At 73.3% G+C, this 57,671-nt stretch carries 43 protein-coding genes (1 of these 43 only partly in view); 16 read left to right on the plus strand and 27 right to left on the minus strand.

Features of this window, described 5'->3' with window-relative positions; genetic code table 11:
* Positions 1–19: 19 nt before the first annotated feature.
* Complete coding sequence (locus tag ABZ249_RS20285) at positions 20–379, minus strand: MmcQ/YjbR family DNA-binding protein (protein WP_355265114.1); 360 nt, start codon at positions 377–379, stop codon at positions 20–22.
* A gap of 661 nt (positions 380–1,040) precedes the next feature.
* Here ABZ249_RS20285 and thpD point away from each other — a divergent pair.
* From thpD to ABZ249_RS20310, 5 genes are all read left to right on the plus strand, one after another.
* On the plus strand, positions 1,041–1,949 hold the full coding sequence (thpD, locus tag ABZ249_RS20290) for an ectoine hydroxylase (RefSeq protein WP_355265117.1): 909 nt from the start codon (positions 1,041–1,043) through the stop codon (positions 1,947–1,949).
* A gap of 1,044 nt (positions 1,950–2,993) precedes the next feature.
* Positions 2,994–3,314: a hypothetical protein gene (locus ABZ249_RS20295; RefSeq protein WP_355265120.1), complete on the plus strand. Its 321-nt coding sequence runs from the start codon at positions 2,994–2,996 to the stop codon at positions 3,312–3,314.
* Positions 3,315–3,352: 38 nt separating this feature from the next.
* Positions 3,353–3,553: a hypothetical protein gene (locus ABZ249_RS20300; RefSeq protein WP_355265123.1), complete on the plus strand. Its 201-nt coding sequence runs from the start codon at positions 3,353–3,355 to the stop codon at positions 3,551–3,553.
* Between the two features lie 9 nt (positions 3,554–3,562).
* Positions 3,563–5,797 (plus strand): hypothetical protein, encoded by a 2,235-nt coding sequence (locus ABZ249_RS20305; RefSeq protein WP_355265126.1) that lies wholly within the window; start codon positions 3,563–3,565, stop codon positions 5,795–5,797.
* Positions 5,798–5,835: 38 nt separating this feature from the next.
* Entirely contained in the window at positions 5,836–7,557 is a 1,722-nt protein-coding gene (locus ABZ249_RS20310; RefSeq protein WP_355265129.1) for a PQQ-binding-like beta-propeller repeat protein, read from the plus strand.
* A 603-nt stretch (positions 7,558–8,160) separates the two neighbouring features.
* Here ABZ249_RS20310 and ABZ249_RS20315 read toward each other — a convergent pair.
* Positions 8,161–8,610, minus strand: coding sequence for a hypothetical protein (locus ABZ249_RS20315; protein ID WP_355265132.1), 450 nt, complete (start codon positions 8,608–8,610; stop codon positions 8,161–8,163).
* Between the two features lie 644 nt (positions 8,611–9,254).
* Positions 9,255–10,103 (minus strand): alpha/beta hydrolase, encoded by an 849-nt coding sequence (locus ABZ249_RS20320; RefSeq protein ID WP_355265135.1) that lies wholly within the window; start codon positions 10,101–10,103, stop codon positions 9,255–9,257.
* Positions 10,104–10,478: 375 nt separating this feature from the next.
* Between ABZ249_RS20320 and ABZ249_RS20325 the strand changes: the two genes are divergently transcribed.
* A complete protein-coding gene (locus ABZ249_RS20325) occupies positions 10,479–10,946 on the plus strand; it encodes a hypothetical protein (protein ID WP_355265138.1) in 468 nt (155 codons plus the stop codon).
* A gap of 283 nt (positions 10,947–11,229) precedes the next feature.
* Here the strand turns inward: ABZ249_RS20325 and ABZ249_RS20330 are convergent, their stop codons facing one another.
* Positions 11,230–12,180, minus strand: coding sequence for a bile acid:sodium symporter family protein (locus ABZ249_RS20330; protein ID WP_355265141.1), 951 nt, complete (start codon positions 12,178–12,180; stop codon positions 11,230–11,232).
* Positions 12,181–12,324: 144 nt separating this feature from the next.
* Between ABZ249_RS20330 and ABZ249_RS20335 the strand changes: the two genes are divergently transcribed.
* Positions 12,325–13,557, plus strand: coding sequence for an RNA-guided endonuclease TnpB family protein (locus ABZ249_RS20335; RefSeq protein ID WP_355265144.1), 1,233 nt, complete (start codon positions 12,325–12,327; stop codon positions 13,555–13,557).
* 204 nt (positions 13,558–13,761) lie between these two features.
* Here the strand turns inward: ABZ249_RS20335 and ABZ249_RS20340 are convergent, their stop codons facing one another.
* The 4 genes from ABZ249_RS20340 to ABZ249_RS20355 are packed head-to-tail and all read right to left on the minus strand — an operon-like array spanning position 13,762 to position 22,343.
* Complete coding sequence (locus ABZ249_RS20340) at positions 13,762–15,021, minus strand: TIGR02679 family protein (RefSeq protein ID WP_355265147.1); 1,260 nt, start codon at positions 15,019–15,021, stop codon at positions 13,762–13,764.
* A gap of 14 nt (positions 15,022–15,035) precedes the next feature.
* Complete coding sequence (locus ABZ249_RS20345; RefSeq protein ID WP_355265150.1) at positions 15,036–19,391, minus strand: SbcC/MukB-like Walker B domain-containing protein; 4,356 nt, start codon at positions 19,389–19,391, stop codon at positions 15,036–15,038.
* Entirely contained in the window at positions 19,391–20,758 is a 1,368-nt protein-coding gene (locus ABZ249_RS20350; RefSeq protein WP_355265153.1) for a DUF2398 family protein, read from the minus strand. Before ABZ249_RS20350 ends, ABZ249_RS20345 begins: the two co-directional genes overlap by 1 nt.
* Before the next feature lie 55 nt (positions 20,759–20,813).
* Positions 20,814–22,343: a TIGR02677 family protein gene (locus tag ABZ249_RS20355; protein WP_355265156.1), complete on the minus strand. Its 1,530-nt coding sequence runs from the start codon at positions 22,341–22,343 to the stop codon at positions 20,814–20,816.
* 411 nt (positions 22,344–22,754) lie between these two features.
* Here ABZ249_RS20355 and ABZ249_RS20360 point away from each other — a divergent pair, with 411 nt between their 5' ends.
* A complete protein-coding gene (locus ABZ249_RS20360; protein WP_355265159.1) occupies positions 22,755–24,440 on the plus strand; it encodes an ATP-binding cassette domain-containing protein in 1,686 nt (561 codons plus the stop codon).
* 34 nt (positions 24,441–24,474) lie between these two features.
* Here the strand turns inward: ABZ249_RS20360 and ABZ249_RS20365 are convergent, their stop codons facing one another.
* From ABZ249_RS20365 to ABZ249_RS20395, 7 genes are all read right to left on the minus strand, one after another.
* Positions 24,475–25,413, minus strand: a complete 939-nt coding sequence (locus tag ABZ249_RS20365; RefSeq protein WP_355265162.1) for a hypothetical protein — start codon at positions 25,411–25,413, stop codon at positions 24,475–24,477.
* Positions 25,414–25,539: 126 nt separating this feature from the next.
* Positions 25,540–26,781 (minus strand): cytochrome P450, encoded by a 1,242-nt coding sequence (locus tag ABZ249_RS20370; protein WP_355265165.1) that lies wholly within the window; start codon positions 26,779–26,781, stop codon positions 25,540–25,542.
* Positions 26,781–28,001 carry a cytochrome P450 gene (locus ABZ249_RS20375; RefSeq protein WP_355265168.1) on the minus strand — a complete coding sequence of 407 codons (1,221 nt, stop codon included), beginning with the start codon at positions 27,999–28,001 and terminating at the stop codon, positions 26,781–26,783. Before ABZ249_RS20375 ends, ABZ249_RS20370 begins: the two co-directional genes overlap by 1 nt.
* A 127-nt stretch (positions 28,002–28,128) precedes the next feature.
* Positions 28,129–28,740, minus strand: coding sequence for an ATP/GTP-binding protein (locus ABZ249_RS20380; RefSeq protein WP_355265171.1), 612 nt, complete (start codon positions 28,738–28,740; stop codon positions 28,129–28,131).
* Entirely contained in the window at positions 28,721–29,080 is a 360-nt protein-coding gene (locus ABZ249_RS20385) for a DUF742 domain-containing protein (RefSeq protein WP_220560349.1), read from the minus strand. The genes ABZ249_RS20380 and ABZ249_RS20385 overlap by 20 nt, the downstream gene beginning before the upstream one ends.
* Complete coding sequence (locus ABZ249_RS20390; RefSeq protein WP_220560348.1) at positions 29,077–29,481, minus strand: roadblock/LC7 domain-containing protein; 405 nt, start codon at positions 29,479–29,481, stop codon at positions 29,077–29,079. The genes ABZ249_RS20385 and ABZ249_RS20390 overlap by 4 nt, the downstream gene beginning before the upstream one ends.
* Positions 29,481–30,857 carry an ATP-binding protein gene (locus ABZ249_RS20395; protein WP_355265175.1) on the minus strand — a complete coding sequence of 459 codons (1,377 nt, stop codon included), beginning with the start codon at positions 30,855–30,857 and terminating at the stop codon, positions 29,481–29,483. Before ABZ249_RS20395 ends, ABZ249_RS20390 begins: the two co-directional genes overlap by 1 nt.
* Before the next feature lie 534 nt (positions 30,858–31,391).
* Here ABZ249_RS20395 and ABZ249_RS20400 point away from each other — a divergent pair.
* Positions 31,392–36,842, plus strand: coding sequence for a hypothetical protein (locus tag ABZ249_RS20400; protein WP_355265178.1), 5,451 nt, complete (start codon positions 31,392–31,394; stop codon positions 36,840–36,842).
* Positions 36,839–38,914 carry an MBL fold metallo-hydrolase gene (locus ABZ249_RS20405; protein WP_355265181.1) on the plus strand — a complete coding sequence of 692 codons (2,076 nt, stop codon included), beginning with the start codon at positions 36,839–36,841 and terminating at the stop codon, positions 38,912–38,914. The genes ABZ249_RS20400 and ABZ249_RS20405 overlap by 4 nt, the downstream gene beginning before the upstream one ends.
* A gap of 74 nt (positions 38,915–38,988) precedes the next feature.
* On the opposite strand, the gene ABZ249_RS20410 is transcribed toward ABZ249_RS20405, so the two are convergent.
* Positions 38,989–40,023 (minus strand): hypothetical protein, encoded by a 1,035-nt coding sequence (locus tag ABZ249_RS20410; protein WP_355265183.1) that lies wholly within the window; start codon positions 40,021–40,023, stop codon positions 38,989–38,991.
* Positions 40,024–40,368: 345 nt separating this feature from the next.
* On the opposite strand from ABZ249_RS20410, the gene ABZ249_RS20415 reads away from it, so the two are divergent.
* Entirely contained in the window at positions 40,369–40,752 is a 384-nt protein-coding gene (locus ABZ249_RS20415; RefSeq protein WP_220560344.1) for an RNA polymerase-binding protein RbpA, read from the plus strand.
* A 66-nt stretch (positions 40,753–40,818) separates the two neighbouring features.
* On the opposite strand, the gene ABZ249_RS20420 is transcribed toward ABZ249_RS20415, so the two are convergent.
* The 6 genes from ABZ249_RS20420 to ABZ249_RS20445 form a co-directional block, all read right to left on the minus strand.
* Positions 40,819–41,616 carry an HAD-IIA family hydrolase gene (locus ABZ249_RS20420; RefSeq protein ID WP_255646465.1) on the minus strand — a complete coding sequence of 266 codons (798 nt, stop codon included), beginning with the start codon at positions 41,614–41,616 and terminating at the stop codon, positions 40,819–40,821.
* Between the two features lie 63 nt (positions 41,617–41,679).
* The gene (locus ABZ249_RS20425) at positions 41,680–42,330 is read right to left on the minus strand and encodes a hypothetical protein (protein WP_355265187.1); all 651 of its coding nucleotides are present in this window, start codon (positions 42,328–42,330) and stop codon (positions 41,680–41,682) included.
* A 91-nt stretch (positions 42,331–42,421) separates the two neighbouring features.
* Positions 42,422–43,186, minus strand: coding sequence for an SCO1664 family protein (locus ABZ249_RS20430; RefSeq protein ID WP_220560342.1), 765 nt, complete (start codon positions 43,184–43,186; stop codon positions 42,422–42,424).
* A 7-nt stretch (positions 43,187–43,193) separates the two neighbouring features.
* A complete protein-coding gene (locus tag ABZ249_RS20435) occupies positions 43,194–43,772 on the minus strand; it encodes a DUF3090 domain-containing protein (protein WP_220560341.1) in 579 nt (192 codons plus the stop codon).
* 10 nt (positions 43,773–43,782) lie between these two features.
* A complete protein-coding gene (locus ABZ249_RS20440) occupies positions 43,783–44,526 on the minus strand; it encodes an MSMEG_4193 family putative phosphomutase (RefSeq protein ID WP_355265191.1) in 744 nt (247 codons plus the stop codon).
* A 91-nt stretch (positions 44,527–44,617) separates the two neighbouring features.
* On the minus strand, positions 44,618–45,457 hold the full coding sequence (locus tag ABZ249_RS20445) for an undecaprenyl-diphosphate phosphatase (RefSeq protein WP_355265194.1): 840 nt from the start codon (positions 45,455–45,457) through the stop codon (positions 44,618–44,620).
* Positions 45,458–45,680: 223 nt separating this feature from the next.
* On the opposite strand from ABZ249_RS20445, the gene ABZ249_RS20450 reads away from it, so the two are divergent.
* On the plus strand, positions 45,681–46,631 hold the full coding sequence (locus ABZ249_RS20450; protein WP_355265197.1) for an aldo/keto reductase: 951 nt from the start codon (positions 45,681–45,683) through the stop codon (positions 46,629–46,631).
* A gap of 21 nt (positions 46,632–46,652) precedes the next feature.
* Here ABZ249_RS20450 and ABZ249_RS20455 read toward each other — a convergent pair whose 3' ends face one another.
* Positions 46,653–48,926 (minus strand): LLM class flavin-dependent oxidoreductase, encoded by a 2,274-nt coding sequence (locus ABZ249_RS20455; RefSeq protein ID WP_355265200.1) that lies wholly within the window; start codon positions 48,924–48,926, stop codon positions 46,653–46,655.
* Positions 48,927–49,053: 127 nt separating this feature from the next.
* Here ABZ249_RS20455 and ABZ249_RS20460 point away from each other — a divergent pair, with 127 nt between their 5' ends.
* Entirely contained in the window at positions 49,054–49,623 is a 570-nt protein-coding gene (locus ABZ249_RS20460) for a MarR family winged helix-turn-helix transcriptional regulator (RefSeq protein ID WP_355265203.1), read from the plus strand.
* Positions 49,624–49,728: 105 nt separating this feature from the next.
* The gene (locus ABZ249_RS20465) at positions 49,729–51,474 is read left to right on the plus strand and encodes a helix-hairpin-helix domain-containing protein (protein WP_355265206.1); all 1,746 of its coding nucleotides are present in this window, start codon (positions 49,729–49,731) and stop codon (positions 51,472–51,474) included.
* Between the two features lie 11 nt (positions 51,475–51,485).
* Here the strand turns inward: ABZ249_RS20465 and ABZ249_RS20470 are convergent, their stop codons facing one another.
* Both ABZ249_RS20470 and ABZ249_RS20475 read right to left on the minus strand, forming a co-directional pair.
* Complete coding sequence (locus tag ABZ249_RS20470; protein WP_355265209.1) at positions 51,486–52,475, minus strand: GNAT family N-acetyltransferase; 990 nt, start codon at positions 52,473–52,475, stop codon at positions 51,486–51,488.
* Positions 52,476–52,624: 149 nt separating this feature from the next.
* Positions 52,625–53,113, minus strand: a complete 489-nt coding sequence (locus ABZ249_RS20475) for a glutathione peroxidase (RefSeq protein ID WP_220560331.1) — start codon at positions 53,111–53,113, stop codon at positions 52,625–52,627.
* Between the two features lie 132 nt (positions 53,114–53,245).
* Here ABZ249_RS20475 and ABZ249_RS20480 point away from each other — a divergent pair, with 132 nt between their 5' ends.
* Positions 53,246–53,956 (plus strand): response regulator transcription factor, encoded by a 711-nt coding sequence (locus ABZ249_RS20480; RefSeq protein WP_355265212.1) that lies wholly within the window; start codon positions 53,246–53,248, stop codon positions 53,954–53,956.
* Complete coding sequence (locus tag ABZ249_RS20485) at positions 53,953–55,407, plus strand: HAMP domain-containing sensor histidine kinase (protein ID WP_355265215.1); 1,455 nt, start codon at positions 53,953–53,955, stop codon at positions 55,405–55,407. The genes ABZ249_RS20480 and ABZ249_RS20485 overlap by 4 nt, the downstream gene beginning before the upstream one ends.
* A gap of 42 nt (positions 55,408–55,449) precedes the next feature.
* Here ABZ249_RS20485 and ABZ249_RS20490 read toward each other — a convergent pair whose 3' ends face one another.
* Positions 55,450–57,054 carry a CotH kinase family protein gene (locus ABZ249_RS20490; RefSeq protein WP_355265218.1) on the minus strand — a complete coding sequence of 535 codons (1,605 nt, stop codon included), beginning with the start codon at positions 57,052–57,054 and terminating at the stop codon, positions 55,450–55,452.
* A 5-nt stretch (positions 57,055–57,059) separates the two neighbouring features.
* Positions 57,060–57,671, minus strand: the 3' portion of a protein-coding gene (locus ABZ249_RS20495) for a DUF4956 domain-containing protein (protein WP_355265221.1). 75 nt of this gene lie beyond the right edge of the window; the window shows 612 of its 687 coding nt (coding positions 76–687); its start codon lies off the right edge, out of view; it ends in the stop codon at positions 57,060–57,062.

Raw genomic sequence — 57,671 nt, forward strand, 5'->3', positions numbered from 1 at the left:
GCCGCGGCCGCCGCGGCGGTCAGGCCCCGACCAGCTCCTCGGGGGTGGGCTGGACGGGGTGCAGGTCCTCGGGCGCGGTGTGGAACCAGGCCTCCAGGAGGAGTTCGCTGAGCTCGTCCAGCTCGATCCCGTCGAGGTGGACGACCACCCAGCCGAACCCGCCTCCGGTGAACTGCACCTCGAACACCTCGGGGCGCTCGGCCACCAGCGCGGCCTGCTCCAGCAGCGTCTGCTTGAGCCCCACGGTGGCGGTACGGGGCCACAGGTAGCCGAACGGCTTCCCGCGCACCCGGAACGTCGTGTACTTCTCGCCCCGCTGCGGCTCGCACTCGGGCAGCGCCTCCGTCAACCGCAGGAACCGTTCGATCTCCACACCCATGGGACGAGCCAACCACACCGCACCGACACCGCCGACGACGGTGCCGGAGAAAGGGCCGGGCCCCGGCGGGGCCGGCCGGGCGCCGGATCGCACGCTCCGCTTTCCCGGAGAACACCGGAAAGGGGCCCGGTCGTGTCCCGTGAAAGGCGCACAGCCCGGGAACCGCAATCGAGGGCACGCTTTCGACCGACCGAGGGGAACACGCCCGGATTTTCCATCCGCCACCCGGGTGCGAGCGAACCACAAAGGCCCCTGGAGAAACTCGGGCGGCGACCAGCGATCTGCACCGAGCATTGCATCAAATTCGTGTGAACTAGCGCATAGCACAAGTGTGCATCGATGCGAGGGCCTCTCCCGCAGGGGCCTCACAGGGCGACGAACTGGGGTGATGACCACCGGTGTCCACTTCCGCACCCCGCGTACCTCTATGCAGGTGAGCAGGACGACGACCAGGACGAACGGGGGAAGAAGGGCGGGAGAAATCCGGCTCCGGAGAATTTCCGCCCATATAGTAAGGGAGCCCTACCCGAGCGGCCGGAACATGAAACACATCGCCCCGCGAACGGCGGATAAGGGGCGTCCGGGTCTTTGTTAAGTTCCCGTTTCGGCAGGAGAAACCACCGACTCCGGAGAGGATGAGACCCCGCCAGGGGATTCGGCCATGACTCTGCAGATGGATCTTCAGGCATCGACCGCCGACGAGTACCCCACCCGCAAGGCCCCCGAACCAGCGCTGCTCGACCGCAGGGACCCCGTCGTCTGGGGGCCCGGTGACGGCCCCTTCTCCCAGGAGGAGCTCCAGGGATACGACCGGCGCGGCTACACCCGGATCGAGGCGTTCGTCACCGACGCCGAGGTCGCGACCTACCGGGCCGAACTGGACCGGCTCGCGAACGACCCCGCCCTGCGCGGCGACGAGCGCCTGGTCGTCGAGCCCGCCTCCGAGGAGGTGCGCTCGGTGTTCGACGTGCACAAGGTCAGCCCGGTGTTCTCCGACCTGGTCAACGACCCCCGCCTGGTCGACCGGGCGCGCCAGATCCTCGGCTCGGACGTGTACGTGCACCAGAGCCGCGTCAACTACAAGCCGGGCTTCGGCGGCGGCTCGTTCTACTGGCACTCCGACTTCGAGACCTGGCACGCCGAGGACGGCATGCCCCGGATGCGGGCGTGCAGCTTCTCCGTCGCGCTGACCGACAACTACACGCACAACGGCGCCCTGATGATCATGCCCGGCTCGCACAGGACGTTCGTGTCGTGCGTGGGCGAGACCCCCGCGGACCACTACCGGGCCTCGCTGAAGAGCCAGCACATCGGCACCCCGGACGAGGGCTCCCTGTCCCGCCTGGCCGAACGGCACGGCATCGACGTGCTCACCGGCGGGGCCGGAGGCGTGACGGTCTTCGACTCCAACTGCATGCACGGCTCGGGCGGCAACATCACGCCGTTCCCGCGCTCGAACGTGTTCATCGTGTTCAACAGCGTCGAGAACGCCTGCGTGGAGCCGTTCAGCGCCCCGGCCCGGCGCCCGGAGTTCCTCGCCTCGCGCGACTTCACCCCCGTCGGCCGCTGACCCGGCCCCCACGGGCGCCGGTGCGGGCGGCCCGGGGCCGCCCGCACCGGCAACGGCCGAGGCCCCGACCACTGACGTCTCCGCACTACCGCAGGCTCCGAGATCGGCGGCGCCGGAGAAAGAAGCCGTCGGCCACAGCAAGACCGTGAGCCGGACCGGCAACGCGCCGTGACCGCTCCGACAACCGCGTCACTCCGTCGCCCCCACTCTGTTCGTCACGATAAGGCGATCTCTGGTCATCTGAAGAAGTCCCACACCCGGCTCTCCGCCTGCGCCGACCGAACCGTCCAGTTGGCGGGAGGGACCGAACGCAACCGTGTGGCGAAGAACGTCCATGACGGCATCGACCACCATCGCGGTCCAACCGGAGAAGATCGCCGAGTTGCACGGTCTCGACCCACAGGCCGCAGGGCAAGTGCTCACCAACTCCCCAGAGGTCGACCTGAGGCACCTTGGGGAATGAGCATCACCCGATGTGCGCTCCACGGGCAGGAGGCACCGGATTCAGGTTCCACCCACCCCTCGCAATCCTGGAGCGGTACTCCGAAGGCACGCGACGGCCTTTGGGCAAGCGAACCGGCCCAGACCATGTGACCGATGCATGCGGGCAGGGCCCTATGCGCCCCTCGACCGTGCAAGGCCTGACGGCACGCACGAGCGCACGGTCGAGAAATCACCTCTCGGGGTCCTGGCACGGCTCCGCCTGCACGACCGGACGCACCGCCGTCTACACGCGCGACCACTGCCTGATCCGATCCGACCATGAGACGCGGTGCGTCGCCTGAAAGCACCGGCAGGTCCGAAGCGACCCATACTGAGCGCGACAGAAGACAGATGCACCGGCCTCATCCACCACTTGTCCCGCAAGAAGCATCCAGTCGCGGAAGGGCTGCCGAAGTACCTCTTCTGACACGTATTCCGTCCTCTCGAGTTGATAGGGATGACTTGCCACCGATACCTTCCATTCGGGTAATCGGGCGACCACGACCCTTAAGAGCCGCCGTACCGCACGTACGAAGACTTGAGAAGGAAGGCAGGTGGGGCATGTCGAACGGCACAGGCGTGAACGTCGACGACGCCTACGCGGGAGGGTCGGATTCGGCGGAAGCCGCAGCACGACTTCGTGATCTTCCCACCGACTTCGACGAGGCGGTCCAGGCGGCCAAGAACGCCACCAGCGGCGTCCCGGGAGTAACCGGATGGGGCACCTTCGGATCCGACCACGAACAGCACATGATCGAGGTCCGCGATCACGCCAGGACACTCGCAGAAAACATCCAGGCGGGCTCCTACGAGGCGGCGGTGACGGATCTGGAGTCGAGCGAGGGGTTCGACATACCGATCAACGGAATCCAGTCCTACTGATCTCCCCCATCCCAGGATCACCCCCAGGAGACCATGTCTTGTCCGCTCTCAGTTACACCGAATGCGAGATCGACCGCGGAGCCGTCGCCTCCGCCAGGGAGGCCTTCGCGGAACTCCACTCCCTCATCATCGGCCGGTCCGGTGGTTACAACACCATCACGACCCATGTGGGGTTCGAGTTCTCCGACATGATCGCCGAGAACCTCTGGATAGCAGCGCAAGAGAACCAGTTCGCCTGAAGAAGCTCGATGCTGGCCTGCACCCATGCCTACGGTGTCCTCGACAAGATCAGTACCGACGTGCAGTGGTACGAGAACAAGATCGAGGAGATCAAGGGAAACCTCTCCACGGCACTCGCCAACTCCGCGGAACCCGACAACCTCACGATCGCACAGCAGATCATCGAGTCGTACAACCTCGAGGCCGACAAGGCATGGCGGGATCTGGAGACCCGGTGTGACGAGTCCCAGGAGATGCTGCGGGAGGGCCCCACGCCGGAGAACATCAGGGCACTCGCGGAGGGTGGGCATTTCGGCACCAACGAGAACATCGGTTTCTACACGACGGGGGACTTCGACTACTACCACGTGGACGAGGGGCAGGCCGGGCTCATCGCCACCCACCTCGGCCATGCGGTTCTGGACGGCAACGAAGTCAGCCTCGGACTGCTCGAGGACAATCCCGAGTACCTTGCGCTGATCTCCGCCGTGGTCGCACGCGGCCTGACCGCCCAGCAGAACGGCGAAAAGCTGCTGGACGGAGAGGTCGAGTTCCTGGAGACCCTCTTCGGCGACCTCGAGGAAATCGGCGGCGACGGCCAGGGCTTCCTCGGTTTCGTGGACCAGGTGAACAGCAGCGAGCACATCAGTGACTCACTGCGAGAGGACATCAACCGCCACCTGGCGAACTCGATGCTCGTCCTGTCCGATGAAGGCATCGGCGGCGGTGTGGCAAGGTTGCCCCAGGACGTGCGAGACGTCCTCAACGTTCCCGACTTCCCGGACGTCAACGAACTCCACCACGACTCCGAGCTCCCCGGTTTCATGGAGGCGCACAGTGGCTGGGGGCGTCCGTTCACAACACTGAGCACGTTCCTCGACAGCTCCGGACCCGGGGTCCAAGGCGGGACGGAGTTCTCCACAGCGCTCATGGGGACCGTCGCCGCCACGTTGGAGATCCCCTACTTCCCCGCGGGCGAGCCCGATGACGAGCACTTCCAGAACGTCATCAGGGTGGCCAGCAGGAACGATGAGGCCAACCACATCGTCCTCACCGGCGAGGACTTCGAGGGGAATCCCTACGAGCACTACGCGAGCCACGGGGACCTCAGCCCGGAGAAGTTCCTGGAGACCTTCTACACCTACAACTGGGAGGATGGCGGCGCGGCTGTCAGCGGCATCACCGACTGGATCGCCGAGGACGCGATGAACGGTGGCCCGGAGGAACAGGAGCGAGCCGGAAGGGCAGCGGCAGCGTTCATCGAGACGGTCACGAGCCCTGAACTCTTCGCGGCCTTCACCGGTGTGGAGAAAACCGAAGGCGGGGCGGACATCCCCATGGGAGAAGTGAATCCCGAAATCGCACTGAGCATGGCCGACCTGTTCCACTCCTACGTAGATGATTTCGGCGTGGGAACGCAGGATTCCGGGGGAGCCGAATTCCATACCAACGCCAGCCCGAACCAGTTCTCCTTCGCTCAAGACGGGAATGTCCTCCTCGTCGATGACATGAACCGGGTCAGGTTCATGGAGTTGGTCATGGGTGATTCCGAAGCCGCGTCCAACATGTACGCCTCCATCGAGGGCAGGAACGCCATCGTCCTCAACGACGCCTTGGAGAGTGGAGAGTTCTCCGAGGAGACCGTTCGCTCCGGAGGCCGGCTCTCCTACCTCTTCGATGCCGCTTTCGACAACTATGCCATGGGAAGATACGAGCGAGAAGAGGATGCATACCAGCAGGAGATCGACATCAAGAAAAGAGGATGGGGCGTTGTCATAGGATCTTTGGCCGGACCCATCCCCTACGCCGGTGGCCTGGTCGGCGATGGCGGAAAGGAAATCGCCAACCATTTGATCGAGAGCAACGCCGAGATGTATTCCAGCCTCTCGGAGATCAGGGAAAGGATATCCGAGGAGGACCTACCCCAATACAACCGAGACGTGCTTCACTTCGACATTCAGCTTCAACTCGTCAATAGCATGGTCGAAAACGGCGAGATCGATCCGTCGGAACTCCCCCCGGAGATCATAAATTCCGAAGGAAATGTAGCCCGGTCCTACGATGACACCGATTCCACGGGAAACACTCCCGCTTCACTCAACGATCTCGTCGCCAATGAAGTTCTCAGTGAGGAATCCGCGGAACTGGCCAGGGTGTACACAGAACAATTTGACGATGGCCACGGATCGTTCGGCGACCGAAACCTCCGAGCAGGCGATATCGGCGAGTACAGCACGCACATCAATCCTGAACGTCGAAACTGATATCACCGACCAGAACACGAGGACGAACCCGTAGAACCATGAGAACAGCCCGCGGATTCCTGCCCCTGCTGGGAGGTCTGGCCGGCTTCCTGCCCCTCCTCCTCCAAGCCGCCCTCACCTGGACCGGAACACCCCACGTGGCGGCTCCGCCGTACGTGCTCTACGGACCCCTGGTCCCCACGGTCCTGTTCGCGGTCGTCTGGTTCCGGGAGCTTCGGCCGGGAGATGACAAGGCGTCTCCGATGAGATCAGGTCTGCTCTGGGCAGTCCTGTGGAGTGCGGTCCTGATCGTGGCCGTCTGCCTCTCTGTACTGGGCGGATACGCACGGGCCTCACTCTTCCCAGGGGACTGGTACCGGATCACTCCGACCATGGTGGCCGCCGTCGTGTCCGCCGGGTTCCAGATGCTCCTCGCCACGGCCATGGTCCTGCTCTACCGTCGGGAAAGCGGTGTTCCCGACGGTAAGGCGATGACGCTCCTGGCCCCGGTGGCAGCCGTGGCTGTCCTGGCCGGGGTGGGTGCGGTGGCCCAAGACACGTTCCGATCTCTCGGGCCCTGGCCGGAGCACATGGTGGCGGCCACCGAGCCCGCACCCCCGGAGATCCCGGCCGAGGTCGAGGGGATTCCGCGTTCGTTGGACCTTCCGTTGGGAGAGGTTCGAGGACTGGAGGCGATCGCCCCCGGGGTGTTGTTCACACTCCCGGACGGGGTGATGGCGGTGGATCCGCTCACGGGTGCCGAACTGTGGCGCTACCGCTCTCCTGGAACGGACACGCGGACCCTGGTCGCTCCGGACGGAACCTCACTCGTCGTGGAGGAGTACCCCGACTCGACCGGTGACACCCGCCCCGAGACGATGCGGATCACCCTGGACGCGATGAGCGGCCGCGTCCTGCACCGTTCGCAGGACGACCAACGCCTTTTGGCCGACGAGATCGCCCCGGTGGAGTCCGACTCCCGGAGCGCGGAGCCATGGGAGGGCGAGAACGTCATCGTGCGGACCGGAGAGCAGATTCCGATGACGGTGTACGGGGCATCATCAGGGGCTCTGCTGTGGAGCTTCCAGGGGACACCGGACTGCGCCCCGGCCGAAGAGGCCCCTGTCCTCGACCTCGAGGTCACCCGGGAGCTGGTTCTCTCAGCACTGATGTGCCAGGGCGGGAACGTTCCGGTGGTGCACGCTTTCGATGCGGCCACCGGAGAACTGATGTGGACGCACGAGTCCGAGAACTCGAGTGGCCGCCTGGGGAGTAGCGCTCTCACGGTCTCCTCCGACGGCTCGTTGCTCTACCGCTACGACGGCCATTCCAAGATGTACTTCACCATTGACACCCGGACAGGAGAAGAGCGCGCCACCGGAACATGGCAGAACCCCTACCCGCGCGAAGGACAGCGGAAGTGGGACCTCTGGGGAGAGATGGTCGGGAACGGTGTGCTGTTGGGCTCGGAGCAGGCGCTGACTCTGACCACGGCCGATGGAGAACCGGCTCACACGCTGGAGCTGCCCACGGCGGACGGGCATCGACACCTTGCGACCACGGACCAGGAGCTCTACACCGTCGACTGGCCCGACAGCGGTGACCGAACGGTGGACCTGACGGTCAACCCCTGGGACGGTACGGCTCCGCACACGGTGGAGAACGTCCTCGGTCGTGAGCTGTCCGAGGAGGAGGGTGCGCGGGTGCGTGTGGTCCCGGGCGCCGTCATCGTCTACTCGGTCGAATCCGGAACGGTCAACGCTGCGGTGGCGGTGACCTGAGATGGCCGTGCGAGTCGGCATCGGTGTCGGACGGGCGTGAGCGGACCTCGGACCTGCCCGGAGCGGTGAGTCCCGACGGCCTGCACACAGGGCAGGTAGGAGAAACCGTGATGGGCTCTGCGAACCGATGTCGGAGGACAGCGGGGGTCCAGATGGCTCTCCGGCGCGGCGCCGCGAGAAATCGTCGGTGGTCCACCGGCTGTTCACCGTTCTCCAGCGGTGCGCAACCGCCTGGAGACCACGACAAACATCACGCGGGGCCATGTCGACGACTTCCTCGTCCTGCACGATGCACTGCTGAAACTTCGGACGGCAGAGGAAGGAGAGGAACAGGACATGGCCGTCTTCGATGGGGATTCCGGGGAGGGGTCCGGAACCACGGTTCCCATCGATGTCGACACCACGGGGATCCTCACTGTCGCGCAGGTCGATCTCGAGGTCGGGCCTTTGACCTTCCGAGCGGTACCAGGAGCAGTCCTGCCACGTGAACACCCTGCCTTCTCCGTGCCCAGGCCGGCGGGCTTCCGCTGGTCGGGAACGTGGGGCGAGATCGATCGTTCCTCCGGTGGAACGTCTCGAAGGAGCGGCGGTTTCCAAAGGTCGTCAGGTACGAGTGTCCCTTTCGATCCGGGCCAAGGCCTCGTCCCACACGTCCTTTCCCTCCACCCAGGTCCACAGCCAATGGCGCAGGGACGGCGCCGCGTAGCGCAGGCCGTCGTGGGGGCTCTGGCCCCGGTCCGGTTCCCAGCCATCGGCGTCCCAGAGGAGCACCGGGTGGTCGACCGCGATCAGGGAGACGTACCACTCCATGGTGCAGCCGCTGCAGATCAGGAAGAACCACGACGCCGGTGGTGCCCATCCCGGGCGCTGTTCCCGGATGGAGGTCGCGCAAGGCCACTCCCGCACGTGCCGGGACGGAACACCGCGCGGTGTCAATGAGGCGAGACCTCCCTCCGGCCCGAACCCTCCGTCACCGATCTCGGTGTACATGCGCCGGAGCAGCGCGGGCAGCCTGTACCCCAGCCTGCGTTCCGCCTGTTCGACCGCGGCCATCGTGAGAGGCGGAAAGGGTTCGTCCGGGAGGTGCCCGGGAGAAGGAATCGTGCCTCCCCTGCCCCACGCACATGCGTGCAGCCTCTCCAGGAGCTCCTCATCGTCCGCGGCGGTGTGATGGGGGGAGTCCGTCATGGGTCGGAACTGTAGTGAGGGGCGCGGCGGGACCGCGCTCCGGGGCGAGAGGCAGCGCAGGACCACAGGCGGGGCGGATCGCCCCCACCGGAGTGGGAATGGCCATAGGGGCCATGGCGGGGACGCGGCCAGGTGGTGGGCGGGGGCGCAGGCGGTACGGCTGCGCCTTCGGGGTCCCCGGGGGCTGTGCGGACACCGGGGACGGCACGGCAGCGGTGGGGGCTCCGGGCGCGGGTGTGGCCGGGCCGGCCCTCCGTCCGGGGCATGGGACCGGGGCGGTCGGACCTGACGGTGGAGGAGCTGGGACGGGCGCGGGGGCGGCTGGAGCAGTTCGGGTACCGGTTCTCGGGTGAGTAGGCGCGGGCGCCCCCTCCCGGACCCCACCCCCCCATAGACCGGTTGCCGGGCGGGTAGGGGGCGGGCCGGCCCCGGCGGGGTCCGCCGCCGGGGCCGGCGGCCCGCCCGGCCGTGGGGCGGCAGGACACGGCCGGGCGGGGGTCGGGGCGGGGTCAGGGCCAGTTCTTGTGGTCGATGTCCCAGTCGGTGTCGCACAGGCCGCAGTCGGCGCCGAGGAACTCGGCGCGGGCGGCGGCGTCGTCCTTGAGGTGCCAGCGCAGCCAGGCGGTGCCGACGCGGCCGTACTCGCCGCCGTTGGGTTCGGCGAAGGTGCCGTAGTGGCCGACGTCGAGGTGGCCGATGAAGGCGGGCAGCCCGGCGGGGAGCTTGGAGTAGTCGTCCAGGGCGTTGGGGTGGGCGATGTCGCTCGGGCCGCCGGTGAAGTAGGCGATCGGGGCGTGCAGGTCGTCGAGGAGGTCGTCGTCGCGGTCGGTCAGCAGGCCGCTGTTCCAGAGCACGGTGGTGGTGACGCGGGGGTCGTCGGCGACCTCGTAGGCCTCCAGGCCGCCGCAGGACTGGCCCATGACGGCGATGCGGTCGGTGTCGATGTGCCCGCGGTACTCGCTGAACAGGCGGGTGTTCTCGTCGACCGCCCAGTCGACGGCCTCCGTCAGCATCTCCGGGTCGGTGCTTCCGCTGCCGCCGGGGCGGCCGTTGGCGATGACGAGGAAGCCGTGGGAGGCGAACTCGGTGAGGATGTTCTCGAACCAGGTGCCGTCGGCGCGGCAGGCGCCGTTGCCCCACACGACGATGGGCAGGGGCTCGTCGTCGGGCAGGTCGACGGGGCGGTAGATCGTGTGGTCGCGCAGGCGCCAGGTGGTGGTGTACTCCGCGTCGTAGGGGCCGGTGCCGCCCGCGGCACCGGCGGTGTCGGCGGTGGCGGGCGCAGCGGGGGCGAGGGCGAGGACGGTGAGCACTCCCAGGAGCAGGGCGGTGGGGCGGGCCGATCGTCGTCGGTGCATGGGGGTTCCTCTGGGGGTGGAGTGACCTTCGTTCAGCGCGCTGCACCCGAATATCGGCCCCTGGTGAGGAGCCGTCAACGGGGTGTGACCGAGGACGGGTCGTTTCCCTGATCCGGCGGGCGGCGGCGTCCGCGGGGAGGCGGGGCGGGGCCGGTGGTCTCCCCGATGGGAAGGGTCGGCGGGAGGGGAACCGAGCGGGCACCGGAAGGATCGGAGTCCGGTGGAGGTGGCCGGATGGGCGGGCGTGGGCGGCGGAACGTGCGGAGGCGGCGGGCGGAGCACCGGGGGGCGCCGGGGGCGCCTCGGCCGGAGTCCTCCGGGCGGGTTCCGAGGGCTCCGGTCGGGTCGCCGGCCCGGCGGCTGGGGCTGGTGGCGGTGAGCGGCCTGCTCGCGTACTTCTTCCTCGCGGTGGGTGCGCAGTTCGGCGGTCACGAGGTGCGGGCGCTCGGGGCCGCCTACGGGTGGGCCGGGGAGGCCGGCCGGGTGACCGTGACCCACGAGGCCCAGGTGCGCCGGGAGATGCGGTGTTACGGGACCTTCGACCCCGGCGACGGCCCCGCGCGGGAGGGGGTGTGGCTCCACTCCTCGCACGGGTGCACGCCCGGCAGGGTCGTCGGCGCCCGTCTCGTGGACGGTGAGGAGACATGGGTGTCGACGACCCTGGAAGACCGGGCCTACGAGGTCGGGGCGCCCGGGGGTGTGTTCGGCTCGGTGCTGTTGCTGCTGGTCATCGGGCTGCTGTGTTTCGGCTTGGGCGGGCTGTCCGGGCTGGGGGCGGCGGCCGTGGGAGGCGGGCTCGCGCTGGAGGCGGTGCGCCGCCTCCGCGGGGGTCAGTCGAAGTGACAGCGGGGGTGGGGGACGCGCCGCCGGCGCGGGCGGCGGGCATGGGGCACCGCGACCGGGGCGGACGGGAGCGCCGGGGCGGGCGGCGGGGGCGGGGTGAGGAGGAGGTGTGCGCCGGTCGTGGTCAGGGACAGGGCGAGGAGGCCGGAGAGGATGCGTGCCATGGCCACAGCCTGACAAGCATCACTCTCCGGCGCGACACGATCACACGAAGAAGAGTGTCCGGTTTCGGACCCCGAATGCGCGTGTGGGGCCGGTCGTGCCCGGGTAGCCGGTTCTCCCGTCAGGGGGTCGGAGCGGACTCGTCCTTCGGGGCGCGGCGGGCCCAGTAGGTGGCCAGCGCCGAGCCGGACAGGTTGTGCCAGACGGAGAAGAGGGCGCCCGGCAGCGCGGCGAGCGGGGAGAAGTGGGCGGTGGCCAGGGCGACGGCCAGGCCGGAGTTCTGCATCCCGACCTCGACGCTGACGGCGCGGCGGGCGCTGTCGGGAAGGCGGCCGACGACGCCGACCAGGTAGCCCAGCCCCAGGCCCAGGCCGTTGTGCAGGACGACGGCGAGAGCCAGCAGCAGGCCGGTGCCCAGGACGGCGTCGGCGTTGGCGCCGACGATGCCCGCGACGACGACCACGATGCCGGTCACCGAGACGAGCGGCAGCGCCGGCAGCAGGCGTTCGACCAGGTTCGGGGCGGCCATGCGCAGCAGGAGGCCGGCGATGACCGGCCCCAGGACGATCTGCAGGATCGACAGGAACAGGTCGCCGGCGGCCACCGGCAGGGTGGACCCGGCCAGGCCCAGGACGAGCAGGGGTGTCAGGACGGGGGCGAGCATCGTGGAGATGGAGGTCATCGCCACCGACAGGGCGACGTCGCCGCGGGCCAGGTAGACGATCACGTTGGAGGCGGTGCCGCCCGGGGAGGCGCCGACCAGGATCATGCCGACGACGAGCAGCGGCGGCAGGCCGAGCAGGTGGGCGATGCCCCAGCCCAGGACGGGCATGACCGTGTACTGCGCCAGGACGCCGAGCAGGACGGCCCTGGGGTGGCGGACGACGATCGTGAAGTCGGCCGGGCGCATGGTCAGGCCCATTCCGAACATGATGATGCCGAGCAGCAGCGAGATGTACGGGGTGACGGGCGCGGTGGCCGCGGGCAGCAGGAGGCCGAGCACGGCTCCGCCCAGGACCAGGAGCGCGAACCACCGGCCGGTGAAGTCCGCGATGTTCTTGATGGTGTTCATCTGGTTATTGGGTGTGGAGACCCCGTCCTTCAGGACGAGAAGGACACACCCGCCTCCTCCTACAGCTCGTGTTCTCGTTCATGTTTTCGATGACTTCCCCGGTTTTCCTCACACCGAGGTGATCGGCTCGCTACAGTGCGGAGCATGACCAGGAGGACCGTGAAGCGGGCGTTCAAGTACCGCTTCCATCCCACCGGTGCGCAGGCGGCGGAGCTGTCGCGCACGTTCGGGTGCGTCCGCCTGGTCTACAACAAAGCCCTGGCCGCCCGTACCGAGGCCTGGGAGCAGCGCCAGGAGAGGGTCAACTACAACGCCACCTCGGCGATGCTCACCGGCTGGAAGAAGACCGACGACCTCGCCTTCCTGACAGAGGTGTCCTCGGTGCCGTTGCAGCAGACCCTGCGGCATTTGCAGCAGGGGTTCGCCAACTTCTTCGCCGGACGGGCGAAGTACCCGCGTTTCAAGTCGCGCAAGAAGTCCCGTGCCAGTGCGGAGTACACCTCCAGCGCGTTCCGCTACCGCGACGGCGGGCTCACGTTGGCGAAGATGTCCGAGCCGTTGGGCATCGTCTGGTCGCGTCCGCTCCCGGCGGGCGCGGTCCCGTCCACGGTCACGGTGTCCCGGGACGGTGCGGGGCGGTGGTTCGTGTCGCTGCTGTGCGAGGACACCGTCGAATCCTCCCCGGCGCCGAACGACGTCGTGGGTATCGACGCGGGGATCACGTCGCTGGTAGCCCTGTCCACGGGTGAGAAGGTCACCAACCCCCGGCACGAGCGGGCCGACCGGGCCCGGCTTGCCCGGGCGCAGCGGGCGCTGTCGCGCAAGCGGACGGGGTCGGCCAACCGGGCCAGGGCCCGCACCAGGGTCGCCCGGGTGCACGCCCGGATCGCCGACCGGCGCAAGGATTTCCTGCACAAGCTCACCACTCGTCTCGTCCGCGAAAACCAAGTGGTCGTGATCGAGGACCTGACCGTGCGCACCATGGTCAGGAACCGCAGCCTGGCCCGCGCCATCTCCGACGCCGCGTGGTCGGAGCTGCGGGCGATGCTGGAGTACAAGGCCGCCTGGTACGGGCGGGAGCTGGTCGTAGTGGACCGGTTCTTCCCCTCCACCCGGCTGTGCTCGGTGCCCGGGTGCGGGCACGTGCACGAGCGGCTGCCGCTGGATGTGCGGGAGTGGACCTGCCCCGAGTGCGGGAGCGTCCACGACCGCGATGTGAACGCGGCGAACAACCTCAGGGCCGCCGGGCTGGCGGCATCCGCCTGTGGAGCCGGTGTGAGACCTCAACGGGAGTCCTCCCGGACGGGGCGGTCGGTGTCGAAGCAGGAAGGCCGCGGGGCGACCCGCGACGGGGCGAACGCCCCGAACCACCGGTAGGTGGTTCCGCAATCCCCCTCTTTCAGGCGGGGGAGGAAGTCAACCGTGGCTTTCCCGAAGAGTTCCCCCCCGGGCGGTCACCGCCCTGTGGGGGTCGACGCCGCCCGGCCAGGGTAGTCCTTCCGCCTCGGCGCGGAAGCGGCCGGGTGTACGTCCGTGCCGTGCTCCCGGGGTGCGCCGCTCGGGAGGTCGGGCCCGGACTGGTCACTCCGCGTCCCCCGGGCGGGACGGGGTCGCGGCCGGGTCGGGGGCCAGGTCCCGCAAGAGGTCCTCGTCGACGGACTCCTCGTGGACGGCGCGCCCGTGCCGGGCCATGGCCTCGGCGAGCTCCGGGTCCCACGGGGTGGGGCCGGTGCCGGTGAGCGCAGGGAACGCGTCGTCGACGTGGGCGGTGTAGTCGGCTGCCGACATGCGCCACGGTGAGGCACCGTGGCGGTCGATCGCGTACCGGGCCATCGCCACCCCGGCGGCGTCGAAGTCACCGTAGTAGCGCAGTCGGCCCCCGCCCGCGCGGACCGCGGTGGCCAGGCGGTGGAAGGCCGCCGAGGGCCAGCCCTCGGTGCACAGCAGCGGGGCGCAGGCCGCACCGAGCCCGGCGGCGGCGCGGCGCAGGACAGCGGGATTCTCGCAGACGTGCACGACCGGGGCGGTCACGGTGATCGGCAGGGTGACGAGCTGGTGCAGCGTGACCTGGAAGGGGATGCCCCGGGCGGCGGCGTCGGTGAGCCACTCCCCCAGTCCGGCTCCGGCGGCGGGCAGGCCCAGGACCAGGACGCGGCTGGCCAGGTCGTCGCCGATGACGCCGTGTGCCTCCCACAGGGCGCGGGCAGCCTCGGCGGTGTCGGCCCGGGGCAGGCCGGTGCGTTCGGTGAGGGCGCCTAGGACGAGGGTGGCCAGCGGGGTGCGGTGTTCCAGGGCCTTGGTGTCCCCGGTGGTCGTGGCGGCCAGGGACGGCAGGGGCAGCGGCGGCGCCGTGTCGGTGCGGGGGGCGACGATCTCCAGGATCCGCACGGCCCGGCGCAGCCGGTCGGTGTCGCCCAGGTTCACGAGTTTGGTGACGGTGCCGTTGCCGCCGATGCGCTCCAGCCAGGTCCGGTACCAGGCGTCGGCGGTCAGGGGGCTGTCCCGGGCGGGGGCGAGGATGTCCTCGCGGAGCCGCCGCCGGGCCGACTCCTCGTCGCGGGGGCGGCGCAGGGGCGGGCCGAGGGTCTCCAGGAGCTCGATGAGCCCCTGGCCGGTGGACCGGCGCACGCAGGCGTCCAGGCGGTCCAGCTGCACGCTGATGCTCCGGGCGCCGGGCAGGTGGTCGCTGCCCAGGAGGCCGCTGACGGCCGCGCACTCGTCGTCGGTGGGGGCGGGGACGGTGGCCCTGCCGCCGAGCACGGCGTTGCGGCGTTCCAGGGTACGCCGGGCCGACTCCAGGAGGCGGGCGTACCCGGGGCGGCCCAGGGGGTGGGACGGCATGGGGCTCCTCGGGGTCAGACGGGGTCGAGGACGTCGGAGGCGTCGTCGGTGCCGACGGGGAGGGTGCCCTCGGTGGCCAGGGGGACGAACCGGCTCGGGGTGATGCCGAGCAGGTGGGAGGACAGGGCGTCGTTGCCGGAGAACCCGGCGTCGGCGTCGACGACCTGGGCGCCGTCCCACAGCATGAACATGGCGGAGACGGTGTGGGACGCCTTGTCGTGGTGCATGTCGTAGTGGGCGGCCATGGGGACGCTGTCGTAGTGCACCCACAGGTCGTGCCCGGTCATGAACACGTCGAGGTCGAAGGTGACGGTGAGCCCCATCAGCTCGGGCTTGTAGCGGTCGTCGATGCCGGCGAACGCCTCGTCCAGGGCGATCAGGCGCGGGCAGGTGGCGCGCGCGGAGGAGTACAGGGCGTTGGCGGCGGCGAACAGGGGCAGGTGGATGGCGGCGGACTTCTCGCCGCCGGACATCTCCTCGTGCTTGGCCTTGGTGAGGCGGACCTCGTCCTGGCCGGGGACGGCCTTGCGCAGTTCGAACCGGTACCACTCGCGGTAGTCCAGGACCGCGGCCAGGACCTGCTTGTAGGTGGCGCGCGGGTGGGCGGCGTGGTACTCGCGGATCAGGTCGCGCAGCAGGCCGCGCAGTTCGGTCAGGCCGTCCTGCCCCAGGCCGGCGGAGTCGCGGCGCAGCAGGTCGGCGACGGCGCGGCGGCGGTCGGTGAGGTGGTCGGCGCGGGTCCAGCGGATGCCGATCCGGGTGCCGGAGGTCATCGGCCGCGAGCGGGTGTCGGAGTCCATGCTGCGGACCAGGTCGCGGGCGGTGCGGACGCGTTCGTGGATCTGCTGGGCGACGGCGGAGAGGAGCTCGTCCTCCAGGACGCCGCGCTCCTCGCGGCGGAGCAGGGCGTCCTGCTCCTCGACGCGTTCGGCGACCAGGCTCGCGAAGGCCGGGAGGGGGTTGCGCCCGGCCTCGTCGTTGACGTGGACGACGACGAGGCCGCTGGGGTCGGCCTCGTGGTCCACCTGGTGGCCGTCGGCGGTGGCGGCGAGGGCGTCGGTGAACACCCGCAGCGCCTCGGACATGCGGGTGCCCGCGGTCTTGAGGGCGGACTCGGTGACGGGTGCGGTGCCGACGGTCGCGGTGAAGGCGTCCAGGGTGTCGGCCGCGCCCGGTGGCAGGACCGAGCGCAGGGCCTCGGCGGGGTCGGTGCCGCCGGTGACGGCGGCGGTCACCCGGTCGGCGGCCTCCTCGGCGCCGGGCCACAGGGCCGGGGCGGGCCAGGCGCGGTCGCCGTCGATGCCCAGCAGGGTCCGGGTGCCGGGGCGGGTGAGCGGGGCCAGTCCCGCGCAGTGCTCGAACACGGCCTCCAGGGCGAGCAGGAGGGAGGAGCGGCCGTTCTCGATCCCGGCCTCGGCACGGACGGCGTCCTCGCGGGCGGAGGTGGCGCGCCGGCGCAGGTCGGCGAGGACCGAGCGGGTGCGGGCGAGGTCCTCCTCGGTGCGGCGCAGCCGGTCGATGACCTCGCGGGCGGGGGCGTCGACGCTCTCCTGGCGGACCTGGAGCCGCGTGACGGTCTCGGCGTGCTCGGCGGCGCGCTCCTCGTGGGAGCGGGTGTCGGCGGTGTGGGCCCGGGTGAGGCGTTCGATGGTGGCGGTGCGCTCGGCGAGGTCGTGCTCGGCGCGGTCGACGTCGGCGCGGGTCTGGACCAGGGCGCGGTGGGCGGCGCGGAACGCCTCCAGGGCCGCGGCCACGGCGTCGAGGTCGGCGGGAGCGGTGGGCAGGGAGCGCTCGGCGGCGGCCGCGCGCAGCCGGGTGCGGTGGGCGTCGACGTCGGCGGTGGCGGAGTCCAGGCGCAGGCGGGCCCGGTCGAGGGCGGCGCGGGCCCCGGCGACGAGGGTGGCGTGGTGCTCGACGGTCTTGAGGGCGCGGGCGACGGGCGCGGTGTCGGGCAGGTCGGTGCGGGCCAGCGCGAACGCCTTGACCCGGTCGGCCGCGGCCGCCAGGCGCTCCTCCAGGTCGGAGAGTTCGGCGGTGAACGCCTGGATGCGGGCGTCGAGGTCGGCCAGGCGCTCGCGTCGGCGGGCGGCGCGGTTGGTGGCGCCGATGAACTCTGGGGCGGCCTTGGGTCCGGCGCCCGCCAGCACCCCGAGGGAGAAGTGGCCCGCGGTGCTGATGTGGGCGGCGGGGAGATCGGAGCTGCCCGGAGTGGTGGAGGCTCCCGGTGCCGCGGTGCCGCCAGAGGGGGTGGAGACCGCGGAGATCCCAGGTGCAGTGGTGCCGCCGGAGACCATGGGGATTCCAGAGGCCACGGGGTCGTCGGGGGCGTCCGCCAGGGCGACGGAGGCGAGGAGGCGGTCGATCACGTCCGCGGGGACGTGGTCCTGCTCCTCGGCGACCAGGACGTCGGCCAGGGTGGGGCCCGCGGGTGCGTCCTCCCGCGGGGTCGGGACCAGGTGGGCGTCGGCGGCGCGGCCGTCCAGGGCGGCGCGGGCGGCGTCCGGGTCGGGGTGGACCCAGGCGGTGAGCAGCCCGGCGGCGTCCAGGGCGCCCTCGATCCCGGCGGCGCGGGCCGGGTCCAGGCCGTCGGCGAACCGGACCAGCCGCCACAGCGGGGCGCCCGGCCGCCCCTCCCGCGGGGCGGTCCGCGCCCGGTCGGCGGGCGGGGCGTCGTCGCGCTCGGCGGCGACCTCGGCGCGTTCGGCGCGCGCCGCCGCCAGGTCGGCGGTGATCCGCTCGCGGTCGGCGGCCAGGCGGTGCTCGTGGCGGATCGCGTCGGTGCGCGCGGGGTCGGTGAGGTCGGTGAAGACCTCCGGGAGGGTGGGCGCGCCGGGCTGGCCGCAGGTGTCCAGGGCGGCGTCGAGCGCGGGCAGGGACGCCCGGTCGCAGACCGCGCCCGGCCCCCGGGCCCAGCGGCCGGACCAGGCCGCGAGCGCGTCGGCGACGTCGGCGCGGGCGGCCTCCAGGCCGGCCTCGGCGCCGGCGCAGGCCTCCTCGGCCTCCGTCAGGGCGGTCAGGGCGCGGGCGGCGTCGGCGTCGGCGCGGGCGCGCTCGGCCTCGACCCGGTGCAGGTCGGCCAGGTGCGCGCGGACCCCGTCGAGGTCGGCGGCGCGGGCGGCGGCCCGGGCCCGGGCGGTCTCGGGGTCGGTGTCGGCGGGGCCCTCGCCGTCGCCGGTGATCCCGGCCAGGTCGGCGGACTCCTCCAGTTCGGCGAGCAGGTCGGCGATGGCGGACCGCCGCTGCTCCAGGTGCCGGGCGACCCCCTCGGCCTCCTCGCGCAGGCGGGCGATCTCCTCGCCCTGGCGGTGCAGGCGGCGCTCGGTCTCGGCGAGTTCGCGGCCGCGGTCGTCGCTGTGCCGCAGCTCGACCTCCAGGGCCCGGGCGTCGCGCAGCGCCTCGCTCTCGGACAGGCCCCGGCGGACCGCGTCCAGCCCGGCGGCCTCCTCGTCGGCCCGGGCGACCTCCGCGGCCAGGCGCTCCCCCTCGGCGGTGGCGTCGGCCAGCGCGGCGGTGTGCCCGGCGAGGGCGGAGATGTACTCCTGGGCCCGGGCCAGGGAGGCGGCGACGCCGGAGGTCCGGTGGCGGGCGTGGGCGGTGAGGTAGGCGGTGTAGGAGGCGGTGAAGGCCCCGACGGCGGCGTGGGCGGCGGTGGCGTCGTCGAACCGGCGCTGGACCGCGGACAGGTTGGCGAAGTCGCGGGCGGCCTGGTCGATGAGCTCCTCGTCCACGGGGCTGAGCCCGGCGGTGAGGGTGTCGGAGACCTTCTCGGGGTCCAGGTCCTTGGCCAGCAGCGGGCGGCGCAGGGCCAGCAGCAGGTCGAGGAGCTGGATGTAGCGGTCTCCCAGGCCGAACAGGCGGGCGTCGACCGCGGCCCGGTAGTCGGCCGCGGAGGTGTGGTGGGCGCCCTCGCCCAGGGCCGCCTTGAGCTGGCGCTCGGTGAGGGGGCGGTTGTCGGTGGCCAGCAGGCCGAAGTCGACGCCCAGGCGCTTGTCGGTGACGAAGAAGGAGGTGGCGACGCCGTCGCGGTGCTGCTGGGCGCGCAGGCCGATGACGAGGGTGACGGTCTCGGGCCGGGGCCCCTCGCCCGGGCGGGCGAACTCCATCCACACGAACCCGTACTCGGCGTCCTGCCCCCGGTAGAGGAGGTTGGACTTCATGGTGCGGTTCTGGCCGCTGAAGGGGTCCAGGCGGCGCGGGTCGGTGTGGCCGTCCAGGATGAACGGGAACAGCACCTCCAGGGCCTTGGTCTTGCCGGAACCGTTGTGGCCGCGCAGGACCAGGCGCCCGTCGGCGAAGGTGAACTCCTCGTCGACGTAGTCCCAGACGTTGATCACCCCGGCCCGGGTGGGCTTGAAGCGGGCGGCGGACATCAGGTTCCTTCCGGTTCGAGGCCCAGGGGCAGCATGCCGGTGTCGGGGCGCTGGGGCAGCGCGCCCTGGATGTTGCGGTAGCGCAGGGCGGCGGGCAGGACGAGGACGCCGCCGGGGACGGGGCGCAGCAGGGACAGGTCGGTGAGCAGCTCGAGGGCGGCGTCGAGCAGACCGCGGGGATCGCGCTGCCAGGCGGCGGTGAAGGAGGCGGCGCCGAACTCGGCGAACAGGTCCTCGACCATCGCCTCCAGGCGGCCCTGCTCGATCAGCGGCGCGGTCGCGGGCTCGGGGGCCGCGGCGGCGGTGGCGGGAGGGGTCCAGGCCAGGGCGCCGACGACGCCCTCGCGCGGCAGGGCGGAGTCGATGCGGGCGACGAGGTCGGCGTGGGCGTCCGGGGCCGCGGGCAGCGGCAGGTGGGTGAGAGCGGCCCGGGCGGTCTCCATGCGGTCGGCGATCTTGGCCAGCAGGAGTCCGGCGGTGCGGTTGACGGCGCTGCCGCGCCCGGGGAAGGGGCGGTCGGTGAACAGCCCCCCGGAGTCGGCGAGCAGGACGCCCTCGGCACGGCGCTCGACGGTCAGGCCGGTGAGGCGGGCGACCTCCTCGGCGACGCCGGGGGTGCGCAGGGCGTCGGCGACGTCGGGGGTGACGTCGGCGTAGTGGACGACGGGGTGTTCGACGAGGAGCCGGCGGGCACGGCGGGCGGTCTGCTCGCGGGTGGGCTCGTCGGGGTGGTGGACGAGCAGGCCGGTGACGCCGGTGACGTGCTGGACGGGGCGCACGGGGCGGAACAGCACCTCGCACACCTCGTGGTCGATGTCGAAGAGGGCGTCGGCCTGGCCGTGGCCGCCGGCCCACGCCTCCAGGGAGCCGTCGGAGACGTGCAGGGCTCCGTGGTCGACCAGCCAGGAGCAGACGTCGACGAGGGCGGCCTTGTGGGTGCCGTCGGTGGGGTCGTAGCCCAGGCCGTCGACGGCGTTGGCGGAGGGGGTGAAGTGGCGGATGAGGTCGGCGAGGCTCACCTCGACCTGGGAGCGCTGGAAGGAGGCGAGCAGCAGGCAGAGGTAGGCCAGGCGGCGCCGGTCGAAGGGGCGGCCGGCGCGCGCGAAGACCTGGCGCTGGGTGGGGTCCAGGGTGTCGGGGGCGCGGACCAGGCGGACGTGTTCGGTGGTGGCGATGAGGGTGTGGCCGAACAGCTCGCGCAGGTCCTCGGACAGCTCGTCGGCCCAGCGCAGGACGTTGGCGAGCACGCCGGGGCGGGGCCGGTCGCGGGTGATGATGTCGCAGGTCAGGACACGGCGCATCGCCTGCTGGTAGGCCCCCAGGTCGGCGGGGTCGATCCGCTGCGCGGGGCGGCGCCGGCGGCTCATCGCCCCTCCCCCGGGCAGGCGGCCGGGCCGGGTGCGACGGGGCGGGGCGGGCGGCTCATCGGGCGGCTCCACGGGCGCGGGGGGCCAGCTCCAGGCGCATGCCGGGCAGGTGGAGCAGGCCACGGGTGGTGCGGACGGTGCTGCCGGTGTCGCTGGGGACCAGCCGGACCAGGGTGCCCTCGTCGGTGCCGGTGGCCGAGGACAGCCGCCCGGCGACGACGGCGCGCGACTCCAGGGCCCGGGTGATCAGGCGCAGCAGTACGCGGGTGTCGACCTCGTCCAGGACCCGGTCGTGGGCCCCCTCCTCGGCCAGGCGGGCGGCGGCCTGGCGGTCGGCGGAGCGGTCGGCCGCCTGGCGGCGGCGCAGCTCGGCGCGGGCGTTCGGGTTGCGGCGCACCGGCTTGGGCACCCCGGCGGTGGGCGCCTTGCCGCTGCGGAACAGCGTCACCGACACCTCCACTCCGGGGGCGTCCCACCAGGTGGCGTTCGGGGAGATCTGCTCGTCGTCCTCGTGGGCGACGCCCAGGTGGCGGGCGGAGCGGACGTTGAACGCGGCGCCCATGAGGGCGTGCGCGGCCCCCTCGTCGGGGGTGTCGAAGACCCACTGCGCCAGGTGGCGCAGCTGGGTGGCCCGGTTGACCCCGCCGCGCCGGGCCTCGGTGAGCTGGCGCAGCAGCGCGATGACCCCGGAGGTCGCAGAGCGGGTGGCGGCGTGCAGTTCGGCGGCGCGGGTGGGCGCGCCGCCCTCGGTGGTGAACCAGCCGCGCAGCGCCGACCAGCGCCGGCGCCAGTCGTCGAGGCGCTCGTCGCGGTCCATGAAGAGCCGCTCGTCGGTGTCGGCGGCGCGGGCCAGCAGCGTGGTCAGGCCGGTGTCCTCCACCTCGCGCACCGCGCGCTCCAGGCGGGGCTGGTGGCGGTCGAGCTCGGCCATGAACTCGGTCATGTGGACCAGCAGGGCGTTCTTGTACCTGAGGAAGGTGTCCGGGGAGGCGTCGGTGGAGCGCAGGATCTCGCCCAGGGTGACGTGGAACTGGGCGGAGCGGCGGCCCATGTCCTCCATCACGGTGTCCAGGCGCGACAGCCGGCGGTAGACGTGCTCGGCGCGGCCGGTGCGGTTGGCGTCGGCCAGGGCGCGCAGGTCCTCCAGGACGTCGGAGAAGACCAGGCGGGACAGGTTGACGTCCTCGCTGCGGGCGCCCAGAACGCCCTCGACCGCCCGGTAGGCGCGGTAGCCGAGCTCGCTGAACTGGTAGACGGACTGGCGGTTGCGGTAGCGGGCGAGGTTCCCGGCCCGGGAGGCGTCGTCGAAGCGGTGGACGACCCGGTCGGCGTACAGCTCGTCGAGGCGGTAGCGCAGGTCGGCGGTGTCCAGGGCGGGCACCCCGTCGTGGGCGGCGGCCAGCTCGCGCAGGGTGGCGGCCAGGTCCTCGGCGCCGGCCTGCACCCGGTGGACCTCGCGCAGCCGGTCCAGGGCGCGCAGGATCCACAGGTAGGTGACGTGGTCGTCGCGGCGGGTGAAGTTGAACAGCTGGAAGCGGTCGCTGATCGTGAGCGCGTCCAGGTCGAGAGCGCTGCGCTCGGCCACCCGTGGTTCCCCGTTCCCCTGTGTGCTGCCGGTACGTCGCGGCCGCGCGGCGGCGGCCCTCCCCCGCGGCCGCCCGTCTCCCCCGTCCGGCCATCGGGCACTGGCCATTATCGCAGCGCGCGACGACGGTCCGTCCCGGAACGGCGACGCCTGTGGACGGCGGTACCGGAAGCGGCGCGCACGCGGGCGGGGCGGGAGCGGACCGCGGCCCGGGGGCGAACGGCACGGTGACCGGCCGTACCCGAACGGACGGTGCGGGCGGGCGGGGCCGGGGCGGATCACGGCACGGAGGCGGGCGGCCGCGGGGCGAAAACCCGTTGCCGGGCGGTTCGGGGGCGTGGCAGCCTGCCGGGAGGCGCGCGGGCCGGGCCGGGCGCCTGGACCTGTCGCCGACCCCGGTGGAGTACGGCCGTGGGCCACATCGATGTCAACCGGGTGTCCCACACCCTGCCGGACGGGCGGGTGCTGCTGGACGAGGTGTCCTTCCGGGTCGGCGAGGGCTCGGTCACGGCCCTGATCGGGGCGAACGGCGCGGGCAAGAGCACCCTGCTGCGGATCGTCCGCGGAGCGGAGCGCCCGCAGTCGGGGGCGGTCACCCTGGACGGCGCCCTGGCGGTGATGGACCAGTTCGTCGGGCACGTGCGCGACGAGACCACGGTGCACGAGCTGCTGGTGTCGGTGTCGCCGCCCGCGGTGCGCGAAGCGCACGCCGACCTGGAGGCGGCCGAGGCCGCGATGATGGTCGACGACGGCGAGAAGACCCAGATGCGCTACGCCGGGGCGATCGCCCGGTACGGGGACGCCGGCGGCTACGAGGCCGAGGTGGTGTGGGACCAGTGCTGCACGGCGGCGCTGGGCGTGCCCTACGAGCGGTGCCGGTGGCGCGAGGTGCGCACCCTGTCGGGCGGCGAGCAGAAGCGGCTGGTGCTGGAGGCCCTGCTGCGGGGCCCGGCCCCCCTGCTGCTGCTGGACGAGCCCGACAACTACCTGGACGTGCCGGGCAAGCGCTGGCTGGAGGAGGCGCTGCTCGCCACCCCCAAGACGGTGCTGCTGGTGTCCCACGACCGCGAGCTGCTGAGCCGGGTGCCGGACCGGATCGTCACCCTGGAGCTGGGGGCGGCCGGGAACACGGCGTGGACGCACGCCGGCGCGTTCGGCACCTACCACGAGGCGCGGCGGGAGCGGTTCGCGCGCCTGGACGAGCTGCGCAGGCGGTGGGACGAGGAGCACGCCAAGCTCAAGGCCCTGGTGTCGATGTACAAGCAGAAGGCGGCGTACAACTCCGACATGGCGTCGCGGTACCAGTCGGCGCAGACCCGGCTGCGCCGGTTCGAGGAGGCGGGGCCGCCGGAGAAGCTGCCCCGGGACCAGAGCCTGCGGATGCGGCTGCGCGGCGGGCGCACCGGCAAGCGCGCCCTGGTGTGCGGCGGCCTGGAGCTGACCGGGCTGATGCGCCCGTTCGACCTGGAGGTCCACTACGGGGAGCGGGTCGCGGTCCTGGGGTCCAACGGTTCGGGCAAGTCGCACTTCCTGCGGCTGCTGGCCGGGGGAGGCTCGGACCCCGAGGGGACGCCGCTGTCGGAGGAGGAGCGGGCCAGGGTGGCGCCGGTGCCGCATGAGGGCCGGGCCCGGCTGGGGGCGCGGGTGCTGCCGGGGTGGTTCGCGCAGACGCACGAGCACCCGGAGTTCGCCGGCCGGACGCTGCTGGACATCCTGCACCGGGGCGAGGGCTCCCGGAAGGGGGTGCCGCGCGACGAGGCGGGCCGGGCGCTGGACCGCTACGAGCTGGCGCGGGCGGCGGAGCAGACCTTCGACACGCTGTCGGGCGGACAGCAGGCGCGGTTCCAGATCCTGCTGCTGGAGCTGTCGGGGGCGACGATGCTGCTGCTGGACGAGCCGACCGACAACCTGGACGTGGTGTCGGCGGAGGCGTTGGAGGCGGCGCTGGACGCCTACGAGGGGACGATCCTGGCGGTGACGCACGACCGGTGGTTCGCCCGGGGGTTCGACCGTTTCCTGGTGTTCGGCGCGGACGGGAACGTGTACGAGTCGGACGAGCCGGTGTGGGACGAGGGCCGCGTGCAGCGCGCCAGGTGAGGGCGCCGGGCCGGGGCGCGGCCGCCGGGGGCGGTCAGCCGACGGGGAGGGAGAGGTCGACGAGGGCGGAGCACTCGGCGAGGCAGCCGCCGACGGAGAGCTCGCCGCCCGGCAGGGCGTCGGGGAAGTGGAAGACGGCGTGGGTGGCGGTCCCCGCGGTGAGTTCGCGGCGGCCCGCGGCGTCCTCGGCGCGCTGCCCGGTGCCGTCGGCGGCGCGGTAGACGGCGCCGTCCAAATCCAGGGACACGGCGTCGACGGCGGCGAACTCCACCGTCACCACCAGGGTGTGGTCGACGACGGACCGGTAGGCGGTGACCAGGGTCGCGCCGACGCCCTGGGAGTCGGCGGTGGCGCCGTCGCCGACGATGAGGGAGGGGCCCGGGTCGGAGCCGTTGATGTGCAGCCCCGTCACCAGCCCGTCCCGGCCGGTGAAGTCGGTGTACTCGCCGCAGTCGGGGTCGTTGCCCTCGACCGGGCACAGCCGGGCGCCGTCGGCGGTGGGGGTGAGCCCGGCGGCCTCGGGCGCCCGGCCGCCGTCGGCGCGGGCGCGGGCGACGGAGGCGGCGTGCAGGAGCAGGTCGTGGGCGGCGGAGTCGTCCGCCGCCAGGTTGAGCCCCTCGCGCATGCGGTCGGGGTCGTCGGTGGCGGCCAGTGCCTCCAGGTAGCCGGTGACGGCCTCCTTCGGCGGTTCGCCCTCGGGCCGGTCGCCGGGCCCGTCGGATGCGCCGGATGCGCCGGACCCGGAGGGTTCCGCGGTGGCCTGGGCCGGGCCGCCCGACGGGGACGGGTCCGCGGGGGACGGTGCGGCCGGCGCCGGTCCCGGAGCCGGGCTCGGAATGGGGGCCGGGCCCGGGGCGGACGGGGCACCGGTGGCCTGCGGCGCCTCCCCGCCGGCCGGGGAGGCCGTCCCCGGACCGCCGCAGCCGGCGAGGAGGACGGCCAGGGCCAGCGCACAGCTCCTCGTCACGACCATGTCCCCGCCCCTCCCCGCCGGTGGCCTGCGGGGATCGTACGGTCGTAGTCAGCAAAAAGGGGGTTTCGTCCCGGCAAGGTTCTCCCCGGGGGCCGTCACGCCGTCGGTCCCCGGGGAGGGCGCGGGCTACGGACGCAGCACGACCGGGAACTCCTTGAGGCTGTTGACCGACAGGGCCGAGGCCACCACCAGCTCCTCGTCCGGGACCGCGAGCCTCAGGTCGGGGAAGCGCTCGAACAGCATCGGCAGGATGATCCCCGCCTCCAGCCGCGACAGCGGCGCACCCGGGCAGATGTGCGGGCCGTACCCGAAGGAGATGTGCCGCCCCTTACTGCGGTCGGGGTCGAACACCTCCGGGTCGTCGCCGAACTCGGCGCGGTCGCGCGAGGCCGCCCCGTAGTGGGTGAGCAGCGCCTCGCCCTTCTTGATGGTCTGTCCCTCGATCTCGATGTCCTCGGTGGCGAACCGGAACATCATGAGGTTGTTGGGCGGGTCGTAGCGCAGGGTCTCCTCCACGACCGCGTCCCAGGTGACCTCGCCCTTGCGCAGCCGCTCCAGCTGCTCCGGGTACCTGAGCAGCGCCCGCACCACGTTGGTGAGCAGGTTGACCGTGGTCTCGTGCCCGGCGGCGACCACCGTCAGCAGGGTGAGGGTGATCTCCATGTCGGTGAGGCCCTCGCCGTCCTCGCTCGCGCGGATGAGGTCGGCGGTGAAGTCGTCGTGCTCGTCCAGGGTGGCCCGCTTGCGGGCGACCAGCTCCCCGAAGTACTGGAACAGCGTGTGGTAGATCCGGAGGTGCTCGCCCTCCTCCGTGGTGCCGGAGAACAGCTTGGCGTACATCTCGCCGAGGTTCTCGTACTCGGCCTCGGACACCCCGTACAGCTCGCCGATGACGGCCATCGGCACCCGGAACGTGAACTCCGACTTCAGGTCCAGGGTCTGGGACGCCCGGGGCTCCAGCGCGTCCAGCGCCCGGGCGGTGATCCGCTCGATGCGCGGGCGCAGCCGCTCGACCCGGCGCGCCGAGAACGGGCTGGCGGTGAGCTGGCGCAGGCGCCGGTGGGGGGCGCCGTCCAGGGCCAGCATGTTGGTGTTGTCGGTGGGGATGGTGCCCAGCAGCGGCCAGCCCTCGGGGACGCGGCCCTCCTGGTAGTCGGCCCAGTGGTCGACGCTCTTGACGAACCGGGGGTCGTTCAGCGTCGCCTTGCTGACCTCGTGGTGGGTGGTGGCCCAGGCGCGCACGCCGCCGGGCAGCTCCACCCGGGTCAGCGGGCCCTCCTGGTACAGGCGCTCGCGGTCGGCCTGGACGTCCTCGGGGACGGCGTGGATGAGGGGGACGCCGTCGGCCGCGTGGAAGGGGCAGGACATCAATGGACTCCTTGCGGGGTTGCGGGAGTGAAGGAGACCGGGAGCGCGGTGACGCCCCGGATCCAGGGGGACGGCCGCCAGCGGACCTCGTCTGCGGGGACGGAGAGCTCGATGTCGGGCAGCCGGTCGAGGAGGACCTCGATCGCGGTGACCGCCATCGTCTCGGCGAGGCCCTGGGCGGCGTGCGGGCAGCTGTGCTCTCCGTGGGAGAACGACAGGTGGGCGTGGTTGGCCCCGTGGCCGGGGCCGGCGGCGCCGGTCCGCAGGGCGGGGTCCTGGTTGGCGGCGGCGTAGCCGAGCAGCAGCAGGTCGCCCTTGCGGATGATGCGGCCGCCCAGCTCGACGTCGTGGGCGGCGAACCGGCCGGCGTTCATCTGGGAGGGCGAGTCCTCCCACAGCACCTCGACGAGGGCCTCGCGGGCGCTGCTGCGGGCGCCGAAGAGGGAGGTCCCGAACCGGTCGTCGGTGAGCATCAGCCGCAGCGCGTTGCCGATCCACTCGCCGGTGGTCTGGTGGCCGCCGGCCAGGACCGCGAGCAGGTCGGCGTTGAGGTCGTCGTCGGTGTAGTCCGCGGCGTGGGCGATCATCCGGGACACGATGTCGGGGCCTGGCACGGCCCGGCGGGAGGCGATCAGCTCCGCGAAGGCCCCGACCATGCGCTGGTGGGCGGCGATGGCGTCGGGGCCGGCGTTGAACAGCACGTTCATGTCGGAGGTGATGGCGTCGCCGGTGGCGTCGTCCAGGCCGTACATGCGGCACAGCACCAGGGCGGGGACGCGTTCGGCGTAGCCGGCGCGCAGGTCGGCCTCACCCGAGCCGCAGAACGCGTCGATCAGCCGGTCGGCGATCCGCGAGACGAGGATGCGCAGCTCGTGCGGGTCGGCGCCGTTGATGGCGTCGTTGATGGCGCGGGTGCGCCGCCGGTGCTCCTCGCCCTCCGCGCACAGCACGTTGGGCAGCGGGGCGAGCATCGGCAGCAGCGGCCAGTTCTCGGGCACCCGGTCCCAGGCGTTCCAGCGGCTGGGGTGGCGGGCGAAGGTGTCGGAGTCGCCGAGCACCCCGTGCAGTTCGCGGTAGCCGATGACCAGCCAGGCCGGGACGTCGCCGTCCATGAGGACGGGCACCACGGGGCCGTGTTCGGCGCGCATCTTCCGGTAGAAGCCGCGGGGGTCGGTGTTGAATTCGGGGTCGTAGAGCCGGACCGGGGTCGTCGTGTCCACCGGGCACCTCGTGTGTCGGTTGTGGATGGCGGCATGGGGCGGGCCGCCCCGGCCGGAGCGGCCCGGTGGCCGGGTCAGGGACCCGGCGGGACGGGGGGTCGCGCAGGCCGGGGGCGGCGGGCGGTGCTCACCGGGGGGCCTGGGCGATGAGGGTGCGGATGTGCTCGACCAGGGCGATGAGGACGTGCTTGGCCGAGCCGCGGTCGCGGGCGTCGCAGCGCAGCAGGGGCACCTGCGGGTCCAGGTCCAGGGCGGCGCGGATCTCCTCCAGGCTGTGGGTGCCCTCGCCGAAGTCGTTGTGGGCGACGACGAACGGGGTGCCCTGGGCCTCCAGCCGGTCGATGGCGAAGAAGGAGTCGTCCAGGCGGCGGGTGTCGACCAGGACGACCGCTCCCAGGGCGCCGCTGAACAGGCGGTCCCACAGGAACCAGAAGCGCTGCTGGCCGGGGGCCCCGAACAGGTACAGCACCGAGGTGGCGTCCAGGGTGATGCGGCCGAAGTCGAAGGCGACGGTGGTGGTGCGCTTGTCCTCCACGCCGTTCAGGTCGTCGATGCCGGTCCCGGCCCGGGTCATCGTCTCCTCGGTGTTGAGGGGGCGGATCTCGCTGACCGAGCGCACCAGGGTGGTCTTGCCGACGCCGAAGCCGCCGACGACGGCGATCTTCAGGGCCTGGTCCACGGTCGGGGGCAGGGACCGGGGCGGGTCGGCGGTGGGGGTTTCAGAGGTTGTGGAGTGCAACGAGGACCTTCTCCAACACGTCCGGGGAGGCGAGGGGGTGGGCGGGAGAGGGGGCGGGCCGGGGGTGGCGCGCGGTGATCCGGCCGCCGTCCAAAAGGTCGGTGAGCAGGATGCGGGTGACCGCCAGGGGCAGGCCCAGGTGGGCGGAGACCTCCACCACCGCCATGGGCCCGCGGCACATCCGCAGGATGGCCGCGTGTTCGGACTGCATGTCGGGGGTGGGCTCGCTCTCGGCGACGACGAGCGTCACCGCGTCCAGTGCTTCGTCGGCCCCGTCGCTGCGCCCGGAGGTGATGACGTAGAGGCGGTCGGGGCTCTCGTCGCGGTGCGAGCGGCTCATGCGGTTCCGGTGGCGGCCCGGGGCGGCGTGGACAGGTGCTCGCCCAGCTGTTCGACCAGTTCGTTCATGTTGTGGCCGACCAGGCCCGGGTCGGCCTCGGGCGAGGTGATCACCGCCAGGTGGGCCCCGGCGCCGGCCTCGACGATGAAGAGCAGGCCGCCGTAGAACTCGGCCATGGCCTGGCGGACGCCCCCGGCGCCGTCGCCGAACTCGACGGAGGCGCTGTGGGCCAGGCTCTGCACCCCGGCGGCGATCGCGGCGAGGTGGTCGGCGCTGTCCTTGCCCAGGCCCGGGGTGTGGCACAGCTTGAGGCCGTCGCGGGAGAGCACGAGGGCGTGCCGGGCTCCGGGGGTGCGCTCCAGGAGGCCTTCGAGGAGCCAGGTCGAATGTTCGAGGTCCATCATGCGTCCTTCGGTGTTCCGTTCTGGTCCTGGCCGCTCACCGCCGCGCGGAACGCCCCGAAGCCACGTGGCGACGTGGCCGGGCCGGCGTCCTTTGCGGGTCGGGAGTCGGCGGTCTGCTGCTGCACGGCCGCGAGGGTCTTGCCGCGGCGGCGCTGGGGCAGCCCGCCGGTCTCGGCGGCGGTGTCCCGCGGCGGGGCCGACGCGGGCGCGGCCGCCTCGGGGGCGGCCGCCGGGGAGGCGGCCACGGCGGCCGGCTCCGGCCGCGCGGCGGGAGCGGGCGCCGCGGGCAGGGGCTTGACGAGCTTGTTCGGGAGCAGCAGGACCACGGCGGTCCCGCCGCGGGAGGAGGACCGGAAGGACACCGTCAGGTCGTAGCGGCGGGCGATGCGGCCGACGACGGACAGGCCGAGGCGGCTCCCGGAGATGGTGGTGATGTCCGCGTCGCCGGCGACGGACTCGCGGGCGCGGCGCAGCGCCTCCTCCCCCATGACCAGGCCGCTGTCCTCGACCATGACGGCGATGCCGGCCTGGACCTCCTCCACGTGGACGTGGACCTCGGAGGTGGGCGGGGAGAACTTGGCGGCGTTGTCGAGGAGCTCGGCCACGGCGTGGATGACGCCCTCGGCGGCGAATCCGGCGATGGCCTGGCGCGGGACGTTGTGCAGGCGCACCCGGCGGTAGGCGCCGATGCGGGCCATGGCGCCGCGCAGGATGCTCTCGATCCCGATGGCGCGGCTCCACCGGCGCCCGGAGCGGGCCCCGGTGAGGACGGCGATGCTGTCGGCGATACGGCCGGCCTGGGCGGTGCTGTGGTCCAGGTGCATGAGGTCGCCGAGGATGCCGGAGTCGGTGTCGCCGTCCCCGTAGCGCTCCTGCATGCGGCGCAGGTCGGCGAGCATGGCGGTGGTGAGGGCCTGCATGCGTCCTGCGGCGGTGGCGCAGGCGGCCATGGCGGCGGAGCGGCGGCGCTCGGAGACGGCGATCTCGGCGGCGATCGAGCGCACGACGGCCGCGCGGGCGGCGTCGGGCGGCAGCGGGATGCGGTGCAGGGCGGTCTCCGCGGAGTCGCCCTCGCGCAGCCGCTCGACCAGGCGCGGCAGGTGGTCGCGGGCCAGGAGCTCGGTGCTGGTGCGCAGCTCGTCGAGTTCGGCGCGCAGGGCCCGCACGGTGCGCTCGCGCCGTTCCACGACCAGCGCCAGGACCGTGAGCAGGACGAGGCCGGTGATCGCGGTGCCCAGCGGCCAGGGCTGGCGGGCGGCGGGGAAGGCCAGGAGCGCGCCGCCCCACAGGAGCAGCGGCACCGCCGGGAGGTACGCCCAGCGGAAGGCGGGGCGCGGCTGGGAGACCGCGCCCCGGGGGGTGGTGGTTGTCATGGCTCACGTCCGGCGGCGGCATGTCCCCTGGTCGCACCGGCTTCGGCCGGGCTGGGGACCGGGGGGTGGGATCGGGGTGCGCAGTGGATACGAGAAGGGGATGTTTTTCCACAACACGCACTTTTCAGCGCACAGCGAGTCAACATATCACCAGATTCACACAAACGGTATTGCCGCACAGTGAACACACGAGAAAGGGACCGCCCGGAACCGGATCCCACCGGGCTCCGCCCGAGCCATTCCCGGCCCGGGGGAAGGGGTCGCGAGGGGTGGGGGAAACCCCTGTGAGAGCACGGGAGGAAAACCACCGGCACCCGAAGCGAACAGCGGAAATGGTGTTTCCCGCAGGACTTATGGGGAGAGTGCGACTGCGGGAGAGGGGATCTGTACAGGCACGGGAACTCGGTTCCGCGGAAGCCCCCAACGTCGCGAGTCCGTGCAAGGATGGTGCTCCCTCGCCCTCCCCGGTCCCGGGCGACGCGGTAGGCCCGGGGCGGGTCGGACGGGCCACGTCCTCCTCCCCCCGGAGCCGGTATGCCCCATTCCCCGAACACCAGCCCGCACGACGCACCGAACCCCGACGAGCCCGCCCCGGACGACCTGTCGGCCCGGCTGGAACACCTGACCGCGATCTTCGCCGAGGCGTCCGCCGCGGCCGAGGAGGTGCTGGCCGCCCTGCGCGCGGGCCGCCGCCCTCAGGACCGGCACCTGGAGCCGCTGCACCGCACGGCGCTGGAGTTCGACGAGGTCGTGCGCGCCGTGACCGCCCTGGGCCCCGCCGACTCCGCGCCCGTGGAGGACCTCGGCGGGATCGCCTCGGCGCTGGAGCGGTTCACGGCCGAACGGGCCGAGCGGGAGGCCCTGTGCGCCCGTTTCACCCGCACCGCGCTTCCCGGGCACCTCGAGGAAATCGTGGAGCCCGTCCGCACCGCGGCACGCGAGGGTGAGCAGACCGAACACCTGGCCGAGCTGGCCGCGTTGGCCGACGCCCTGGCCCGGGACCGCTTCCACCCCGCCAACGCGGAACTCTTCACCCGGACGATCGCCAGTCTGCCCGAGCCGTGGCACGGGACCGCCGTGGCGATCTTCCAGGGCGAGCCGGTCGTGGCTACCCCCGGCACACCCGACCCCCCTCCCCCTGCGGCGGCCCCCTCGGAGCTGGACCTGCTGGACGAGCGCATCGCCCGCGACACCGCGGAGCAGGAGGGCCCCGTCGACCTCGCACCGGAGGCCACCGGGGTCGACGGCGCTGAGCAGCCCTCCCCGCCGGACCAGCCCCTCCCTCAGGAGCCGCGGGAACAGCCCGACGGGCGCGCGGAGCCGCAGGCCGTCCCCCGCGCCCGGCCGGAGGTCCCCGAGCCGACCGGAAAGGACCGGGCCGCGGCGGCGGGCGCCCCCGAGCCGGCGGCGGAAGCTTCCATCGCCCCCGCCGGGGAACCCGAGCGCACCGCACCCGCCGCCCACCGTCCGCCCCTGTCCCCCGACCTCGTCGAACTGGACCGCACAGCCGTCGGCCAGGGGCGGGTGGCCCTGAGCGGCTGGCTGTACGCGGCCGCGGGGCTGCCGGAGGTGGCCGAGGGACGGTTCCTGGCGGCCCTGGCGGGCGAGGTGACCGTGCCCGACGGCGAGCAGTCCCTGAAGTTCGTGGAGCGGGCCTCCCGGCTGATCGGCCACCTGCCCGATGCCCGGGGGGAGCGGATCCTGCTGTGGGCCGCCGCCCTGCGCGCCGGACTGGTCAGCCCCTCCCTGGACGCCTACCACCTCATGGAGCGCTGCTCGCTCGCCCTCAACGGGCGCCCCGCGCTCACCGCCGTGCACGAGGCGTTCGGCGACGCCGCCCAGCGGGGTGTGCGCCTCAACGCGGCCGAGAGCAGCGCCCACCTGCACGACATCGGGGTCCTGCGCCGACGCCGTGAGGCCGCGGTGGCCCGGGCCCGCGACGACAGCGAGCACTCCGCCCGCCGCAAGCTCAACTACCAGAGCGCAAGCCGGGTGTGGCAGCGGATGGTGTCGCCCGACGGGGACCTGCGCCTGCTCATCGACATCCCCGCCTCGGACGACGCCTCCCGCGTCGAGGAGCTGCACGCCTTCGACCAGGCGATCGACGCCGCCCAGCTGATCGACGAGATCCACGGCCGCAGCCGCAAGCACACGCGTTCTTCCCGCAAGCACATCGAGGCCAAGGCGCGCCACTCCCTGCTGCGCTACATCGGTGAGCTGCGCGGCAACGCGCACACCTGGATTGACACCGTCCGGCGCCTCGCCGAGCTGGAGCTGGCCGAGACGGACGGCTCGTGGGAGCTGACCGGGCTCAACCGGCTCAGCTCGGTCGCCGAGAAGCACCTGCCGACCGCCCTGGCCGAGCTGGAGCCGTCCGAGCACGAGGCGGCCGCCCCCGCACTGTCCGCCGCGCGCGAGCTGCTGTCGGAGGTCGGCGACCTGCTGACGGGCTCCGCCTCGCCCTCCGCCGCCCCCGCAGACGGGCTGCTCCTGGTCCGCGACCTGCTGCGCATCCCGGAATGCCGCATCACCTCCGAGAGCGAATGCTCTCCGCAGCCCGCGGTGGACGACATCCGCAGGGTGCTCACCGGGGGCGAGGACTGGCCCGCGGCCTTCGCGTCCCGGGTGGAGCGGGGCGACCTGGTCGGCGCCGCCCTGGTGGCCAAGACGGTCCGCCCCGGCGACCCGGCCCTGGCTGACCGCATGGACACCGAGATCGAGACGCGGACCGCACAGGAGCGCACGCGGCTGGTGGAGGACGTGCGCTCCTTCCAGCGGTCTGTGAGCCTGCACCGGCTGTACGGCTCGCTCTCCGAGGACGAGGCAAACAGCCTGTACGAGCGGGCCGAGCAGACGGCCGCCTCATTCGAGCGGCGCGACTTCGATGTACTGCACGACCGCATCGCCGCCCTGGAGGAGCAGTCCGCCGAGCTGCGCAAGCGACGCGTGGACGAGCGGCGGGCCGAGGTCGGCAGGCTGGCCCGGGAGCACGACGCGGTCGCCCTGCACGAGCAGCGGCTGTACGAGTACCTGGACCACGGGCGCATCACCACCTCCGACGAGATCATCGCCCACCTGGTGCGGGGCCAGGCCATCCCCGAGGAGAACCCCGAGCCGGACCACTTCACGCTCTTCTTCCCGCGCTACCCGCAGGTGATGGAGAGCGCCGAGCGCAACCACCGGCTCCCGGAGCTGCACGTCCAGCTGCGGTCCCTGATCGAGAAGAAGGACCTCTCGTCCGTGCACCCCGACTTCCGGGAACTGGTCGAGAGCGGGCTGGTGGACCGGCCCGCCGGGGAGAAGCCGGGGCGCTCCAGCGCCTACCAGGGCATCCGGCAGTGGAACACCCTCGCCCAGGGGCCGCGCAGCGGCGGCAACCGGATCTCCGCCCTGAGCCGGATCCTGGAACTGCTCGGAATCGCGGGCGACCTGGAGGACGTCGGCGAGGGGGTCGACCGTCGCGGCCGGAACCAGTTCGTGGGGATGGACCTGCGGAACGTGGCGCTGTCCGGCGAGGCCCTGCTGCCCGACTTCGGCTCCCGGATGAGCCCGGGCGGCGCGCGGCTGCGCGTTCAGCTGATGTGGGGACGCCCCTCACCCCTGGAGCTCACCGAGTGGTCCCGGTCGGACGCCTCCGACGACCGCACCGTGCTGGTGCTGTACTTCGGCCTGCTCACCGCCAAGCAGCGACTGGAACTACTGGAGCTGGCCCGGACCCGCGGCGGCCCGGTGATCTCCGTGGTCGACACCGCCGTGCTCGCCTACCTGGCGGTGCTGGCCGCCCCGGACTGGGCGACCACCGTGCGCCTGACCGCGCCCTTCACCGTCTCGCACCCGTTCCAGGCCGAGCAGATGATCCCCGAGGAGATGTTCTACGGGCGCAGGGAGGCCCTGGAGGCGGTACGCGCCCCCTCCGGCGCGCACTTCGTCTACGGCGGCCGCCAGCTCGGCAAGTCGGTGCTGCTCAAGGAGGCGGAACGGCTGCTGCGCAAGGACAGCAGCGGGACCACGGTGATCATGCGTGACATCCGGTCGGTGTCGCAGGCCAGCGAGGTGTGGCGCATCCTCGGCACCGCCCTGGAGGAGGAGGGGATCCGGCAGCGGGGGACGCTGAACCCGGCGACCCGGGAATCGGTGTGCGCCGCGGTGCGCGAGTGGTCCCGGCGCAACCCCGACCGTCGGCTGATGCTCTTCCTGGACGAGGCCGACTCCTTCCTGACCATCGACGCCGACGAGCACGGCTTCGAGAACATGGTCGCCTTCCGGGAGCTGATGAATGCCACCGACAACCGGTTCAAGGTGGTGTTCGCCGGTCTGCACAACACCTCGCGCTTCCGGTCGCTGCCCAACCAGCCCTTCGCGAACCTGGGCGAGCCGGTGAGCATCGGCCCGCTGGCCTCGCCCGACGCCTTCGACCTGCTGGTGCGCCCGCTTCGCACGCTGGGCCTGCACCTGCCCGACGAGCTCGCGGTCAGCATCATCGCGCTGGCCAACAACGCCCCGGCGCTGGTGCAGTACTTCGGGCAGGAGCTGCTGCGGCGACTGCGCTCCGCACCGCGCACCGAGCTGCCCTACACCATCACCGCCGAGGACGTGGACGCGGTGCAGACCGGCCAGAACATGGTGACGGCGTTCCGCAACCGGTTCGACTGGACCCTGAACCTGGACCACCGCTACAAGGTCATCGCTTACGTGGTCGCCCTGCACACCATCAACGACCGCGAGACGGTGCTCTCGGAGAAGTTCCTCCTCCAGGAGTGCCAGGTGTGGTGGCCCGACGAGTTCGAGGAGTGCCCCTGGGACGAGTTCACCTCCCTGGTGGAGGAGTGCGTGGACCTGGGGGTGCTGACCCGGCAGGAGCGGGAGCACGACGTCGACGGGTACCGGCTGCGCACCCCGCACATCCTCACCCTGCTGGGTGGGTCGCAACGGGTGGAGCAGGAGCTGCTCCAGGCGCAGGAGACCTACGACAAGCCCGGTGTCTTCGACGCCGCCTCCTATCGCCGCCCGCGGGAGGGACGGTCGGTGCTGTCCCCGCTCACCGCGGGGCAGGTCTCCCTGCTCAGCCGGAGCGACCGGCGGGTGCGGCTGGTGGTCGGCTCGCAGGGGACCCTTGTCGACCAGGTCCCGGCGGCGCTCCACCAGGTCAAGGACGAGTGGGGGGCGACCGTCTGGGAGGTGGGCGGCAACCGGCAGCCGATCCAGGGGGCCTTCTCCCGGTTCACCGAGTCCGGGCGGCACCTCGTGCTCGTGCACCTGCCGCAGACGGCGAAGTCGGCCCTGCGCGAGCTGGCCGAGGCGGACTCCCTGCTCCAGGAGAGCCCGTCCCCGGCCAGTGTCATCGCCCTGGCCAGGCCCGAGCTCGCCGAGGTGATCTCCGGGGCCATGGACCACCCGTTCCCCGATCTGGACCACCCGGTGCTGGAACGGTGCGAGGTTGTGGAACTGCGCCGCTTCGGCACCTCGGGGCTGCGCCAGTGGCGGCTGCTCGACCACTTCTCGGGGCTGATCGACGAGGCGGTGCAGACCCGCCTGCTCCAGGTCACCGGCGGGTGGCCCGCCCTGGTCAACCGGGTGATCGAGGAGGTCGCCGAGAAGGGGCGCAACCCCGAACAGGTACTGGACGAACTGGAGCGGTGGCTGACCGCCCCCGGCAACGCCGCCGAGTTCGTGCGTACCACCGGGGTGCTGCAGTCCCCGGTGCTGGAGCGGACGTGGCAGCTGATCAGCGCCTACGAGACTCCGGAGAGGACCGACCAGCTCGCGCAGCTGATCGACATGGGGGCCGAGGAGGATCCCGGGTTGAAGGCCCGGCTGGGGGCCTCGCCGACCACCCGGTTCGGCCTGGTGGAGGTCCTGCGCGCACTGGGCGCCCTGGTCCCCGAGCTCCAGCCCGCCCAGGACGGAAGGCGGCACGTGCACCTGCACCCCGAACCGGTGCTCACCCGGGCGTTCCGGCTCTCCCGCGAGGGAGGGGACCGATGAGCGCGCCCGGCACTCTGGAGCTGGCGGCCCGCGCCGTCATGGACAGGCCCGGGTTCGGCGGCCCCGAGTCCTCACCGGACAAGCTGGCCGCCGCCCGGGCCGACTGGCTGCTCGACCTGCTCACCGAGTTCCCGTCCCTGGGGGCGCTGGTGCGATCGCACTTCCCACGGGAGCACGCCCTGGCCTGCGAACAGCCGGCGCGGGACCCGCGGGAGGCGTTCGCTGTCCTGCTGTCGCACCCCGACCCGCGGGTGCGCGCCTGCGCCGCCGCCGTGCGCGGCGCCTCCCCGGCCGCGGAGGCGCCGCACCCCGTGGCCGAGGAGACCCCGCCCGGCGCCGGGAAGAAGGTGCAGTCCTTGGAGCGGCGGCTGGCTGAGGCCCTTGAACGCCGAAGACGGGCGGAGGGAAAGCTGCGGCACCTGCGCCAGGAGCGTGACGCCGCGCAGGCCGAGGTGCGCCGCGGGGAGTCCTGGCGGGAGGAGGCCGCCGAGGAGGCGTCCCGGCTGCGGGAGGAGATCGCCGCGCTGCGCGCCGAGCGGCGCGACCCGCGCGTGCTGGGGCGCAGGCTGCTGTCCCTGTGGGACGCGTCCGTGTCCCGGGACTCCCGGGATCCCCGCAGCCGCGAGGAGGAGCGGGGGCTGTCGGCGGTGCGGGAAGCGGCGGTCGCCTCCGGCGTCGAGGTCCCCCTGTTCGTCCGGGTGCTGCGGGCGCTGGCCGACCCCGGGTCGCTGGTACGGGCCCCTGCCCCCCGGGCCGCCGCTTCGGAGGTGCGCGACCGGTCGCCCAGGGTCGTGCAGTTGGGCGGCGGCACCGAGATCGGCGGGTCGTGCGTCCTGGTGGAGGCAGGGGCGACCCGACTGCTGGTGGACGCGGGCCGCCGCCCGGGCGACTCCCCGGCGCCGCCGGGCCTGGCCGACCTGGCCCCCGGCCCGTTGGACGCGGTGATCGTCACCCACGCCCACAACGACCACGCCGGATACGTGCCCGCGCTGCTGGCCGAACGCGGCCCGTGCCCGGTGGTCTGCACCCCGGAGACGGCCGAGCTGCTGCCGGTGATGTGGGAGGACACCGCCAAGGTGACGAGGATGCACGGCCCGGCCCCGGGCGGGTTCGGCCCCGAGGACGTGCGGCGCGCCGTGAGGGCGCTGACCCCCGTGGCGACGGGCGTCGAGCACGGGATCGGGGACCTGGTCGTGGAGCTCTTCCCGTCCGGTCACATCGTCGGCGCGGCCGGGGCCGTGGTGCGGGCCGGTGAGCACCGGACCGTGGTGAGCGGGGACATCGCCGACTTCCCCCAGGAGAGCGTGGGCGCCTGCGAACTGCCCGAGAGCGCGCAGGGGGCCGACCTGCTGGTGCTGGAGTCCACCTGCTGCGACCGCTCGGCGGACCGGCGGTCCGCGACGGTGGAACGCATGTTGGCCACGGTGGCCGAGGTGTGCCGGGTGGGCGGCCGGGTGCTGGTCCCCGCGATGGCGTTGGGGCGCGCCCAGGAGGTGGCGCTCATCGTCAAGCGCGGGCTGCCCGACGTACCGGTGCTGGTGGACGGGATGGCCCGGACCGTGGCCGAGCGGATCGAGCAGGCCACCCTCGGGTACGAGGAGCCGGTGCGGGTCCTGGGCGACGGCGTGCGCGCCGTCGGCTGGTCGGAGCGGGGCTCCCTGGTGGAGTCGTTCCGCGGCGGGGTGGTGATCAGCCCGGCCGGGAACCTGAGCGCCGGCCCGGTGGTCGAGTGGGCCCGTTCGGTCCTGCCGGACCCGCGCGACGCGATCCTGGTCGCCGGACGCCAGGACGAGGACGCCGCGGGCGGTCGGCTGCTGGACACGGTGCACGGCGGTGACCACGCGTTCGTGCTGCGCGGGCGGTCGGGTCCCGAGGAACTGACCGTGCGCGCCCGGGTGGTGGACACCCGTCTGTCGGCGCACGCCGACCGCGAGGGGCTGCTGCGGATCGTGGACCGGCTGCGGCCGGGCCGGGTGCGGCTGGTGCACGGAGTGGAGTCGCGACAGCGCGGGTTCGGTCGGCTGCTGAAGGAGCGCGGCCACGCGTGGGAGGTAGGTGCGCACGGGGTCTGAGGCCGGGGCCGACCGGCGGCGGCCCCGCCCGGCGGCCCCGACCGGTGGGGCCGGTCGGGGCCGGCGGGCGGGGGTCAGGGCGCGGGACGGTCGGTGAGGCCGCACTTGTCGAGGGCCCTGCGGAAGGCGTAGGCGGGCGAGGCCGACACGTGCGCCCACAGGGAGCCCGGGGGGATCACGCGCCCGGCGTGGGCCAGGGCGCGGGCGGCGCGTTCGAGGTCTCCCCCGTAGTACAGGGCGGCGCCGAACAGGTGGGCGACGTTCGCGTGCTCGGGGTCGGAGGCGACGTCCCCGGCCAGCCACCGGTCGGCGGCCCCGGCCAGCTCGCCGTGGACGCCCGGGTCGGAGAGGTAGCCCCCGACGAACTCCTTGGCGTCGGCGACGGTGGCGATCTCGGCCTCGTCCCGGACGGTGAGCATGATGAGCTCCCTGTGGGCGGCGGGCAGCAGCCCCAGGCAGGCGTCGCCGGGCCCGGCCAGGGCGGCGGTCTCCCGGGCGAAGGAGAACATCTCCTCGTGGGAGCCGCTCCACTTGCGGCACAGGACCTGGAGCCGGGAGTAGCGGCCGCGGTGGTGCCAGGAGTCCCGGGCGCACAGCTCCAGCCATATCCGGTCGAGGTCCTCGCGGCGGACGCCCATGCCCAGGCAGTACCACTGGAGGTTGTTCCAGGGGCGGGGGTCCTCGGGGGCGAGTTCCGCGGCGCGCATCAGGGCACCGGCCGCCGGTTCCAAGAATGCGAGGAAGGCGCGCGCCCGGTCCGCGCCCACCGAGGCGGCCCAGCCCCCGCCGCGGATCTCCCAGGCCGCCTTCATGCGGGTGGACCCGCCGAGCAGGAGCAGGAGGGGGTCGTCGTCGCCGTAGCGTTCCTCCAATACGGACAGGTGCGGGGTGCACTCGTCCGAGAGCACGTGCAGGCGCAGATCGGCCCGCTGGGGGTCGTCGACGGTCAACAGCTCGCGGGCCGTCGCGATGTCGCCGGCGCGGACGGCGGGCAGCGCCGCCGCGAGATCGGGGTCGCGCCAGATGTCGCCGAAGGTGATGCCCGCCTTCCTGACCTGGCGTTCCGTGATCTTGTCAATGCTCTTCTCGAGGAGCTTCAGGAGAACCACGGAGAACTTATATCGGATATACAGGCAATTTCTTCTTGTTCCTCGATATCAATAGCGAAACACGCGGAAAGCCTCTCGAAGAACAATGGCCACTCGTGTCCCGACCCGGCCACGGAACGTCACCGGACGGGTTTTCCGCAGTCCGTACCGGCGTCGGGGTGTGCATCCGGAAAAGAGCGGGAAGGAGTGCGACAGGTCACACGCACGGCGTCCTGCCGCTCCGGGCCGCCCGCTCCACAGGGCCCGGGGCCCGTGGTTCGACCACGGGACGGCGGGGAATCTTGACGTGTACCCGCGTGTTACAACCCCGCGAGACCGCACAAGCGCCTGGGAGGCACCCACACGATGGCCGAGCGAGCACTGCGCGGCACCCGACTCGGGGCGACGAGCTACGAGAACGACCGCAACACCGACCTGGCTCCGCGGCAGGAGGTCACCTACGACTGCAGCCGGGGCCACCGCTTCTCGGTCACCTTCGCGACCGAGGCCGAGATCCCCGCCGAGTGGGAGTGCCGCTTCTGCGGCGACCGCGCTCTGCGCCGCGACGGCTCCGGGGAGGAGCCCAAGGCGGCCAAGCCGACGCGCACCCACTGGGACATGCTGCTGGAGCGCAGGAGCATGGAGGACCTGGAGGAGGTCCTCGCCGAGCGCCTGGAACTGCTCCGCTCGCGCCGCCGCGAAGAGGCGGCGAAGGTGGAGGAGATCGCCAAGCAGCGGCAGAGCGCCTGACGCACCGCATCCGGCAGGGGCGGCGGACACGGGAGTGTCCGCCGCCCCTGTCCGTGTGTCCGGGCCCTACTCGGCGCCGCGGCCGAACGGGTCGCCGGTGGAGCCGACCAGCTCCTTCACCGACTCGATGACGCGGGTGGGGCGGTAGGGGAACTCCTCGGCGGTCTCCCGGCCGGAGATGCCCGACAGCACCAGGATCGTCTGCAGCCCCGCCTCCAGGCCGCTGAGCACGTCGGTGTCCATGCGGTCGCCGACCATCAGCGTGTTCTCGGAGTGGGCGCCGATCCGGCGCAGGGCCGAGCGCATCATCAGCGGGTTGGGCTTGCCCACGAAGTACGGGCTGCGCCCGGTGGCCTTCTCGATGAGCGCGGCGACCGCGCCGGTGGCGGGCAGCGGGCCCTCCGCGCTGGGGCCGGTCTCGTCCGGGTTGGTGGCGATGAACCGGGCGCCGGCGCGGACCAGGCGGATCGCCCGCGTGATGGCCTCGAAGCTGTAGGTGCGGGTCTCCCCCAGCACCACGTAGTCGGGGTTCCGCTCGGTCATGACGTAGCCCACGTTGTGCAGGGCGGTGGTCAGGCCGGACTCGCCGACCACGTACGCCGACCCGTTGGGGCGCTGGGTCTGGAGGAACTGGGCGGTGGCCAGCGCCGAGGTCCAGATGGACTCCTCGGGGATGTCCAGGCCCGTGTTGAGCAACCGCGCCCGCAGGTCGCGCGGGGTGTAGATGGAGTTGTTGGTCAACACCATGAACGGGGTGCCGTGCTCGCGCAGCTCGGCGATGACTTCGTCGGCCCCGGGGACGAGGTGTTCCTCACGGACGAGCACGCCGTCCATGTCGAAGAGGTAGTTCCATTCGTTGCTCACGGGCCCATTGTGCCGGTAGCCGCGCCCGGCACGCCATTCCTACTCCCCGGTAGTCGATTCTCCTCACACCCGGGGCGCGTCTCCGGACCCCTCCGCCAGCAGGGCGCCCAGGCGTTCGCGGGCGGCCGTGCGCAGCAGGTGCGCGTCGGCCCCGGCGGCCCCGCACACCAGGGTGCTCCCGTCGCGGTGCTCCAGCACCAGGGTGGCGCGGTGCCCCTCGTCGGAGAGCCGGGCCCCGGCCAGCCCCGCGTACGAGTACGAGCGGCCGCCCTCCTCCACGGTGCGCCGCCGCGGCTTCTCGCCGTCCCCGTCGCCGGAGGGCAGGGCCGCGCCCACCCGGCGGCGCACCGCCGGGACGAGCAGCAGCGGGAAGTAGAGCGGGAACAGGATGACGAGCAGGAAGACCGTCAGGTACCCCAGGAGCTCCCCGGCGACCTCCTTCCAGGCGAAGGCCAGGCCCGTGATCAGCACCCCCGCCAGGCCGATCCCGACGGGCGCCAGGTGGAGGCCGGTGGGCTCGCCGCCGGTGGCCTGGAGCCAGATCAGCGGGATCCAGCCCACCCCGAACAGGATCAGCGACGCGGTCCCGAGCACGGCGGGCACCCGCTCCCAGCGGGACGGGCGCGCGAAGGCCCGCAGCCGGTAGCCGGACCGGCCCAGCGCCAGCAGCGCCCGGCCGCCCGGGTCGACCCGGACCTTGATCTCGGTGGCCATACGTTTCTCCGCCTCTGTGGTGGTCCCCGGCGATTATGGGCCACGGCGGGGGCGGTGGGAACCGGGTGGCCGGATCAGGACGCGCCGCGGGTCAGACCGGCGGCCAGGGCACCGCGGGCCAGTCGGGCGCCGGGTAGGGGTGGATGCGGTGCTCCAGGAGCAGGTCGGTGCGGGCCCGCACCGCGTAGACCTCGGGGCCGGTCAGGCGCAGCCCCAGCTCCCTGGTCAGGGCGTCCCGGGGGTCGGCCAGCCGGTCGCGCAGGCGCGCCAGCCCGGCCAGCGCCTCCTCGGGCAGCGCCAGCCCCTGCCACTGCCACAGCACCGTGCGGAGCTTGTAGTCCTCGGCGAAGGTCACCCCGTGGTCGCAGCCGTACAGATGGCCCTGCGGGGTGGGCAGCAGGTGGCCGATCTTGCGGTCGGAGTTGTTGATGACCGCGTCGAACACGGCCATGCGGCGCAGGGCGGCGTTGTCGGTCTCCCGGGACAGGGCGATCAGGTCCACGGTGGTGTCGCCGTGCACCCACAGCTGGACCATGCCCTCGCCGAAGGGCCCGTCCCGGTGGACGGTGGGCGGCACGATCTCCCAGCCGAGGGCGTCGGAGACGGCGTGGGCGGCGACCTCGCGCCCGGCCAGGGTGCCGTCGGGGAAGTCCCACAGCGGCCGCTCCCCCGCCACCGGCTTGTACACGCAGTTCGCCGAGAGGGTGCCGTCGGAGACGGTGCAGTACAGGGTGGTGTTGGAGGCGGCGGTGAGGCGCCCCTCGACGGTGATCTCGCCGGTCCGCAGCAGTTCCAGGCCCGCTGCGGGGGTGAGGCCGTCGAAGGGGCCGTCGAGCGCGGTGTCGTCGTGCGTCAAGGCGTGATCAGACCAGGCGGTCGGGCCGGTAGCCGTTCTGGCGCACGCAGATGTGGCCGGCGGGGTCCAGGGGACGCCCGCACAGCGGGCAGTCCGGGCGGCCCGCGGCGACCACCTTCAGGGCGCGGCCGGCGAAGGCGCGGGCGGCCCCGGGGGTGAGGTAGACGCGCAGGACGTCGCGGTGGGCCGGGCCCTCCTCGGTGAAGACCTCCAGCTCCTCCTCGTCCTCGGTGAACTCCTCGGCCGCGGTCTCGTCGATCTCCTGGGCCTCGACGATGACGCGGGAGGCCTCGGCGTCCCAGGCCAGGGCCAGGGTCCCGACGCGGAAGTCCTGCTCGATGGGCTGCTCGAGGGGGCCCTCGTCCTCGGGGACGGCGCTGTCGTCCGGCGGCGCGCCGAAGCGTCGGTGCACCTCTTCCAGCAGCTCCTCGATACGGGTGGCCAGCGCCTCGACCTGCGCCTTCTCCAGGACGACGCTGGTGATACGGCCTTCCCCCACCGCTTGGAGGAAGAACGTGCGCTCCCCCGGCTGGCCCACGGTCCCGGCGACGAAGCGCTCCGGCGGATTGAACTGAAAGACGGGCATGCCTAGAACCTTAAGGGATCTCGGTGACGGTGTGCTCGGCCCCGGCGCCGCCGCCCACGGCGGCGTCCCCGGTGGCCTCGGCCGGGGTGGGCAGGACGGGCCCGGCCCCCTGGCCGGTGTCGTTGAGGACGTTGAGGAAGGGGCGGGTGCGCGTGTAGGTGATGGAGGTGACCGAGCAGGGGTCCACCCGCAGCCGCTGGAAGAGGTCCAGGTGCAGGCCCAGGGCGTCGGCGACGACGGCCTTGATGATGTCGCCGTGGCTGCACGCCACGTACACCGGGGGCGTCTCCCCGGGGGTGAGCAGCAGCCGGGAGTTCCAGTCGCGGACGGCCTCGACGGCGCGGGCGGAGGCCGCGGCCAGGGCCTCGCCGCTGGGGAAGCGGACGGCGGAGGGGTGGTCCTGCACGACCCGCCACAGGGGCTCCTCGGCCAGGTCCTTCAGGGCGCGCCCGGTCCAGGACCCGTAGTCGCACTCGATGAGGCGGTCGTCGGTGGTGACGGGGACGCCCAGCGCCCCGGAGACGGCCTCCGCGGTCTCCTGGCAGCGTTCCAGGGGGCTGGAGAGCAGCACCGCGGGGCGCAGCCCGGTCAGCCGGCGGGCCAGGTCGGCCGCCTGGCCGCGCCCGGTGTCGTTGAGGTGGACCCCGGGGGCGCGGCCGGCCAGCCGGGGCCCGGTGGCGTCGGTCATCCCGTGCCGGACGAGGATGAGCGTGACCGCCTGCGGGAGGGTGTCCTGGGATGGTGGTGTCGCCATGGCCACCACCCTAGGGCGGTGTGCGCCGGGAGGGGACCGGGGACACGGGCGGGCCCGGCCCCCGCGGGGGCCGGGCCCGCGGCGGGGCGGGTCAGCCGACCCCGGCTCCGCCCTCCGGGTCGAGCACGCCGGAGAAGACGAGCACGAGGATGAGGACGCCGAGCGCGATGCGGTAGTACACGAACGGCATGAAGCTGTGGGTGGAGATGAACCTCATCAGCCAGGCGATGACGACGTAGCCGATGACGAACGCCACGACGGTGCCGACGATGGTCGCGCCCCAGCCCGCGTACTCGCCGCCGCCGATGTCCAGCATCTTGTACAGGCCGGAGGCGAACACCGCGGGCAGCGCGATGAGGAACGCGAACTCGGCGGCGGCCGGGCGGTCGAAGCCCAGCAGGCGGCCGCCGGTGATGGTGGCGCCCGAGCGGGAGACCCCCGGGATCAGCGCCAGGGTCTGGAACAGGCCGAACGTGATGCCCCGGCCCAGCGTGAGGTCCTCCAGCTGCCGCTCGCGGCGGGCGAAGTGGTCCACGGCGCCCAGGATGACGCCGAAGACGATGAGGGTGAGCGCGATCAGGCGCAGGTCGCGGAAGACGCTGTCGATCTGCTCTTCCAGGAGCAGGCCCAGCACGCCGATGGGGATGGTGGCCAGGATGACGTACCAGCCGATGCGGGCGTTGACGTCGCCGCGCAGGTCGCGGTCGAACAGGGAGCGCAGCCAGGTGGAGATGACCGCCCAGATCCGCTTGCGGAAGTAGACCACCACCGCCAGCTCGGTGCCGATCTGGGTGACGGCGGTGAAGGCCGCACCGGGGTCGGGCCACTGGAAGAAGGCCGCGAACACGCGCAGGTGGGCGCTGGAGGACACGGGCAGGAACTCGGTGAGCCCCTGGATGAGGCCGAGGACGACCGCCTCGAAGATGGACACTCGGTTTCGGCTTTCCTTGACGGTCCGGCATGGGGGGCACCGGAGGGCGGCTGCGGGCTTTCCCCTGGGAACCGGGAGCCGGACCGGAGGGGGTCCGGGGGGCGGGGGACCGCTCCGGCCCGCGCGGACGGCGCGGTGGACGTCTCCGGCCGGGGCCTGACGAGGGTACGCCGTGGGGATGGACGGCGGGCCGACTTCGGATGAACACGGTACCCTCCGCCGCATGGAACAGCGACAGGTGGGCCGATCGGGACTCTGGGTGTCCCGCACCGCCCTCGGCACGATGACCTGGGGCCAGGACACCTCCGAAGAGGAGGCCGGGCAGCAGCTCGCCGCGTTCGTCGACGCGGGCGGCACGCTCGTGGACACCGCGGACATCTACACGGGCGGGCAGAGCGAACGGATCCTGGGCCGGCTGCTGCGCACCGCGGTGCGCCGCGAGGACGTGGTGGTGGCCACCAAGAGCGGCCACACCCCGGAGGGGTACCGGCCGGTGGACGCCTCGCGCCGCCACCTGCTGGCGTCCCTGGACGCCTCGCTGCGGCGGCTGCAGACCGAGTACGTGGACCTGTGGCAGCTGCACGTGTTCGACCCGGCGACGCCGCCGGAGGAGACGCTGGCGGCGATGGAGGCGGCGGTCGCCGCGGGCAAGGCCCGCTACGTGGGGACCGGCGACCTGGACGCCTGGCAGTTCGCCACGCTGGCGACCTGGCAGCGGGCGCGGCCGGGCCGGGTGCCGCTGGTGAGCGCGGGCACCGAGTACTCGCTGCTCAACCGGCGCGCGGACGACGACCTGCGGCCCGCGGCGGCGTCCGCCGGGGCGCACCTGCTGGCGTGGGCGCCGCTGGGCCGGGGGGTGCTCAGCGCCAAGTACCGGACCGGCACCCCGGCGAGCTCGCGGGCGGCGTTCCCGCACATGGCGTCGTACGTGGAGCCGTACCTGGACGAGCGCAGCCGCCGGGTGGTGGAGTCGGTGTGCACCGCGGCGGAGGGGCTGGGGGTGCCGCCGCTGGCGGTGGCGCTGAGCTGGGCGCGCGACCAGCAGGGGGTGGCGGCCGCCGTGGTGGGGCCGCGCACCCTGGCGCAGCTGGAGCAGGTCCTGGGCGTGGAGGGCGTGGAGCTGCCTCCGGAGATCCGCGACGCGCTGGACGACGCGACGGCGAGGCGCCGCTGAGGCGCCCGGCCGCCGCGGCGGTCAGTCCCCGGCCGGTTCGATCGGGAAGTTCTGGTCGAACACGTTGTGCGGGTCGTACTGGGCCTTGATCCCGCGCAGCCGGGAGAGGGCGGGCTCGGGGAAGGCCAGGGAGAGCACCCCGGGCCCGGTGCGGGTGTCGAAGCTCAGGTACATCCCGTCGATCGCGCCGTCCAGCTCCGCCCACCGCTCGTCGAGGCGGGCCGCGGTGCGCGGCGAGGCCAGCGCCGCCAGGGACTGGGCCTGGTGGCGGTGGGCGTAGGCGGTCGCGTCGGCGGGGACGTCGTTGACCGCCCCGCCGACCTGGCGCAGCTGCATGAAGTAGGTGGCGCCGGAGGCGAGCATGCCCGCCAGGGTCCGCGCGGTGTCCTCGGAGACCTCGGAGAGCAGTCCGGAGCGGCTCGCGGGGACGCCGGCCCCCGTGTGGGGCCCCTCGCCCCGGGGCAGGATCGCCGGGTAGGGCGCGAGCTGCGCGCTCTGGTCCAGGACCGGGCCCGCCTTGAGGAAGGGCTCCAGCGCCGCCACGGCGGCGTCGGTGTCGTCCCCCGCGTGGACGACCATCGCCCGGGCGACCGGCCCCGATCCGCCCCGGCCCGGGGCTGCGATGAGGAAGGCCGTGACCTCGCGGGGCGCGGCGGCGGTGATCTCCCCCCAGGCGCGCAGGAACCCGGCGGTGCGGGAGGCGTCGTAGGCGAACTGGGCGAGGACGACGTCGCCGACCGGTGCGGCGACGGCCTCCACGGAGGTGAGCACGCCGAAGTTGGCCCCGGCTCCGCGCATGGCCCAGAACAGGTCGGGGTTCTCGTCCGCGGCGGCGCGCAGGACCCGGCCGTCGGCGGTGACGACCTCCATCGCGGTGATGTGGTCGATCGTCAGGCCGTGGGCGCGGCCCAGGTAGCCGATGCCCCCGGTGGTGGCGATGCCGCCGACGCCGACGCCGCCGTGGTCGCCCGAGCTGACGGCCAGCCCGTGCGGGTGCAGGGCGGCGGCGACCTCGCTCCAGCGGGCCCCGGCGCCCAGGCGCACCCGGCGGGCGGCGGGGTCGAGGACCTCGACGCGGTTCATCCGGGACAGGTCGACGACGACGCCGCCGTCGTTGGTGGAGCGGCCGCTGATGCCGTGGCCGCCGCTGCGCACGTTGAGCGGGACGTCCTGGTCCAGGGCGTAGCCCAGGGCCTCGGCGACCTGGCCGGCGCTCTCCGGCCGCAGCACCAGGCCCGGCCTGCCGCTCTGCATGTAGCCGTGGCGGAGCCGGGTGTAGGCGCGGTCGCCGGGTTCGACGGCGTGGCCGCGCAGGTCCTCGGGGACGGCGTCGTAGTCGATGCCGGGACGGCGGGCGGCCAGGGCCGCGGCGGCGCGGGCCGGGCCGGTGGCGGTGCCGGCGGAGGCGCGTTCCTTCTCGACGGCCTCGCGCAGGGCGGGCGCGACCTCGGCGCCGAACGCCTCGATGGTGCGCGGGTCGTCGCCGCCGAGGATGAACGTGCTGAACCCGTGTTCCAGGACCAGCGGCAGCAGGTCGTCGACCCACTGGTCGGCGGGGCCCTGGAGGAAGCCGCGGCCGGCGGGCAGCAGGGCGCCCCCGGGGAGGTTGAGCATGCGCCGGACCATGCGCGGGTCGCGCCCGGCCTCCTGCGCGGCCTCGTCGATGATCCGGTTGGCGCCGGGCGCGTCGGCGATCTCCAGGTAGCCCAGGCTGGGCAGCCAGCCGTCGGCCTTGGCGCCGGTGAGGCGGAGCATGCGGGGTTTGTAGGCGCCCAGGTGGATGCCGATGTCGTGGGCGGGTGCGGGTCCGCGTTTCATGCCCGAGACGCGGTGGTGCTCGCCGTTCACGCGGACGCCGCCGCGGGCGTCGGTGTCCCAGGCCTGGCGGATGACGTCGATGCCCTCGGAGAGGGCGGCCACGCTCTGGCCGGGGGTGAGCCGGGGCCCGCCCATGGCGGCGATGCCGTCCCAGAAGGCGCCGGCGCCCAGGCCGAGCTCGAAGCGGCCGCCGGAGAGCAGGTCGAGGGAGGCCGCCTGGCGGGCGAGCATGGCCGGTCCGCGCAGCGGGAGGTTGAGGACGTTGCCGGAGACCGAGATGCGGCCGGTCCTGGCGGCGACCCAGGTCATCAGGGTCCAGGTGTCCAGGAAGCCCGGGTTGTAGGGGTGGTCCTGGAAGGTGGCCAGGTCGAGCCCGGCGGCCTCGGTGAGCTCGCCCAGGGCGACGGCGCGCTCGTGGTCGCCGGCCGAGGGCGTGATGAAGGTGCCGAACCGCAGCGGGTGTCCGTAGTCGGGCATGGTGCTGTGTCTCCTCGGAGGGACGGTCGGAGGTCCGTGGCCCGGACGCCCGCAAAGTAGTTTGTGGAATCAATGATGTTCTGTGCAACTCATCGTACAGAAAACCTATTCCTGGTAGTCTCGGGGCATGACGACACCGAGCCCCGAGAGCGCGCGGGAACCGCGGGGGCGCACCGACGGCCCGGCGCCCGACCTCGGCTGGTCGCTGGCCGTGGTGCTGCAGCGCTGGCACGAGCGGGTGGAGGAGTCGCTCGCCGACGTCCCGCACGGCAGCCGCGGCTACCACGTGCTGGTCGCCTGCGCCGCCGCCGAGGTCCCCACCCAGGCCGCGCTCGCCGAGCGCCTGCTCATCGACCGCAGCGTGATGACCTACCTGCTCGACGACCTGGAGGCCGCCGACCTGGTGCGCCGCCGGGTGGACGACGACGACCGCCGGGTGCGGCGGGTGTGCGTCACCGCGCACGGCCGCGAGGTGCTGGCCGACCTGGCCGCGCGGGTGGCCCACGTGGAGGAGCGCGTCCTGGCCGGACTGGACGAGGGCACCCGCGCCCTGTTCTGCGCCGCCGCCCGCACCGCGGCCGTCGCCATCCAGGAGTCCTCGCCCGACCTGGACCCCTGCGCCGCGGTGCGCACGGTGGTCGGCGACCCGTCGGCCGCGCGCCGGACCCCGCGCCGCCGCCCCCGCGCCCGCTCCTGAACGCCCCGCGCGCCCCGGGTCCGCACGGGGCCGACCCGGACGTCGTCACCTCTCGGTAGGCTCGTCGCGAGAGCAGGAGCACGAGATCGAGGGGGACCGGCCCAGGTGTCCGAGGCAGTCGAACAGGTCAGCGCCGTCCTACAGGGCATGCAGGCCCCGCCCTCCCTGGCGCCGCGGCTGGTGGCCGCGCTGGGCCCGGCGGCCGCGTCGGAGCTGGCCGCCGACCCGTGGCTGCTGCTGCGGCTGCCGCAGGTGACCGCGGAGCAGGCCGACTACTGCGCCCGCCGCGCCCTGGGCGAGGCCGCCCGCCCCGACGACCCGCGCCGCCTGGCCGCCCTGACCGCGCACACGCTGCGCACCGCCGCCGCCCGCGGGCACACCGCGGTGGAGGAGAAGCGGCTGGCCTCGCTGGTGGGCCGCCTGGGCGTCCCGGCCCCGGCCCGCGCTCTGGAGGCCGCCGTGGAGGCGGGCGCCTCGGCGGTGTTCGAGAGCACCGACGACTCCGACGACGACTTCGACTTCGAGGAGGGCGGGGTCCCGGACCTGCCCGAGCCCGAGCGGTTCCACGCCCTGCCCGACCTGGGCGAGGCCGAGCAGCGGCTGGGCGGGCACCTGGTGCGCCTCATCTCCGCCAACGACCCCGTCATGGACTCGGCCACCGCCGCCGAGACCGTCGACGCCGCCTGCGACAAGGGCGGGTTCACCGTCACCGAGCACACCCGCGCCGCGCTGGTCACGGTCGCCCTGCGGCCGGTGACGGTGCTCTGGCACGGCCCGGGGGACTCCGCCGAGACCGCGCGCGCCCTGCTGTGCCTGGCCGCGATCGCCGAGGACAGCCGGGTGGGGATCACCGTGGTGGCGCCCACCGCGCAGACGGCCGCCGCCGTGGCCGCCGACCTGGCCGCGGTGGCCCAGGGCGACCCGGGGGTGCGCGTGCTCTCCCTGGCCGCCGCGCTGCGGCAGGGCCCCATCCCGTCGGGCCTGGTGGTGCTGTGCGAGTCGATGGCGGTGGGCACCGCCCGCGCCGCCGACCTGGCCGCCGCCTGCGCCGACGGCGCGCACCTGGTGCTGCTCGCCGACCCGAGGCAGGCCCCGTCGGCCACCCCGGGCCGTGTCGCCGAGGACATCGTGCGCTCGCGCACCGCCCACACCGCCGAGATCGCCGGCCCCGAGGACGACGGGGCCCCGGGGCCCATCGCCGCCCTGGCGCTGGCCGTGTCCGAGGGCGAGGTCCCCGAGGTGGACGCCCCCGGCCGCGAGGTGGTGCGGGTCCCCGCCGCCACGGCGGAGGAGGCCGCCCACCGGGTCGTGCAGCTGGTCACCGACTCCATTCCGCGCGCGCTGGGCATCCCCGCCGGGGAGGTGCGGGTGGTCACCGCCCGCGAGGACGGCCCCGCCGGGGCCCGCGCGCTCAACGCCGCCTGCAAGGAGCGGCTGAACCCGGGCCCCGGCGCCCTGGGCGGGTTCGACCCCGGCGACGCGGTGCTGCTGGTGGCCGCGGGGCCCGGGTACGGCCCGGGCGACACCGGTGTCCTGCGCGGCCCCGTCGAGCGCGGCGTGGAGGTGGAGCTGGCCGACGGCGCGAAGGTCACCGTCGGCGACCCGGCGGCGCTGCGCCCGGGGTGGGCGCTCACCGTGGGCGCCGCCCACGGCGGCCGCTGGCCCGCCGTGGTGGGCGTGTTCCCGCCCGACGTGCCCGTGTCGCGGCCCCGGGTGTACACCGTGCTGACCCGCGCCCTGCGCCACGTGTCCCTGGTGGACGCCACCGGCGGCGGGCTGGAGACCGGGGTGCGCGAGACCCTGGCCCCCGACCGCGTCACCCGGCTGGTCCAGATCCTGCGCGAGGGCTGACCCGGGCGGGGTCAGCCCAGGACGCGCTGGACCTCCAGCATGCGCTCCACCACGCGGAACCCGAGGCGGTCGTTGACCGCCCGCATCGGGGCGTTGTCGGGGTCGACCCAGGTGCGGACCACCTTCGCGTCGGGGAACTCCCGGGCCAGCACCTCGAGGTTGCGGCGCTTGAGCGCGATGCCCAGACCGTGGCCGCGGTGGGCGCGCATGACCAGGGTGTCGTCCTGGTAGACCTCGCCCCCGCCCTCGGCGGGGACGAGCAGGAGGCTGTACCCGGCCCACTCCCCCGCCGCCGTGCGGGCGACGGACACGACGGCGGTGTACCCCTGGTCGACCCGGCGCGCGTCCTCCGCCCGGAGGCGCTCGGGGTCCCACACCTCCGGTTCGGTGTCCAGGTCGCCCGTGGGCACGTCGCGCTCCATGGCCGTGCGCATCCGCGCGTAGGCCTCCAGGTGCTCCTCCGGGCAGGGGCCGGTCCAGGTGTGCAGCCGGTGGCCGACGGGCGCCCCGGGCGGCGCGGCCATCCTCTCCGGCGGCACCGGAAGGTCGAGGACCAGGTAGTCCTCCTCGTGCACCGTGGCGAACCCGTGGGCCCGGGCGAACCGGGCGCCGGGCCAGTCGTCGGGGGTGTGCCCGCCGGGCACGTAGACCTCTCCGGTGGCGGTGGTGCGGCCCTCCTCGGCCATGGCCTCCAGGGCCAGGCCCGCCAGGCGCGCTCCCAGGCCCCGGCCCCGGCGCTCGGGGACCACCGACACGTCCACCTCGGCCAGGTGCCGGTTCTCCCGGTCGGGCAGGTCCACCATGAGCGTTCCGACGGTGCGGCCGTCCTCCACCGCCGCGTACAGCCGGTGGTGCCGGTCGTCCCGGGGGGCGAGCATCCCCCTGAGGTCGGTGTAGCCCATGACGGCGGCCTCCGGCCGCCCGTGCGTCGCCGCCTCCACCAGGGCGGTGTGCCAGGCCCGCAGGGCGGACTCGTCGGCGGGGTCGATCGGGGTGATCATCGAAGGGTGTCCTCTCGTCCGGTCGATGGTACGGCCAGGGGTTCGCCGAACCCGCGCAGCCGCGAAGACGCCATGGCGGTCAGCGCCGCGGCGATCCGCCGCCCGGGTCCGTGTCGACCCCGCCGGAACGGCCCGGGCGGGGCGCCGGGTCAGCCCCGGGGGAGGTTCTCCTCGATGAGCGCGACGATCGCCGGGTCGTCGGGCACGGTCGAGGGCCGGAAGCGGTGTACCGCGCCGTCGGGCAGGACCAGGAACTTCTCGAAGTTCCACTTGACCCGCCCCGCGTCGCCCCCGGCGTCCGGGGTGCGGGTGAGCTCGGCGTACAGGGGGTGCCTCCCCCTGCCGTTCACCTTGACCTTGCTCATCATCGGGAAGGTCACGCCCCAGGTCATGGAGCAGTACTCGGCGATCCTGTCCTCGCCGCCGAACTCCTGGAGGAACTGGTTGCTGGGGAAGCCCAGCACCGTGAACCCGCGGTCGCCGTAGGTCTTCTGCAGCTCCTCCAGCGCGCCGTACTGCGGGGTGAGCCCGCAGCGGGAGGCCACGTTCACCACCAGGCGGACCTTGTCCGCCCACTCCCCGAAGGTCGTCTCGCGCCCGTCGATCAGCGTCACCGGGATCTCGTTCAACTCCGCCATGGTCCACACCCCTCGTCACCGTGCCTGCGCGCCGGACTCCAGAGTGCCAGAGCCGTGCGGCGCGCTCTCACCGGTCTCTCACCCGGACGGCGTAACCTGCCGCACGGCGGCGGGCGAAGACGGGAGCAGTCGATGGAGCATTCCCCTGCCGGGGCCGAGGGGCCCCGGGTCCTCATCGTGGAGGACGAACCCAACATCCTGGAGCTGCTCACGGCGTCCCTGGATCTGAGCGGCTTCACCACGCGGGGCGCGCCCGACGCCGAGGGCGCGCTGGCGGCCCTGTCCGGGTTCGCGCCCGACATCGCGCTGGTGGACGTGACCCTGCCCGGACGCAGCGGCCTGGACCTGGTCGGGGACCTGCGGGCCCGGGTCCCCGGGCTGCCGCTGCTGTTCCTGACCGCGCGGGACACGGTCGGGGACCGGATCTCGGGTCTGCGGGCGGGGGCCGACGACTACATCACCAAGCCGTTCAGCCTGGAGGAGGTCGTCCTGCGGCTGCGGGCGGTGCTGCGCCGGTCGGGCGCCGAGGCGGCCGGGGAGCCGCTGCGCTACGGCGACCTGGAGCTGGACGAGGACGCCCACGAGGTGCGGCGCGGCGGGGTGCCGATCGACCTGTCCCCCACCGAGTTCGCGCTGCTGCGCTACCTGCTGGCCAACGCGGGCCGGGTGCTGACCAAGACGCAGATCCTGGACCGGGTGTGGGGCGGCCAGAGCGACGACGTGCGGGTGGTGGAGACCTACATCAGCTACCTGAGGCGCAAGATCGACCGGGACCGGCCGCCGCTGATCCGGACGGTGCGCGGGGTCGGCTACGGGCTCCGCCCGCCCCGGGCCGAACGGTGAGGCGGCCGCGGTCGCTGCGCGGCGGGATCACGCTGGCGGTGCTGGCCCTGGTCGCCCTGGGGCTGGTGGTGTCGGGGGCCGCCGGGGTCCTGCTGCTGCACCGGGCACTCGTCCAGGAGGTGGACCACCGCCTGCGCGGGCTGGCCGCCGCCGAGGCGCCCCCGCGCTCCGATGGGTTCCCGCCGGAGGAGGCCGGGCACCGGCCGCCGCCGCTGCCCACCGACCTGCGGTCGCTGTCGGTGTCCGCCGACGGCGAGGTGACACGGAGCAGCGGGCAGAGCTCCGGGGACGAGGGGCTGCCCGACGTGTCCGTGGTGGGCGCCGAGGGGCTGCGCGAGCGCGCGGGCGTCCCCTTCACACTGCCCGACACCGGCGGCGGGGACGACTGGCGGGTGCTGGCCACCGCGCGGGAGGACGGCGGCGCGGCGGTGGTGGCGCAGTCGCTCGGCGGCGTCGGCACCACCGTGCGCACCCTGGTGCTCATCGAGGTGTCGGTCGGCGCGGTCATCCTGGCCGCACTGGGGGCCGGCGCGACCGCGGTGGTGCACCGCAGGCTGCGGCCTCTGCGGGAGATGGAGGAGACCGCCCGGGCGATCGCCGGGGGCGACCTGGACCGGCGGGTGCCCCGCGACGGCGCGGCCGCGGAGGTGGACCGGGTGGGCGAGGCGCTGAACACGATGCTGGGCGAGCTGTCCCGGGCGCTGGCCGAGCGCGACCGGTCGGCGGCCACCACCCGGCGGTTCGTCGCGGACGCCTCCCACGAGCTGCGCACACCGCTGTCGTCGATCCGGGGGTTCGCCGAGCTGTACCGCCAGGGGCGAGACCGGGGTGTGGTGGCCGGGGACGAGCGCGGCGACGGCTGGGTGGCGCGGATCGAGGACGAGGCCGAGCGGATGGGCGCGCTGGTGGACGACCTCCTGGTGCTGTCCCGGTTCGACGAGGAGCCCGCCCTGGAACGGGCCGACGTGGAGCTGGGGGCGATCGCCCGGGAGGTCGCCGCGGCCGTGTCGGCCCGGGCGCCCCGGGCGTCGGTGCGGGTCGAGGCGGCCGCGCCGGTGCGGGCCGTGGGCGATCCGGGCAGGCTGCGCCAGGTGCTGGAGAACCTGGTGGGCAACGCGGTCGCCCACACCCCGGAGGGGACACCGGTGCTGGTGCGGGTGGACCGGGGTCCGGTGCCGGAGGGCGGCGCCCCGGCGCGGGCCGGGGGGCTGCCGCCGGAGGTGGCCGAGGTGGCGGTCGTGACCGTCGCCGACGAGGGGCCGGGGATCGCCGCGGCGGACCTGCCGTTCGTGTTCGACCGGTTCTACCGGGCGCCGGGGCCGCGCGGACCGGGCGCCGGACTGGGGCTGGCGATCGTGGCGGCCCTGGTGGGGGCGCACCAGGGGGTGGTGACGGCGGACTCCGGGCCGGAGGGCGGCACGGTGTTCACGGTGCTGCTGCCGCTGGGATGAGGCCCCGGTGCCGGCGGCGGCCGCCGGCACCGGGGCCGGCCGTCATCCCCCTGCGTCGGTGGCCGCGGGGGCGGAGCCGCCCGGGGCGGCGCCCGGGAGGCCGGTGTCGGCGGACGGTTCAGCGGTGATCGCCTCCAACCGCTCGGCCAGGCCCGCGGAGACCTCGGCGGCGGTGGTGTCCCCGGCCTCCTCGGCCCGCGCGGTGACCTCGGCGAGCAGGTCCGCGGCGGTACCGCTCCCGACCAGTTCGGCGTAGAGGTCGGCGTAGGCGGACTCGTAGAGCGCCTCGAATCCGGCGTCCGCGAGGAAGCGCTCCTTGAGCGCCCCGCTGCCGCCCATCGACATGCCGCCCCCGCCCCCGCGTTCCCCGCCGGGGAAGCCCCCCCGGGGCGGTTCCACGCCCTCGGGGAGTTCCATGCCCTCCGGAGGCTCCATGCCCTCCGGGAACTCCATGCCCTCCGGAGGCCGCATCCCCTGGGGCGCCTCCGTGCCTTCGGGGGTCCCACCGCCCCCGCCGCCCGTCGGGCCGCCCTCGCCCATGCCGCCGAAGGCCAGGTTGAGGTCCCAGGACAGGACGGTGAACCGCTCCTCGGAGAGGTCGTACCAGAGGTAGTAGTTGTTGCCGGGGCCGTCCATGCCGTCGGTGTTGGACATCAGGTCCTGGAGCGCCAGGTGGCGGGCGAAGGACTCCACGTCCAGGTGCCCGTCCAGCTCCTCGGCGAACTCGGCGTCGTCGGCCTCGTCCACGAACCGCAGCAGTTCCATGACCGGCGTCAGGTCGTAGGCGCCCTCGGCGTTGACCTGCCTGAACGCGTCCTCGTACTCGGTGGGGTCCTCACCGAGGTAGTCGAAGGACCCGCCGGCGCGGCCCTTGTAGAGCACCCCGTCACCGAGTCCGGTCGCCCAGGCGGCGTCGGGGTGGTCCAGCAGCAGGCGCACGGCCGTGCCCTCCCCGTTGACCGTGAACGAGGTGACCGTGTGGTCCTGGGTGGTCTGCCCGGCCGCCTCGGTCAGCTCCAGGGCCAGGGCCTCGTTGAGCGCGGTGTCGGAGCCGGAGGCGGCGGGGCGCAGGGCGAGCTCGGTGTGGCCCTGGTAGGCGCGCCCCTCGGCGTACTCGTCGAAGGAGATCAGCCAGGGCAGGTCCTCGGGCGCGTCCTCCGACAGGGCGACCCCGCCGGGACCGCCGTCCGTGCCGCCCGCGCCTCCCGCGCCCTCCCCCTCCTCGCGGCCGCCGCCGCGCAGGCCCATGAGGGTGGAGTTGCCCTTGAGCCGCAGGCCCACATCCTCGATCGCGGTGCCGTCGATGACGATGTCCGCCCGGATGTACTCCTTCTCCCCCTCCTCCTGGAAGGTGTCCATCATCTCGGCGTACTCCTGCTCGTCGAAGGTCACCTCGATGGTGTGCGAGCCGTCGGCGAACAGGTCGGCGGTGCCCTCGATGTCCTCGGTGATCCCGTCGTCGGGGACCAGGGCCGAGGTTACGTAGGGCGTGATCCGGGTCGGCGCCAGGAGCAGCAGCACCGCGGCCAGCCCGGACGCGAGGACGGCGGCCTTCCACCCGTGGTGGCGCAGCCGCGCGGGGATGCGGTGGCGGAGCCGGGGCCGGGGTGCGGCGGCGCCCTCCGCGGCGGTGTCCTCCGCTTCCATGGGGATCACAGGTCCGTCTGGTCGTAGCCGGTCAGGACGGTGGCCTTCTGCCCGGAGGCAACCGAACGCAGGGCCGCGACCAGCTCGCGGGGCTCGGCGCCCTTCTTGAGGCGTGCGGTGTAGACGAACTCCAGCAGGGAGCCGCCGCGCACGCTCTCGGTGCCGATCAGCTCGTACTCGTCGGTGAAGCGGATGAGGACGTCCTCCACGAACGGGGCGTGGTCGTCGCCGTCCGCGGGCACCTGCACCTTGACGACCTGGCGCTGGACGTTCAGCGAGAACCAGTCGAACCGGTGCATCAGCAGCACGACGGCGCAGATGAGCACGGTCGCCAGCACGGCCAGCAGGTAGAACCGGGTGCCGCAGGCCATGCCGATGCCCATGACCAGGAAGATGAACCCGACGTCGCGGGTCTCCTTGATCGCGTTGCGGAAGCGCACCACGGACAGGGCGCCCACCAGGGCGAAGGCCCGGGCGATGTTGGAGCCCACCACCAGCATGATGAGGGCGATGAGCATGCCCAGGATGATCAGGGTGTGGACGTAGCTCTGGCTGTAGGAGATGTTGCGGTGGGTGGCCCGGTAGGTCCAGGCCACCACCAGGCTCATCGCGAAGGC

It is taken from the genome of Nocardiopsis sp. NPDC006139 (assembly GCF_040614155.1).
Lineage (GTDB): Bacteria > Actinomycetota > Actinomycetes > Streptosporangiales > Streptosporangiaceae > Nocardiopsis > Nocardiopsis changdeensis.

What these genes read in the sequence shown, in the direction of transcription:
- ABZ249_RS20340 (WP_355265147.1), bottom strand. Translation starts at nt 15,021, where the DNA reads ATGCCGTCCCACCCCCTGGGCCGCCCCGGGTACGCCCGCCTCCTGGAG.
- ABZ249_RS20405 (WP_355265181.1), top strand. Translation starts at nt 36,839, where the DNA reads ATGAGCGCGCCCGGCACTCTGGAGCTGGCGGCCCGCGCCGTCATGGAC.
- ABZ249_RS20370 (WP_355265165.1), bottom strand. Translation starts at nt 26,781, where the DNA reads ATGTCCTGCCCCTTCCACGCGGCCGACGGCGTCCCCCTCATCCACGCC.
- ABZ249_RS20390 (WP_220560348.1), bottom strand. Translation starts at nt 29,481, where the DNA reads ATGGACCTCGAACATTCGACCTGGCTCCTCGAAGGCCTCCTGGAGCGC.
- ABZ249_RS20475 (WP_220560331.1), bottom strand. Translation starts at nt 53,113, where the DNA reads ATGGCGGAGTTGAACGAGATCCCGGTGACGCTGATCGACGGGCGCGAG.
- ABZ249_RS20425 (WP_355265187.1), bottom strand. Translation starts at nt 42,330, where the DNA reads ATGGCCACCGAGATCAAGGTCCGGGTCGACCCGGGCGGCCGGGCGCTG.
- ABZ249_RS20365 (WP_355265162.1), bottom strand. Translation starts at nt 25,413, where the DNA reads ATGGTCGTGACGAGGAGCTGTGCGCTGGCCCTGGCCGTCCTCCTCGCC.
- ABZ249_RS20415 (WP_220560344.1), top strand. Translation starts at nt 40,369, where the DNA reads ATGGCCGAGCGAGCACTGCGCGGCACCCGACTCGGGGCGACGAGCTAC.
- ABZ249_RS20350 (WP_355265153.1), bottom strand. Translation starts at nt 20,758, where the DNA reads ATGAGCCGCCGGCGCCGCCCCGCGCAGCGGATCGACCCCGCCGACCTG.
- ABZ249_RS20460 (WP_355265203.1), top strand. Translation starts at nt 49,054, where the DNA reads ATGACGACACCGAGCCCCGAGAGCGCGCGGGAACCGCGGGGGCGCACC.
- ABZ249_RS20470 (WP_355265209.1), bottom strand. Translation starts at nt 52,475, where the DNA reads ATGATCACCCCGATCGACCCCGCCGACGAGTCCGCCCTGCGGGCCTGG.
- ABZ249_RS20295 (WP_355265120.1), top strand. Translation starts at nt 2,994, where the DNA reads ATGTCGAACGGCACAGGCGTGAACGTCGACGACGCCTACGCGGGAGGG.
- ABZ249_RS20440 (WP_355265191.1), bottom strand. Translation starts at nt 44,526, where the DNA reads ATGGCGACACCACCATCCCAGGACACCCTCCCGCAGGCGGTCACGCTC.
- ABZ249_RS20310 (WP_355265129.1), top strand. Translation starts at nt 5,836, where the DNA reads ATGAGAACAGCCCGCGGATTCCTGCCCCTGCTGGGAGGTCTGGCCGGC.
- ABZ249_RS20455 (WP_355265200.1), bottom strand. Translation starts at nt 48,926, where the DNA reads ATGCCCGACTACGGACACCCGCTGCGGTTCGGCACCTTCATCACGCCC.
- ABZ249_RS20400 (WP_355265178.1), top strand. Translation starts at nt 31,392, where the DNA reads ATGCCCCATTCCCCGAACACCAGCCCGCACGACGCACCGAACCCCGAC.
- ABZ249_RS20385 (WP_220560349.1), bottom strand. Translation starts at nt 29,080, where the DNA reads ATGAGCCGCTCGCACCGCGACGAGAGCCCCGACCGCCTCTACGTCATC.
- ABZ249_RS20305 (WP_355265126.1), top strand. Translation starts at nt 3,563, where the DNA reads ATGCTGGCCTGCACCCATGCCTACGGTGTCCTCGACAAGATCAGTACC.
- ABZ249_RS20395 (WP_355265175.1), bottom strand. Translation starts at nt 30,857, where the DNA reads ATGACAACCACCACCCCCCGGGGCGCGGTCTCCCAGCCGCGCCCCGCC.
- thpD (WP_355265117.1), top strand. Translation starts at nt 1,041, where the DNA reads ATGACTCTGCAGATGGATCTTCAGGCATCGACCGCCGACGAGTACCCC.
- ABZ249_RS20330 (WP_355265141.1), bottom strand. Translation starts at nt 12,180, where the DNA reads ATGAACACCATCAAGAACATCGCGGACTTCACCGGCCGGTGGTTCGCG.
- ABZ249_RS20335 (WP_355265144.1), top strand. Translation starts at nt 12,325, where the DNA reads ATGACCAGGAGGACCGTGAAGCGGGCGTTCAAGTACCGCTTCCATCCC.
- ABZ249_RS20345 (WP_355265150.1), bottom strand. Translation starts at nt 19,391, where the DNA reads ATGTCCGCCGCCCGCTTCAAGCCCACCCGGGCCGGGGTGATCAACGTC.
- ABZ249_RS20320 (WP_355265135.1), bottom strand. Translation starts at nt 10,103, where the DNA reads ATGCACCGACGACGATCGGCCCGCCCCACCGCCCTGCTCCTGGGAGTG.
- ABZ249_RS20480 (WP_355265212.1), top strand. Translation starts at nt 53,246, where the DNA reads ATGGAGCATTCCCCTGCCGGGGCCGAGGGGCCCCGGGTCCTCATCGTG.
- ABZ249_RS20285 (WP_355265114.1), bottom strand. Translation starts at nt 379, where the DNA reads ATGGGTGTGGAGATCGAACGGTTCCTGCGGTTGACGGAGGCGCTGCCC.
- ABZ249_RS20490 (WP_355265218.1), bottom strand. Translation starts at nt 57,054, where the DNA reads ATGGAAGCGGAGGACACCGCCGCGGAGGGCGCCGCCGCACCCCGGCCC.
- ABZ249_RS20435 (WP_220560341.1), bottom strand. Translation starts at nt 43,772, where the DNA reads ATGCCCGTCTTTCAGTTCAATCCGCCGGAGCGCTTCGTCGCCGGGACC.
- ABZ249_RS20315 (WP_355265132.1), bottom strand. Translation starts at nt 8,610, where the DNA reads ATGGCCGCGGTCGAACAGGCGGAACGCAGGCTGGGGTACAGGCTGCCC.
- ABZ249_RS20450 (WP_355265197.1), top strand. Translation starts at nt 45,681, where the DNA reads ATGGAACAGCGACAGGTGGGCCGATCGGGACTCTGGGTGTCCCGCACC.